Origin of the sequence: Pseudomonas sp. BTN1, assembly GCF_001907715.1 — a bacterium.
GTDB lineage: Bacteria > Pseudomonadota > Gammaproteobacteria > Pseudomonadales > Pseudomonadaceae > Aquipseudomonas > Aquipseudomonas paracarnis.
In genome coordinates this window covers 1-56,816 of sequence record NZ_MPBM01000015.1, presented here as the reverse complement: position 1 = coordinate 56,816, position 56,816 = coordinate 1, and the positions used below count along the sequence as shown (strand labels likewise).

56 protein-coding genes (1 of these 56 running past the window's edge) are annotated in these 56,816 nt (G+C 61.1%); 48 read left to right on the top strand and 8 right to left on the bottom strand.

Features of this window, described 5'->3' with window-relative positions; genetic code table 11:
• Together BMH52_RS05965 and BMH52_RS05960 are read right to left on the bottom strand one after the other, a co-directional pair.
• Positions 1–60: the 5' portion of a YbaN family protein gene (locus tag BMH52_RS05965; RefSeq protein WP_019818414.1), read on the bottom strand. It extends 324 nt beyond the left edge of the window; 60 of the gene's 384 nt are visible here — the first part of the coding sequence; it begins with the start codon at positions 58–60; the stop codon falls past the left edge of the window.
• 20 nt (positions 61–80) lie between these two features.
• Positions 81–668, bottom strand: a complete 588-nt coding sequence (locus BMH52_RS05960; RefSeq protein WP_003193011.1) for a YecA family protein — start codon at positions 666–668, stop codon at positions 81–83.
• A 276-nt stretch (positions 669–944) separates the two neighbouring features.
• Between BMH52_RS05960 and recQ the strand changes: the two genes are divergently transcribed.
• Positions 945–3,074 carry a DNA helicase RecQ gene (gene recQ, locus BMH52_RS05955; RefSeq protein WP_073843159.1) on the top strand — a complete coding sequence of 710 codons (2,130 nt, stop codon included), beginning with the start codon at positions 945–947 and terminating at the stop codon, positions 3,072–3,074.
• A gap of 121 nt (positions 3,075–3,195) precedes the next feature.
• Entirely contained in the window at positions 3,196–3,630 is a 435-nt protein-coding gene (locus BMH52_RS05950) for a MarR family transcriptional regulator (RefSeq protein ID WP_003193007.1), read from the top strand.
• Between the two features lie 120 nt (positions 3,631–3,750).
• Here BMH52_RS05950 and BMH52_RS05945 read toward each other — a convergent pair whose 3' ends face one another.
• A complete protein-coding gene (locus tag BMH52_RS05945) occupies positions 3,751–5,940 on the bottom strand; it encodes a patatin-like phospholipase family protein (RefSeq protein ID WP_073843157.1) in 2,190 nt (729 codons plus the stop codon).
• An 83-nt stretch (positions 5,941–6,023) separates the two neighbouring features.
• Between BMH52_RS05945 and BMH52_RS05940 the strand changes: the two genes are divergently transcribed.
• Positions 6,024–6,311, top strand: coding sequence for a SelT/SelW/SelH family protein (locus BMH52_RS05940; RefSeq protein ID WP_014719371.1), 288 nt, complete (start codon positions 6,024–6,026; stop codon positions 6,309–6,311).
• Positions 6,312–6,313: 2 nt separating this feature from the next.
• On the opposite strand, the gene BMH52_RS05935 is transcribed toward BMH52_RS05940, so the two are convergent.
• Together BMH52_RS05935 and BMH52_RS05930 are read right to left on the bottom strand one after the other, a co-directional pair.
• Positions 6,314–7,195: a DMT family transporter gene (locus BMH52_RS05935; protein WP_019818408.1), complete on the bottom strand. Its 882-nt coding sequence runs from the start codon at positions 7,193–7,195 to the stop codon at positions 6,314–6,316.
• Between the two features lie 100 nt (positions 7,196–7,295).
• Positions 7,296–8,045: an AraC family transcriptional regulator gene (locus BMH52_RS05930; protein WP_014719369.1), complete on the bottom strand. Its 750-nt coding sequence runs from the start codon at positions 8,043–8,045 to the stop codon at positions 7,296–7,298.
• A gap of 137 nt (positions 8,046–8,182) precedes the next feature.
• Between BMH52_RS05930 and BMH52_RS05925 the strand changes: the two genes are divergently transcribed.
• Positions 8,183–8,992 (top strand): UDP-2,3-diacylglucosamine diphosphatase, encoded by an 810-nt coding sequence (locus BMH52_RS05925; RefSeq protein ID WP_014719368.1) that lies wholly within the window; start codon positions 8,183–8,185, stop codon positions 8,990–8,992.
• A 176-nt stretch (positions 8,993–9,168) separates the two neighbouring features.
• On the opposite strand, the gene BMH52_RS05920 is transcribed toward BMH52_RS05925, so the two are convergent.
• The 3 genes from BMH52_RS05920 to phhA all read right to left on the bottom strand — a co-directional run bounded on the left by BMH52_RS05920 (position 9,169) and on the right by phhA (position 11,608).
• Complete coding sequence (locus BMH52_RS05920; RefSeq protein WP_073843155.1) at positions 9,169–10,362, bottom strand: amino acid aminotransferase; 1,194 nt, start codon at positions 10,360–10,362, stop codon at positions 9,169–9,171.
• Positions 10,362–10,718, bottom strand: coding sequence for a 4a-hydroxytetrahydrobiopterin dehydratase (locus BMH52_RS05915; RefSeq protein ID WP_003192995.1), 357 nt, complete (start codon positions 10,716–10,718; stop codon positions 10,362–10,364). Before BMH52_RS05915 ends, BMH52_RS05920 begins: the two co-directional genes overlap by 1 nt.
• Before the next feature lie 98 nt (positions 10,719–10,816).
• Complete coding sequence (phhA, locus tag BMH52_RS05910) at positions 10,817–11,608, bottom strand: phenylalanine 4-monooxygenase (protein ID WP_014719366.1); 792 nt, start codon at positions 11,606–11,608, stop codon at positions 10,817–10,819.
• 257 nt (positions 11,609–11,865) lie between these two features.
• On the opposite strand from phhA, the gene BMH52_RS05905 reads away from it, so the two are divergent.
• From BMH52_RS05905 to BMH52_RS05685, 44 genes are all read left to right on the top strand, one after another.
• Complete coding sequence (locus tag BMH52_RS05905) at positions 11,866–13,428, top strand: sigma-54-dependent transcriptional regulator (protein WP_072433691.1); 1,563 nt, start codon at positions 11,866–11,868, stop codon at positions 13,426–13,428.
• Positions 13,429–13,755: 327 nt separating this feature from the next.
• Entirely contained in the window at positions 13,756–14,496 is a 741-nt protein-coding gene (locus tag BMH52_RS05900) for a flagellar basal body rod protein FlgF (RefSeq protein ID WP_003192988.1), read from the top strand.
• Positions 14,497–14,558: 62 nt separating this feature from the next.
• Entirely contained in the window at positions 14,559–15,344 is a 786-nt protein-coding gene (gene flgG / locus BMH52_RS05895) for a flagellar basal-body rod protein FlgG (RefSeq protein WP_003192986.1), read from the top strand.
• Positions 15,345–15,396: 52 nt separating this feature from the next.
• Positions 15,397–16,092, top strand: a complete 696-nt coding sequence (flgH, locus tag BMH52_RS05890) for a flagellar basal body L-ring protein FlgH (RefSeq protein WP_014719364.1) — start codon at positions 15,397–15,399, stop codon at positions 16,090–16,092.
• Between the two features lie 6 nt (positions 16,093–16,098).
• A complete protein-coding gene (locus BMH52_RS05885) occupies positions 16,099–17,208 on the top strand; it encodes a flagellar basal body P-ring protein FlgI (RefSeq protein WP_161981170.1) in 1,110 nt (369 codons plus the stop codon).
• Positions 17,209–17,212: 4 nt separating this feature from the next.
• Positions 17,213–18,472, top strand: a complete 1,260-nt coding sequence (gene flgJ, locus BMH52_RS05880) for a flagellar assembly peptidoglycan hydrolase FlgJ (protein WP_072433692.1) — start codon at positions 17,213–17,215, stop codon at positions 18,470–18,472.
• 10 nt (positions 18,473–18,482) lie between these two features.
• Positions 18,483–20,528, top strand: a complete 2,046-nt coding sequence (gene flgK / locus BMH52_RS05875; RefSeq protein WP_032902462.1) for a flagellar hook-associated protein FlgK — start codon at positions 18,483–18,485, stop codon at positions 20,526–20,528.
• A 14-nt stretch (positions 20,529–20,542) separates the two neighbouring features.
• Positions 20,543–22,153 (top strand): flagellar hook-associated protein 3, encoded by a 1,611-nt coding sequence (locus tag BMH52_RS05870; protein WP_072433693.1) that lies wholly within the window; start codon positions 20,543–20,545, stop codon positions 22,151–22,153.
• Positions 22,154–22,429: 276 nt separating this feature from the next.
• Positions 22,430–23,359 (top strand): ketoacyl-ACP synthase III, encoded by a 930-nt coding sequence (locus BMH52_RS05865; RefSeq protein WP_014719359.1) that lies wholly within the window; start codon positions 22,430–22,432, stop codon positions 23,357–23,359.
• A gap of 264 nt (positions 23,360–23,623) precedes the next feature.
• Positions 23,624–25,348, top strand: a complete 1,725-nt coding sequence (locus BMH52_RS05860; protein ID WP_014719358.1) for a flagellin — start codon at positions 23,624–23,626, stop codon at positions 25,346–25,348.
• A 76-nt stretch (positions 25,349–25,424) separates the two neighbouring features.
• Entirely contained in the window at positions 25,425–25,772 is a 348-nt protein-coding gene (locus tag BMH52_RS05855; protein ID WP_014719357.1) for a flagellar protein FlaG, read from the top strand.
• Between the two features lie 82 nt (positions 25,773–25,854).
• Positions 25,855–27,222, top strand: a complete 1,368-nt coding sequence (gene fliD / locus BMH52_RS05850; protein ID WP_019818392.1) for a flagellar filament capping protein FliD — start codon at positions 25,855–25,857, stop codon at positions 27,220–27,222.
• 128 nt (positions 27,223–27,350) lie between these two features.
• Positions 27,351–27,740 (top strand): flagellar export chaperone FliS, encoded by a 390-nt coding sequence (fliS, locus tag BMH52_RS05845; RefSeq protein WP_057023033.1) that lies wholly within the window; start codon positions 27,351–27,353, stop codon positions 27,738–27,740.
• 25 nt (positions 27,741–27,765) lie between these two features.
• A complete protein-coding gene (locus BMH52_RS05840; RefSeq protein WP_014719354.1) occupies positions 27,766–28,062 on the top strand; it encodes a hypothetical protein in 297 nt (98 codons plus the stop codon).
• Between the two features lie 169 nt (positions 28,063–28,231).
• Positions 28,232–29,704: a sigma-54 dependent transcriptional regulator gene (locus BMH52_RS05835; protein ID WP_073843153.1), complete on the top strand. Its 1,473-nt coding sequence runs from the start codon at positions 28,232–28,234 to the stop codon at positions 29,702–29,704.
• Between the two features lie 110 nt (positions 29,705–29,814).
• Positions 29,815–31,026 carry a PAS domain-containing sensor histidine kinase gene (locus BMH52_RS05830; protein WP_073843151.1) on the top strand — a complete coding sequence of 404 codons (1,212 nt, stop codon included), beginning with the start codon at positions 29,815–29,817 and terminating at the stop codon, positions 31,024–31,026.
• Between the two features lie 7 nt (positions 31,027–31,033).
• Positions 31,034–32,410 (top strand): sigma-54 dependent transcriptional regulator, encoded by a 1,377-nt coding sequence (locus BMH52_RS05825; protein ID WP_073843165.1) that lies wholly within the window; start codon positions 31,034–31,036, stop codon positions 32,408–32,410.
• A 275-nt stretch (positions 32,411–32,685) separates the two neighbouring features.
• A complete protein-coding gene (gene fliE / locus BMH52_RS05820) occupies positions 32,686–33,015 on the top strand; it encodes a flagellar hook-basal body complex protein FliE (protein ID WP_003192959.1) in 330 nt (109 codons plus the stop codon).
• 16 nt (positions 33,016–33,031) lie between these two features.
• Entirely contained in the window at positions 33,032–34,807 is a 1,776-nt protein-coding gene (fliF, locus tag BMH52_RS05815; protein ID WP_073843149.1) for a flagellar basal-body MS-ring/collar protein FliF, read from the top strand.
• Entirely contained in the window at positions 34,800–35,816 is a 1,017-nt protein-coding gene (gene fliG, locus BMH52_RS05810; RefSeq protein WP_003192957.1) for a flagellar motor switch protein FliG, read from the top strand. The genes fliF and fliG overlap by 8 nt, the downstream gene beginning before the upstream one ends.
• A gap of 10 nt (positions 35,817–35,826) precedes the next feature.
• Positions 35,827–36,591: a flagellar assembly protein FliH gene (fliH, locus tag BMH52_RS05805; RefSeq protein WP_020302693.1), complete on the top strand. Its 765-nt coding sequence runs from the start codon at positions 35,827–35,829 to the stop codon at positions 36,589–36,591.
• Positions 36,581–37,939, top strand: a complete 1,359-nt coding sequence (gene fliI / locus BMH52_RS05800) for a flagellar protein export ATPase FliI (RefSeq protein WP_003192955.1) — start codon at positions 36,581–36,583, stop codon at positions 37,937–37,939. Before fliH ends, fliI begins: the two co-directional genes overlap by 11 nt.
• 3 nt (positions 37,940–37,942) lie before the next feature.
• Positions 37,943–38,392 carry a flagellar export protein FliJ gene (fliJ, locus tag BMH52_RS05795; protein WP_003192954.1) on the top strand — a complete coding sequence of 150 codons (450 nt, stop codon included), beginning with the start codon at positions 37,943–37,945 and terminating at the stop codon, positions 38,390–38,392.
• 183 nt (positions 38,393–38,575) lie between these two features.
• Positions 38,576–38,881: an STAS domain-containing protein gene (locus BMH52_RS05790; protein ID WP_014719349.1), complete on the top strand. Its 306-nt coding sequence runs from the start codon at positions 38,576–38,578 to the stop codon at positions 38,879–38,881.
• The gene (locus tag BMH52_RS05785) at positions 38,878–40,596 is read left to right on the top strand and encodes a fused response regulator/phosphatase (RefSeq protein ID WP_073843147.1); all 1,719 of its coding nucleotides are present in this window, start codon (positions 38,878–38,880) and stop codon (positions 40,594–40,596) included. Before BMH52_RS05790 ends, BMH52_RS05785 begins: the two co-directional genes overlap by 4 nt.
• Before the next feature lie 30 nt (positions 40,597–40,626).
• Entirely contained in the window at positions 40,627–40,974 is a 348-nt protein-coding gene (locus BMH52_RS05780) for an Hpt domain-containing protein (RefSeq protein WP_014719347.1), read from the top strand.
• A gap of 84 nt (positions 40,975–41,058) precedes the next feature.
• Positions 41,059–42,363: a flagellar hook-length control protein FliK gene (locus tag BMH52_RS05775; RefSeq protein ID WP_073843144.1), complete on the top strand. Its 1,305-nt coding sequence runs from the start codon at positions 41,059–41,061 to the stop codon at positions 42,361–42,363.
• A 221-nt stretch (positions 42,364–42,584) separates the two neighbouring features.
• Positions 42,585–43,085: a flagellar basal body-associated protein FliL gene (gene fliL / locus BMH52_RS05770; protein ID WP_014719345.1), complete on the top strand. Its 501-nt coding sequence runs from the start codon at positions 42,585–42,587 to the stop codon at positions 43,083–43,085.
• Positions 43,086–43,094: 9 nt separating this feature from the next.
• Complete coding sequence (fliM, locus tag BMH52_RS05765; protein WP_014719344.1) at positions 43,095–44,063, top strand: flagellar motor switch protein FliM; 969 nt, start codon at positions 43,095–43,097, stop codon at positions 44,061–44,063.
• 43 nt (positions 44,064–44,106) lie between these two features.
• Positions 44,107–44,574 carry a flagellar motor switch protein FliN gene (fliN, locus tag BMH52_RS05760; protein ID WP_003192941.1) on the top strand — a complete coding sequence of 156 codons (468 nt, stop codon included), beginning with the start codon at positions 44,107–44,109 and terminating at the stop codon, positions 44,572–44,574.
• Position 44,575: 1 nt separating this feature from the next.
• Positions 44,576–45,010 carry a flagellar biosynthetic protein FliO gene (fliO, locus tag BMH52_RS05755; RefSeq protein WP_019818369.1) on the top strand — a complete coding sequence of 145 codons (435 nt, stop codon included), beginning with the start codon at positions 44,576–44,578 and terminating at the stop codon, positions 45,008–45,010.
• Positions 45,010–45,753, top strand: a complete 744-nt coding sequence (gene fliP / locus BMH52_RS05750; protein WP_003192937.1) for a flagellar type III secretion system pore protein FliP — start codon at positions 45,010–45,012, stop codon at positions 45,751–45,753. The genes fliO and fliP overlap by 1 nt, the downstream gene beginning before the upstream one ends.
• 4 nt (positions 45,754–45,757) lie before the next feature.
• Entirely contained in the window at positions 45,758–46,027 is a 270-nt protein-coding gene (gene fliQ / locus BMH52_RS05745) for a flagellar biosynthesis protein FliQ (protein ID WP_003192936.1), read from the top strand.
• Positions 46,028–46,031: 4 nt separating this feature from the next.
• Positions 46,032–46,817 (top strand): flagellar biosynthetic protein FliR, encoded by a 786-nt coding sequence (gene fliR, locus BMH52_RS05740; protein WP_005790062.1) that lies wholly within the window; start codon positions 46,032–46,034, stop codon positions 46,815–46,817.
• 3 nt (positions 46,818–46,820) lie between these two features.
• Positions 46,821–47,957 (top strand): flagellar biosynthesis protein FlhB, encoded by a 1,137-nt coding sequence (gene flhB, locus BMH52_RS05735; RefSeq protein ID WP_073843142.1) that lies wholly within the window; start codon positions 46,821–46,823, stop codon positions 47,955–47,957.
• Positions 47,958–48,388: 431 nt separating this feature from the next.
• Positions 48,389–48,592, top strand: coding sequence for a hypothetical protein (locus tag BMH52_RS05725; RefSeq protein ID WP_072433703.1), 204 nt, complete (start codon positions 48,389–48,391; stop codon positions 48,590–48,592).
• 33 nt (positions 48,593–48,625) lie between these two features.
• Positions 48,626–48,829 carry a cold-shock protein gene (locus BMH52_RS05720; RefSeq protein ID WP_072433704.1) on the top strand — a complete coding sequence of 68 codons (204 nt, stop codon included), beginning with the start codon at positions 48,626–48,628 and terminating at the stop codon, positions 48,827–48,829.
• A 507-nt stretch (positions 48,830–49,336) separates the two neighbouring features.
• The gene (flhA, locus tag BMH52_RS05715) at positions 49,337–51,451 is read left to right on the top strand and encodes a flagellar biosynthesis protein FlhA (RefSeq protein WP_019818353.1); all 2,115 of its coding nucleotides are present in this window, start codon (positions 49,337–49,339) and stop codon (positions 51,449–51,451) included.
• A gap of 11 nt (positions 51,452–51,462) precedes the next feature.
• The gene (gene flhF / locus BMH52_RS05710) at positions 51,463–52,779 is read left to right on the top strand and encodes a flagellar biosynthesis protein FlhF (protein ID WP_019818351.1); all 1,317 of its coding nucleotides are present in this window, start codon (positions 51,463–51,465) and stop codon (positions 52,777–52,779) included.
• Positions 52,780–52,884: 105 nt separating this feature from the next.
• Positions 52,885–53,718 carry a flagellar synthesis regulator FleN gene (gene fleN / locus BMH52_RS05705; protein WP_003192912.1) on the top strand — a complete coding sequence of 278 codons (834 nt, stop codon included), beginning with the start codon at positions 52,885–52,887 and terminating at the stop codon, positions 53,716–53,718.
• Positions 53,715–54,455 carry an RNA polymerase sigma factor FliA gene (gene fliA / locus BMH52_RS05700; protein ID WP_003192909.1) on the top strand — a complete coding sequence of 247 codons (741 nt, stop codon included), beginning with the start codon at positions 53,715–53,717 and terminating at the stop codon, positions 54,453–54,455. Before fleN ends, fliA begins: the two co-directional genes overlap by 4 nt.
• Before the next feature lie 167 nt (positions 54,456–54,622).
• Positions 54,623–54,997, top strand: a complete 375-nt coding sequence (locus BMH52_RS05695) for a chemotaxis response regulator CheY (protein WP_003192908.1) — start codon at positions 54,623–54,625, stop codon at positions 54,995–54,997.
• Positions 54,998–55,015: 18 nt separating this feature from the next.
• Positions 55,016–55,804, top strand: a complete 789-nt coding sequence (locus BMH52_RS05690) for a protein phosphatase CheZ (RefSeq protein ID WP_003192906.1) — start codon at positions 55,016–55,018, stop codon at positions 55,802–55,804.
• An 11-nt stretch (positions 55,805–55,815) separates the two neighbouring features.
• Positions 55,816–56,816, top strand: a 1,001-nt coding sequence (locus tag BMH52_RS05685) for an Hpt domain-containing protein (RefSeq protein WP_177345074.1), incomplete at its 3' end; no start/stop codon positions are given.

The window sequence follows — 56,816 nt, the reverse complement described above, 5'->3', positions numbered from 1 at the left end:
TACGCTTAGCCAGCCGATGGCCAGCAGCGCGTAGCGCAGGAGCAGTGGACGGTTGCCCATGGGTGCCACGGGCAAGCGACTCAGTGGTGACGTGGCTTGAGGATCGCCGGTTTTTCGTCAGGCGCGTTGCACAGCAGGTACAGCGCGGTGAGGGCTTCCGGGATCTGCACGATCATGTCGTCCATCAGGTTGGCGTCGGCGGCGATGTCGGAGAACTCTGCTTCCTCTTCGAACAGGCCTGAGCCGACCATGATCGGCAGCAGCATTTCGCTGACTTCTTCTTCGGCGGTTTCGAACCAGGCGGCTTCGCGCAGGAACACGCCTTCCATGAAGCCGATGCACCAGCCGCGCAGGTCGGAGTCATCAGGGTCGTCGCCCAGGTCCAGCTCGCACGGCAGCTCGAACTCTTCGTCGGAGGCCAGTTGGCGTGCGATGTGCGCCTTGAGGGCGACCAGGGTGGATTCGATTTCTGCGCGCTGGGCGTCGTCGCTGTAGTGAGGCTCTTCAGCGAACAGCGCGTCGATCCATTCACGGTCCGGGACGGGGTCGGAGCAGATCGACAGGGCGGTCAGGTAGCCGTGGGCGGCCACGTAGTCCAGCGCCTCGTCATGCAGCTCATCGGCGTCGAGGAAGGCTTGCAGGCGGGTTAGTTGCTCAGCGAAGGACATTGAAGGGCTACCTTGGGAATAAACGATGCTGAATTCTAGGCTTTCTTGAGCGCCCAGGCCAGCCGCACGGCATATTTGCCCGGTTTTAGCCTGGTGCGTCTATTCGTCAGTCGCGCCCTTTGGTGGATAACGCTCGGGTATACTGCCGCGTTTTGTGATGCCCCTACAGGCCCAGCGCCAATCCGGGAAAACTTCGCTTACGGATTATTTTTCGTGAACGGGGATTTTTTCGGCCAGCCTGTATAGAGGGATTTCGGCACCATTTTGGAGTTTTACATGCTCGAGCAGGCTCAACGCGTCCTCAAGGACATCTTCGGCTACGACAGTTTTCGTGGCCGCCAGGGTGCGATCATTGAGCGCGTGGCCAGTGGCGGCGATGCCCTGGTACTGATGCCTACCGGTGGCGGCAAGTCGCTGTGCTTCCAGGTGCCGGCGCTGTTGCGCAATGGCCTGGCCGTGGTGGTGTCGCCGCTGATTGCGTTGATGGACGATCAGGTCGCCACCCTTGAAGAACTCGGTGTCGCCGCCGCGTCGTTGAACTCCACCCTCAGCGCCGAGCAGCAGCGCGACCTGGCCGCACGCATCAAGCGTGGCGAGGTGAAAATGCTCTACCTGGCGCCGGAGCGCCTGGTGCAGCCACGCATGCTGGCTTTTTTGCAGAGCCTGGAAATCGCCCTGTTCGCCATTGACGAAGCCCACTGTGTGTCGCAATGGGGTCACGATTTCCGTCGCGAATACCTGCAGCTTGGCCAATTGGCCGAACTGTTTCCCGATGTGCCGCGTATCGCGCTGACCGCCACCGCCGACAAGCGGACCCGCGAAGAGATCGTAGAGCGCCTGCATTTGCAGAACGCCGAGCGCTTCCTGTCGAGTTTTGACCGGCCCAATATTTTCTACCGCATCGTGCCCAAGGAGCAGCCACGCAAGCAGTTGCTGGCGTTCCTGTCCGAGCGGCGCAGTGACGCGGGCATCGTGTACTGCCTGTCGCGCAAGAAAGTCGACGAGGTCGCGGCGTTCCTCTGTGAACAAGGCTACCCGGCACTGCCTTACCATGCCGGCCTGCCCAATGAAACGCGATCAGCGCACCAGAAACGCTTCCTGAACGAGGAAGGCCTGATCATGGTGGCAACCATCGCCTTTGGCATGGGCATCGACAAATCCAACGTGCGTTTCGTGGCGCACATGGACCTGCCCAAGTCCCTTGAGGCCTATTACCAGGAAACCGGGCGTGCCGGCCGCGATGGCCTGCCGGCGGATGCCTGGATGGTCTACGGACTGCAAGACGTGGTGATGCTCAAGCAGATGCTGCAGAACTCCGAGGGCGACGAGCGCCACAAACGCCTGGAACAGCACAAGCTCGATGCCATGCTCTCGTTGTGCGAAGAGACCCGCTGCCGCCGCCAGACCCTGCTGGCGTATTTCGACGAAGACATGCCTGAACCCTGCGGCCACTGCGATAACTGCATCGACGGCGTACAAACCTGGGACGCCACCGAGCCGGCGCGCCAGGCGTTGTCGACGATCTATCGCACCGGCCAGCGTTATGGTGTGGGCCATCTGGTGGACGTACTGCTGGGCAAGGACAATGAAAAAATCCGCAGCTTCGGCCACGAGAAACTCTCGGTGTACGGTGTCGGCAAAGCTCGCGCCGAAGGTGAGTGGCGTTCGCTGTTTCGCCAGATGGTTGCCCGTGGGCTGGTCGACATCGATATCGAAGGCTACGGCGGGCTGCGCCTGAATGACAGTTGCCGGCCCTTGCTCAAGGGCGAAGTGAGCCTGGAACTGCGCCGTGACCTCAAGCCGCAGACCACCGCCAAAAGCAGCAGTACTAGCCAGGCCAGCCAACTGGTGCGGGGTGAAGAACGCGAACAGTGGGAAGCCTTGCGCACCCTGCGGCGCAAACTGGCGCAGGAGCACAGCGTGCCACCCTACGTTATCTTCCCCGACTCCACCTTGCTGGAGATGCTTCGTGAGCAGCCCACCACCATGGCCGAGATGGCCCGGGTCAGCGGTGTGGGCGCGCGTAAACTGGAACGCTACGGCCAGGCCTTCCTGGAAGTGCTCGGCGGCCAGGCCGAAGCGCCGAAGGAAATCGCCGATATTCGCCACGAACTGATCAGCCTGGCCCGCGCCGGCATGACCCCGATCCAGATCGCCGGCCAGCTGCACTGCTCGGAAAAAAACGTATACACCTTGCTCGCCGAAGCCATCGGCAAGCAGCAATTATCGCTGGAGCAGGCCCTTGATTTGCCTGAAGATTTGCTCGGTGAAATCCAGGACGCTTTTCTCGATGGAGAAGGCGAATTGCCAGCTGTCACGGAGATTGCGCCGTTATTTACCGGGCGTGTTCCGGAAGGCGTTTTGTACTGCGTGCGTGGTGCTTTGCAGTCGGAATTCGAAATTTAGTGTGCCAATTACGACAATGTAACGAATCAGTACATAGCGGGCCTTGCCTACTGACAGGGCTCATGCTTAGCTGACTAATAATTAGCCATACTTTATTTTCAGTCTTAAACATGAGTTTTTTATGCCGTTAACCGATCAACACCGTTTTGGCATGCAGTTGGCGCAAATGTCCCGAGGTTGGCGCGCCGAACTGGATCGCCGGCTGGCGGGGCTGGGCTTGTCCCAGGCGCGCTGGCTGGTGCTGCTGCACCTGGCCCGTTTTGTCGAAGCACCCACCCAGCGTGAATTGGCCCAAAGTGTCGGCGTGGAAGGGCCCACACTGGCCCGTCTGCTCGATAGCCTGGAAGGCCAGGGCCTGGTGCAACGCCAAGCCGTGGTGGAAGACCGCCGCGCCAAACGTATCCTGCTGTGCGATACCGCCCAACCGCTGATCGACCAGATCGAAACCATCGCCACGGCGTTGCGCCATGAGTTGTTCGTGGGCGTGAATGAGGAAGACCTGCGGGTGTGCATGCGGGTGCATGAGCACATCCTGGCGAACCTGGAAAAGTCCTGATCTAAATAATGTGGGAGCTGGCTTGCCTGCGATGACGGACATTCAGTCAAGGGATTAGCTGGCTGACGCACCGCTATCGCAGGCAAGCCAGCTCCCACATTGGGTTTAGTGTTCGGCTTCTTAGAACGTCTGGCCCAGGTTCAAGTACACCGCCTTCTGATTATCATCATTGAACCCATAGCTGAAACTCAGCGGCCCCAAGGGTGTATCAAACCCCAGGAAAATACTCGCGGCGTTGATATAGCCGCTGTCGAACTCGTTATCGTTGTTCCACGCCCGACCCCGTTCCAGGGATGCACCCAGGTACAACGGGAAGTCCAGTGGCAGGTAAGAGCGGGGGGTGAGCCTGCGGTAGTACACCGCGCGCATCAGGCTGATGTTCTGCCCCGAAATCGCATCCTGGCGGAAGCCTGATAATTGCCGTGCGCCTCCTAGCAGGAAGCTGGAAATCACCACATCCGAATCGTCCAGGGTGCGCCCATAGCGGCCGCCCAGTATCAGGGTGTCCGGGCCGTGGCTCATGGCCTTGTCCAGCTTGAATTCCCACTGGCGGTAGCGCTGGTCCGAGCCCAGGCCGGGTTCGAACTCGCGAAAGGCCAGGCCGATGTCTTCGCCGCTGTGGGGGAAGTACACGTTGTCCAGGGAATCGAAGGAGTATTTGAGCTCATAGAAGCCTTCGCTGAAGCTCACGCTTGGCAGGTCGCGGTCGCCAATGCGCACGTCCGCCTTGCCCCAGGCTTCGCCCACGCCAAAGCGGATCTCGCCGCTGTTGCCGATCTGCCGGCCCACGTTCAAACCGAAGCCATAGCGTTCCAGGCGGTATTCGGAGATGGGGTCGTTGTCCAGGATCAGCTCGACGTTCTGTGCCTCGGCCCTGATGTAGGGGGCCACAAAGTAGCGTGAGCCGGTGTCCATGGGTTGGTAGAACTCACTGTAGAGCTCCTGCCGATCACCGATCTGCACCCGTGTGAGCCATTCCGCGCCGAGGCGGTTGATGCCGTTCACGCGGTAACTGGCGCCGAGGTTGAAGGCGCTGTCGCCGCGCATGTCGTCCGAGAGGTTCAAGCCCAGGCGCAGGTAGTCGGTGCCGCTGCGCTTGCCGCGTGCGCTGATCACCAGGGTGTTGTCCTGGCCTTTTTTTACCACGCGGTATTGCACCTGCTCGAAGTAATCCAGGCCGTACAGGGTGCCCATGTCTGATTGCAGGCGGCCCAGGTTCAACGGTTCTCCCAGCCCCTGGCGAATGTAATAGCGGATGACGTCATCACTGACCTTGGAGTCGTTCTCCACCTGGATTGCGGTGATTACCGGGGTGCGTTCGCCCGGTGTGCGGGCGGCTATCAGGTCGGCGTCGATGGGTTCGGCAGGGCGCAGGTGTGCCAGGCGTACGTCGAGGGCACGGGTGGCGCGGTAGCCGGCATCGATCATGTCCTTGGCGCGGCCAAAGTCGGTGACGCCATAAGCGGCCAGCGGCGGTTGGATCAACACGTCCTTGGGGTTCAGGGCCTTGAGTTGTTCCTCGGAGTTACGCCGGGTCATCAGGGTGATGGACTGGTTGAGCACGTCCACCACGGTGGCCAGTTGTTTGCGCGAGCGCAGCGGGGTGCCGATGTCGACCACGATAGCAATATCGACGCCCATCTCCCGCGCCACATCCAACGGGATGTTGTCGGTCATACCGCCGTCCACCAGCAGGCGGCCATCCAGCTCCACCGGGGCGAACACCGCGGGAATCGACATGCTGGCGCGTATCACCTGGGGCAGGTGGCCTTTGCTGAAGACTACTTTTTCGCCGGTGGTGATGTCGGTAGCCACGGCGCGAAAGGGGATCGGCAGCTTGTCGAAATTACGCGTGTTGCTGCTGTGGGCGAACATGCTTTCCAGCAGCAACGCCAGGTTCTGGCCCTGGATCACGCCCAGCGGCAGGCCGAGGCTGCCATCGTCGCGGAAACTGAGTTTTTGTTTGACCAGGAAATCCCGGTCGTCCTGTTTGCGCCGAAACGGTACATCTTCACGCGGTGGCGCGTCGGACAGGGCCTGCTGCCAGTCGATCCCCAGCGCCAACTTCTCCAGCTCGTCAATTTTGTAGCCCGACGCATACAACCCGCCAATCACCGCGCCCATACTGGTGCCGGCAATCGCATCGATATGAATACCTTGCTCTTCAAGCGCCTTGAGCACGCCGATATGCGCCAGGCCACGGGCAGCGCCGCCGGACAGCACCAGGCCGATTTTCGGGCGGGGGGCTTCTACCGCGTCGGCAAGTAGGGGGACAAGGCACAGGAACAGGCAAGACAGCAGGCGGCGCATCATCAATCTCGTGGCTGGGCGACAAAGGCCGCTATTATAGCCACCCGATTCGCTGAGCCTGTTACGCCAGGAGCCGCTTAATGATGTCTGCATGCAAACCCGAGATCGTGATCACCTATTGCACCCAGTGCCAGTGGTTGCTGCGCGCCGCGTGGCTGGCCCAGGAGCTACTCAGCACCTTTGCCGATGACTTGGGGCGCGTGGCACTGGAACCAGCCACCGGCGGGGCCTTTCGCATTACCTGCGATGGCGTGCAGATTTGGGAGCGCAAGGCCGATGGCGGTTTTCCCGAGGCCAAGGTGCTCAAGCAGCGAGTGCGCGACCAGATCGACCCGCAGCGCGATCTCGGGCATAACGACCGTACCGTCTGAAGTCAGGCCGGCGCCGGTTGCTTGGCCTGGCTGGCGCTGCCCATCAGGCCGGAGAGCACGATGGCGACGATGATCAAGGCGCCGCCCAGCAGCATGCGCAGGGTCGGGGTTTCGGCAAACAACAGCCAGGCCACGGTGATGCCGTAGACCGGTTCCATCGCAAACACCACCGACGCGGTGCGCGCCTTGATCACCGCAAGGCTGGCGACAAACAGGCTGTGGGCCAGGCCGGTACAAAACACCCCCAGCAGCCCGATCCACAGCCAATCTATCCCTCGCACATCCGCCAACCCCGGCGCGGCCACGGGCAGCAGGAGCGCGGCGACCACGACGTTCTGGCACAGCGCGGCCTGTACCGCAGGAATGCGCCCTGAACTGGCGCGATTGTTCAGCGACAACAACGAGAACAACAGGCCCGAGGCGATGCCCCACAGCAGCCCGCCCGTGGCCTCGCTGGCGAGATTGAAATCCGGGGTCACAAGCACCAGGCCAACGGTGACCAGCACCACCAGCAGCACTTCATTGGCGCGAATGCGCTCGCGGAAAATCAGCCCCTCAAGGATTACGGTAAAGGCCGGAAATGCGGTGAACCCCAGGGTCGCCACGGCCACACCCGCGACTTTGACAGCGATAAAGAACGTCACCCAATGGGCGGCCAGCACGACGCCGCTGACCAGCAGGCGACGCCAATCACGCATCTCCAGTTTTTTCCAGGGAGCGTTGCTGGCAAAGCGGGCGAATACCGCCAGGGCCAGCACGGCAAACGCGGCCCGGCCGAATACGATGATGGCAGGGGAGGCCGCCGCCAGCTTGCCGAATACGCCGGTGAGGCCAAACATCAGTGCGCCGATATGCAGGGCGCCAAGGGCTGAGCGGGGAGTCATTGCGATCCTTGATCCAACAGGGGGTGACAGCCTCGCAGTCTAGAGGGTTGGAGGATGGGCGTCTGTCGCGGGCTGGGTGATTTTTAGCGCAAGACTCTTGCTAGCCCGCCCGACGCAACGCCCCGGGCGAGGCGCCAAAGGCCCGTAGCATGGCCGCGCAAAATGCACTTTGCGAGGCGTAGCCGACGCGCTCGGCAATCTCGCCGATGGGCAGGGAGGTTTCGCGTAAAAGCCTGAGCGCCATATGCAAGCGACGACTGCGTAGATAGTCCATCGGCGTTTGCCCGCACTCAGCCATAAACCGTGCATGCAGGCGCGGCACGGACAAATCGGCAATCCGCGCCAGGTCGGCCACCTGGAGCGGACGCGCCGCATGGCGCTCGATATGGCTATTGAACGCGGCATAAGGCAGACGCCGGCCAGGCAGCGGTTGACCCTGAGGGTGGTTGAGGCTGGCCAGTAACAACACGGCGCCTTGCTGGACGATCAGCGGGTCGTGCACCGGGCTTTGTGCCAGCCACTGCACCAGTTGGTGTTGCCGGGCATCCAGCGCTAGGCGTGCGGGTTGGTCGAGCAAGCGGCGGCTGGCATCGGCATGTTCGCCCAAGGATTGCACCACCCAGTGCTCGGTCGGCACATCCAGCACCAGGCAGCGGCTGCCATCGCGGCTGATGCAGGCGTGGTGGGTGGAGAAGGGCAGCACCATCACGCTGCTTTCGCGCACCTGGCTGCCACGGCCATCGACTTCCAGGTCCAGGTGCCCGGAAAGGCCGAACACCAACTGCGCATGGTCATGGCTGTGGGCAATGGGCGCTTCAAGGTAGTGGCGTAGCGTGAGGGTCGGGCTCATCGCGGTCTCCAGGGCGGCAAGCCGTCAGTCTACAACGCTTGGCAGGCCGCGGGCGCTGTCATCAGACTGACGCACGCTTGTCATGGGCTATTAATCGCCAAGGCGCAAGCTCGCCAAAACAGCGTCGAGGGATGCCCATGACCCGTGCCGAGTTCACCAAGCCCAGCCGCAAGCAACGGGTGCGAACCCTGTGGATTTCCGACGTGCACCTGGGCACTCGGGATTGCCAGGCCGAACACCTGTCGCACTTTCTCAAGGGCTACCATGCCGACAAGGTCTACCTGGTCGGTGACATCATCGACGGTTGGAAACTGCGCGGTGGCATGTATTGGCCCCAGGCTCACACCAACGTGATCCGCCGCTTGCTGACCATGGCCAAACGTGGCACCGAGGTGATCTATGTCACCGGCAACCATGACGAGTTCCTGCGTCGCTATTCCAAGCTGATCCTGGGCAATATTCAGTTGGTCGATGAGGCTGTACACGTCACCGCCGATGGCCGCCATTTGCTGGTGATTCATGGCGACCAGTTTGATGTGATCACGCGCTATCACCGCTGGCTCGCCTTCCTCGGCGACTCGGCCTACGAATTCACCCTGACGCTGAACCGCTGGCTGAACCACTGGCGTGCGCGGTATGGCTACGGTTATTGGTCGCTGTCGGCGTACCTGAAACACAAGGTCAAGACGGCAGTGAGTTTTATCAGCGATTTCGAAGAGGCGATTGCCCACGAGGTGACCAAGCGTGAATTGCACGGGGTGGTGTGCGGGCATATTCACCATGCCGAGATTCGCAAGGTGGGCGAGGTGGATTACCTCAACTGCGGGGATTGGGTGGAGTCGTGCACGGCCTTGATCGAGCACTGGGATGGGCATATCGAGTTGTATCGGTTGGCGGATGCGCAGGCCAAAGAGGCACTGCTAAAGGCCGAAATGGTCGCTGGCTGAAGCCCTGCGTGCTTATAAAAGTGGGCGCTGGCTAGGTATCGCACACGGATTCAGCGTCCGGCATCAATCCCCTGTGGGAGCGGGCTTGCCCGCGATGGCGGTGGGCCAGGCAATTAATCTGCAACTGAACCACCCCCATCGCAGGCAAGCCAGCTCCCACACGTAATCCTGTTGCTTCAGTTGGAAACGTCGGCGATGGCTTGAGCCAGCAACGTCAAGCGCGTTGCATCAACACCGGCCACGTTAGCCCGCCCCGAACTGACCATATACACACTGTGCTTTTCGCGCAGTTGCTTGACCTGCTCGGCACTCAAGCCGGTATAGGAAAACATCCCACGCTGCGTGCCGATATGTGCGAATTTCTCGGCCAGGCCATGGGGCGCAAGCGCTTCCACCAATCCTTCGCGCAGATGGGCGATCCGCGAACGCATGGCCTCGACTTCCTCGCTCCACTGCTTTTTCAGCTGTGCATCACCGAGGATGGTCGCCACCACGGCGGCGCCATGATCCGGCGGTGTCGACCACAGGTTGCGAGCGATATTCGCCAGTTGGCTGCGTACATCGGTGAGCTTTTTGGCATCCGCCGCACAGACGATCAATGCACCCACGCGGTCGCGATACAGGCCGAAGTTCTTCGAGCAGGAGCTGGTGATCAGCACTTCCGGCAGCTCGGCGGCAAACAGGCGCACCGCCCAGGCATCCTGTTCCAGGCCATCGCCAAAGCCCTGGTAGGCGAAGTCGATCAGCGGCAGCAACTGGCGTTCACGCACGATCTGCAAGACCTGGCGCCAGTCATCCTGGGACAGGTCAAAGCCGGTCGGGTTATGGCAGCACGCGTGCAGCAATACCACGTCGCCCTTGGGCACGCTGGACAGGGTTGCCAGCATCGCCGTCACATCCAGGCGGTTGTCGCTGCCCACGTAAGGGTAATGACTGACCTTGAGCCCGGCTTTGGCAAAAATGGTTTCGTGGATCGGCCAGGTCGGGTTGCTCAGCCACACGCCACGGCCCGGCAGGCTGTGAGCGATAAAGTCGGCACTCAAGCGCAGGGCGCCGGTGCCGCCTGGGGTTTGCGTGGCGCCAGCGCGGCGGTCACGCAGCAAGGCCGAGTCGGCGCCGAGCACCAGTTGGCTGATCAGGCTGCCGAAGGCTGCATCGCCATGCCCACCGATATAGGTCTTGGTCACTTGGGTGTCGACCAGGCGCTGTTCCGCCAGCTTCACCGAGTGGGGAATCGGCGTCAGGCCTTGCTCGTCCTTATAGACACCTACGCCCAGGTCGAACTTGTTCGGGTTGGCGTCCTGGGTATACAGGTCCATCAACCCGAGGATCGGGTCGCCGGGCACGCGGTCGATGGCATCGAAATGCATTACTTGCGACCCTCGGCAGTCTTGGCCACTTCGTCGGTGCGCGCGGCCATGATGAAGTCGTTGCGGTGCAGGCCCTTGATGGAGTGGCTCCACCAGGTCACGGTGACTTTGCCCCACTCGGTGAGCAGGCCAGGGTGATGGCCTTCGGCTTCGGAAATTTCACCCATGGCGTTGGTGAAAGCCAGGGCGAATTTGAAGTTCTTGAACAGGAAAACCTTTTCCAACTGCATCACCCCATCGCGCACTTCGATGTTCCAGTCAGGGATCTGCTTGATCAGCACCGGCAGTTCTTCATCGCTGACTTGCGGGGCATCGGCGCGGCAGGCTTCGCAGTGGGCTTGGTTCAAGGTGGTCATGGAAGGTGTCCTGAATTCGAATGATTGAAGGTCAGTGGCGTTACCCTAAAGCAACGCGGGGCCAGGGAACAGACTCACCTGGCCTTAAAACGTGAGGTTCACGCGGCTTTGGGTTTGGGCGGAAATTTCGGTGCGTGCAGACCCAACTGCATGCCGCGCTCGACCATGCCCATGATGTCTTCCTGCGCCACGTCGAACAGGCGCTTGAGCTCGGGCAAGACGAAGTACAGCGGTTGCAGGATGTCGATGCGATAGGGGGTGCGCATCGCTTCCAGCGGGTCGAAGGCCTGGTGCTCGGGCTCGTCCGACAGGCAATACACACTTTCTTTAGGCGACGACAAAATGCCGCCACCGTAGATACGCCGGCCCTGAGGCGTGTCCACCAGGCCGAATTCGATGGTCATCCAGTACAGGCGCGCCAGGTACACCCGTTGCTCCTTGGTGGCCGCCAGGCCGAGCTTGCCGTAGGTGTGGGTGAATTCAGCGAACCAGGGGTTGGTCAGCAGCGGGCAGTGGCCAAAGATCTCGTGAAAAATATCCGGCTCTTGCAGGTAGTCCAGTTCTTCACGGGTGCGGATAAAGGTCGCCACCGGAAACTGCTTGCTGGCCAGCAATTCAAAGAAGGTCTGGAAGGGAATCAGCGCCGGCACGCGGGCGACTTGCCAGCCGGTGGTGTCGGCCAGCACCTTGTTGATCTCGCCCAGTTGGGGGATGCGGTCCAGGGGCAGGCCGAGCTTGTCGATGCCGTCCAGGTATTCCTGGCAGGCGCGGCCCTCAATCACCTTCAACTGACGAGTGATCAGGGTATTCCACACCGCGTGTTCTTCTGGCGGGTAGTGGATAAAACCTTGCGCATCGGGCTCGCGGGCCACGTACTGCGTCTGCTTCATACGGCTCTCCTGCTAGGCATTCGTTCTTGTTATGTCCTGGGATGCCTCTATTGATAACCGGATAGGCGCAGGATTCCATCAGCCTTTAGCGAATGCATGTAGGAAAAATTACCGATATTCGTAAAGAATTCGTTACGATAGGCTCGTTTCTCGCAGCTATGGGCTGGGAATAGCTGCCGTGCTGTCACATAATCTTGACGACTATCTGCGCCTGGCAACAAAAAGACGCGGCGCCTACTCCTTTTTCGAGTTTTTCCATGCGTATCAAAGTGCACTGCCAGAACCGCATCGGCATCCTGCGGGACATCCTCAACCTGCTGGTGGAGTACGGCGTCAACGTCGCCAAGGGCGAAGTCGGCGGTGAGCATGGCAATGCCATCTACCTGTTCTGCCCCAACCTGGTGAACATGCAATTCCAAGCGTTGCGCCCGCAGTTCGAGGCGATTGCCGGGGTGTTCGGGGTCAAGCGGGTAGGGCTGATGCCCAGCGAGCGGCGGCATATGGAACTCAATGCGTTGCTCGGTGCCCTGGAGTTCCCGGTGCTGTCCATTGATATGGGCGGCTCCATTGTGGCCGCCAACCGGGCGGCGGCGCAGTTGCTTGGCGTGCGGGTAGATGAAGTGCCGGGGATTCCCCTGTCGCGTTATGCCGAGGATTTTGACTTGCCGGAACTGGTGCGCGCCAGCAAGTCGCGAATCAATGGCCTGCGGGTCAAGGTCAAGGGCGACGTATTTCTGGCGGATATCGCGCCGCTGCAATCCTCCGAGCACGACGACAGCGAAGCCATGGCCGGCGCCGTGCTCACCCTGCACCGTGCCGACCGTGTCGGTGAGCGTATCTATAACGTGCGCAAGCAAGAGCTGCGCGGTTTCGACAGCATCTTCCAAAGCTCCAAGGTCATGGCCGCGGTGGTGCGTGAAGCGCGGCGCATGGCGCCGCTGGATGCGCCGCTATTAATAGAAGGCGAAACCGGCACCGGCAAGGAGCTGTTGGCCCGGGCCTGCCACTTGGCCAGCCCGCGGGGGCAGTCGCCGTTGATGGCGCTCAACTGCGCGGGGTTGCCCGAGTCGATGGCCGAGACTGAACTGTTTGGCTATGGCCCCGGCGCATTTGAAGGGGCGCGGGCGGAAGGTAAATTGGGCCTGCTTGAGCTGACGGCGGGCGGTACCTTGTTTCTGGATGGCGTGGGAGAAATGAGCGCGCGCTTGCAGGTCAAGCTGCTGCGCTTTTTGCAGGATGGTTGTTTTCGCCGGGTGGGCAGTGATGAAGAGGTGTACCTGGACGTGCGGGTGATCTGCGCGACCCAGATGGACTTGTCGGAACTCTGCGCCCGGGGGGAGTTTCGTCAGGATCTTTATCACCGGCTGAATGTGCTGTCGTTGCATATCCCGCCGTTGCGCGAATGCCTGGATGGCCTCGCGCCGTTGGTCGAGCACTTTCTCGACCAGGCCAGTCGGCAGATCGGTTGCCCACTGCCCAGGCTGGCCCCTGCGGCCATGGACAAACTCAGCCACTACCACTGGCCAGGCAACGTGCGGCAACTGGAAAACGTGCTGTTCCAGGCGGTGTCGTTGTGCGAAGGCGGCACGGTCAAGGTTGAGCATATTCGCTTGCCCGATTACGGCGTGCGTCAGCCGCTGGGTGATTTTTCCCTGGAGGGGAGCCTGGAGGATATCGTCGGGCGCTTTGAGAAGGCGGTGTTGGAAAGCCTGTACGCCGAACACCCGAGCAGCCGCCAGTTAGGCAAGCGCCTGGGAGTTTCCCACACCACCATTGCCAACAAGCTGCGTGATTACGAAGTGCTCAAGGCCGATAAATAGTTCGCTGATTCAACGCGGCCAAAAATGTGGGAGCGGGCTTGCTCGCGAATGCGGTGGCTCAGTCACTGATATGTTGAATGACCTGCCGTATTCGCGAGCAAGCCCGCTCCCACATTTGGGCTCTGTCGTTTTCCAGGCCGGTGTTTGCCGCAGGCGGCAGTAGTCCGCCGTTTTTTCGACTGTTTCGTCCCGCGCTATTTCAGCTACCTCTACGAAACCCCCGCCGCGCTTGGACTTTGGTCTCTTTTGAAAAGTTGGTTCGCAAATTGCTTAAGCCTCCTCAGTACAGCGGTGGGCGGCAAGCGTCCGTCAGAAAGAGGATAGAGCGTGGACAAGTACCTTTATGTGGCAATGACCGGCGCCAGCCAGAATGCACTGGCGCAGAAGGCCCATGCCAACAATCTGGCGAACATTTCCACCAACGGTTTCCAGCGCGACCTGGAACAGGCGCGTTCGATGCCGGTGTTCGGTGACAGCTTTCCGGCGCGGGCGTTTGCCATGACCGAACGTCCGGCTACCGACTTTTCACCGGGCGCGATGATCGAAACCGGCCGCGACCTCGACGTGGCCGTCAGCGGCGACGGCTGGATGGCGGTGCAAACCCCCGATGGCGGCGAAGCCTACGTGCGCAGCGCCAGCATGAACGTGGATGCCTTGGGCGTGCTGCGGGCCGGCAACGGTATGCCGATCATGGGCAACGGTGGCCCGATTGCCGTGCCGCCCCAGCAGAAAATCGAAGTGGGTTCGGACGGCACCATCAGCATCCGTGCCATGGGCGAAGGTCCGCGGGTGATGGCGGAAGTGGACCGTATCAAGATGGTCCAGCCTGACCTCAAGAACATGACCAAGGGCCTGGACGGCACCATCCACACCAAGGATGGCCAACCGGCCCAGGCCGACGCGAATGTGCGGCTGACCTCGGGTTTCCTGCAGGCGAGCAACGTCAATGCCGTGGAAGAAATGACCGCGGTGCTGGCGCTGGCCAAGCAGTTCGAGCTGCATATCAAGATGATGAACAGCGCTAAAGAAGACGACCAGGCCATGACGCGCGTCATGCAGATGAGCTGATCCAAGCCCATTAACTAATTTGCAACGCAGCGCCAACCATCCGGCGCACGAAGGAGAACAGCATGCTTCCGGCTCTATGGGTTGCCAAGACAGGCCTGTCCGCCCAGGACACCAACCTGACGACCATTTCCAACAACCTGGCAAACGTGTCGACCACGGGCTTCAAACGTGACCGCGCCGAGTTCCAGGACTTGCTCTATCAGATCAAGAAGCAACCGGGCGCCCAGTCGACCCAGGACAGCGAACTGCCGTCGGGCCTGCAACTGGGTACCGGTGTGCAGATCGTCGGCACCCAGAAAAACTTCAGCGCCGGTAACCTGCAGCAAACCGGCCAGCCTCTGGACATGGCGATCAACGGCCGCGGCTTTTTCCAGGTACTGCAGCCGGATGGCACCACCTCTTACACCCGTGACGGCACCTTCCACCTGGACTCCAACGGCCAGATCGTGACCGCCAACGGTTTCGCCCTGGAGCCTGCTGTCGTGGTGCCGCCCGACGCCAAGACCTTCACCGTCGGCAACGACGGCACCGTGTCCATCACCGTTGCTGGCAACCCGGCCTCCCAAGTGATCGGCAACCTGCAAACCGCCGACTTCATCAACCCGGCCGGCCTGCAGGCGATGGGCAACAACCTGTTCCTGGAAACCGCCTCCAGTGGCGCGCCGCAAATCGGCACCCCTGGCTTGAACGGCTTCGGCACCACGCTGCAAAGCACCCTGGAAACCTCCAACGTCAGCACCGTTGAGGAGATGGTCAACATGATCACCACCCAGCGCGCCTACGAGATGAACTCCAAGGTGATTTCCACCGCCGACCAGATGCTTTCGTTCGTTACGCAAAATCTGTAATCAGTCTATGGGGCGCCCTTGAGGGTGCCTGCAACACCGTGAGGTTAGGGTCATGAATCGCTATGTTTGTGTGTTGGCATTGAGTGGGATCGCCGTGCTTGCGGGCTGTGTCGCCCCCACGCCAAAGCCCAATGACCCGTACTACGCGCCGGTGTTGCCACGCACACCGCTGCCGGCGGCGGCCAACAATGGCTCGATCTACCAGGCTGGTTTCGAGCAGAACCTGTACAGCGACCGCAAGGCGTTCCGGGTCGGTGACATCATCACCATTACCCTGAATGAGAAGACCCAGGCCAGCAAGAACGCCAACTCGCAGATCGGCAAGAACAGCAAGACCAGCATCGGCCTGACCTCGCTGTTCGGCGGCGGCCTGAACACCAACAACCCGCTGGGCAGTGGTGACCTGAGCCTGGACGCCGGCTACAGCGGCGACCGTGCCACCAACGGCAAGAGCGCGGCAGGGCAGGGCAACAGCCTGACCGGTTCGATCACCGTGACCGTCGCCGACGTATTGCCCAACGGCATCATTGCCGTGCGTGGTGAGAAGTGGATGACCCTCAACACCGGCGACGAGTTGGTGCGCATCGCCGGCATGGTCCGCGCCGATGACATCTCCACCGACAACACCGTGCCGTCGACGCGCATTGCCGATGCACGCATTACCTACTCGGGCACCGGTTCGTTTGCCGATGCGAGCCAGCCGGGCTGGTTCGACCGCTTCTTCCTCAGCCCGCTGTTCCCTTTCTAGGTGGCCATTTTGAAGTTCAAACAGCTGATGGCGATGACGCTTTTGCTGGCCTTGAGCGCTGTGGCCCATGCCGAGCGCCTGAAGGACATCGCCAGTATTTCCGGCGTGCGCTCCAACCAGTTGATCGGCTATGGCCTGGTCGTGGGGCTCAACGGCACGGGTGACCAGACCACCCAGACGCCGTTCACCCTGCAAACCTTCAACAACATGCTCTCGCAGTTCGGCATCAAAGTGCCGCCAGGCTCGGGCAACGTGCAGTTGAAGAACGTCGCAGCGGTGTCGATCAGCGCCGATCTGCCCGCGTTTGCCAAGCCGGGGCAGGTGGTGGACATCACCGTGTCGTCCATGGGTAACTCCAAGAGCCTGCGCGGTGGCACCTTGCTGATGACGCCGCTCAAAGGTATCGACGGCAACGTCTACGCCATTGCCCAGGGCAACCTGGTGGTCGGCGGTTTTGACGCCGAAGGCCGCGACGGCTCGAAGATCACCGTCAACGTGCCGTCGGCCGGGCGTATCCCCGGTGGCGCCACGGTTGAACGCACCGTGCCGAGTGGTTTCAACCAGGGCAACAGCCTGACCCTGAACCTCAACCGCTCCGACTTCACCACCGCCAAGCGCGTGGTCGACAAGATCAATGACATGCTCGGCCCTGGCGTGGCCCAGGCCATCGACGGCGGCTCGGTTCGCGTCACTGCGCCTCTGGACCCAAGCCAGCGTGTGGACTACCTGTCGATCCTGGAAAACCTTGAAGTGGACCCAGGCCAGGCCGTAGCGAAAGTCATCATCAACTCGCGCACCGGCACCATCGTGATCGGCCAGAACGTCAAGGTCTCGCCAGCGGCGGTAACCCACGGCAGCCTGACGGTGACCATCACCGAAGACCCGATCGTCAGCCAGCCTGGGCCGTTGTCCGGTGGCCAGACGGCCGTGGTCCCGCGCTCGCGCGTCAATGCCCAGCAAGAAGCCAAGCCGATGTTCAAGTTCGGCCCCGGCACCACCCTGGACGAGATTGTCCGTGCGGTGAACCAGGTGGGCGCTGCGCCCGGCGACTTGATGGCGATCCTCGAAGCTTTGAAGCAGGCCGGCGCGTTGCAAGCCGACCTGATCGTGATCTGAGGCCATGGCCATGGATATGCGCAAGAGCGGTATCAGCAGCACGGCGGACTCGGGGTCTTACTCCGACCTGAACCGGCTTAACCAGCTCAAGGTCGGCGACGACAAAAACAGTGAAGGCAACCTGCGCAAAGTGGCGCAGGAATTCGAGTCGCTGTTTTTGAACGAGATGCTCAAGTCCATGCGTTCGGCCACCGAGGCCCTGGGCAAGGACAACCCGCTGAACACCCCGGCCGCCAAGCAATACCAGGAAATGTACGACCAGCAATTGGCGGTGTCGATGTCCCGCGAAGGCGGTGGTATCGGCCTGGCCGATGTGCTGATGCGCCAGATGCAGAAGAACAAGCCGGTGGAGGCCCAGGCCGCGACCTTGCAAGGCCCGGCGGCGGATGCGTCGGCGAAGAAAGTCGATGTGCCGACCGAGATTGCCGCCGGTACCCAGGCCGAAGGCCCGTTGGGCCGCTCCAATGGCCAGCGGCCTTTGTGGGCGTATCGCGTGGCCGTGCCTGAGGGCGCCAGCACCCATGCCAACGACATGGAACTGATGAACCAGCGCCGTATCGCCTTGCCCAGCAGGCTGGCCGACCGCCTGCTGGCCGGCATCGTGCCGAACGCTCCGGTCGAAGCCAAAGCCGCGCCCCTGCGTAACAGCGCTGCCGACGACACGGTCATCAACAGCAGCGCGCGTAGCTTTGCCGTGCCGAGCGGGCGCATGCAGGTGTATGGCCGCGCCATTGCCCAGCCACCGCTGGCGCCGGCCAAGAAAGCCTTCAGCTCCCAGGATGAATTCGTCGCCACTATGCTGCCGATGGCCAAGGCCGCCGCCGCACGTATCGGTATCGACCCCAAATATCTCGTGGCCCAGGCCGCGCTGGAAACCGGCTGGGGCAAATCGGTGATGCGCGCCGAGGACGGCAGTAGCAGCCACAACCTGTTCGGCATCAAGGCTGGCCAGAGCTGGCAGGGCGGTCAGGCCCGGGCGATCACCAGCGAGTTTCGCGATGGTGCGATGGTCAAGGAAACGGCGCAGTTCCGTTCCTACAGCTCGTATCAGGACAGCTTCCACGACCTCGTGACTTTGCTGCAAAGCCATGATCGCTATAAAGAAGTTGTGAAATCAGCCGACAACCCGGAACAGTTTGTACGCGAGTTGCAAAAAGCCGGTTATGCAACCGACCCGGATTACGCCAGCAAGATTTCGCAGATCGCAAAAAACATGAACAGTTACCAGAACTACGCTGCCGCTGGCGCAACCACACATTTATAAGGTCTGAACCATGAGTTTGCTCAGTATCGGGATGTCAGGGCTCAATGCCGCTCAAGGATCGTTGTCGGTCTTGAGTAATAACATCGCCAACGTGAATACCCCAGGGTACTCGCGTCAGCAGACCACGCAAAATACCAACGCATCAAACCCGTTCGGCGGCGTGTACATCGGCAGCGGCACCACCCTGGCCGATGTGCGCCGGGTGTACAACGAGTACCTGGACACCGCTTACCAGAACAGCACGGCGCTCAATAACGACGCCAAGGCGTACCTGGACCAGGTGGGGGCCGTCGACAAAGTGCTGTCGGACAAAACCACCGGTCTGTCCTCAGTGCTCAGTTCGTTCTTCGCCACCCTGCAAACCGCCGCGTCCAACCCCAGCGACCTGTCGGCCCGCCAATTGCTGGTGACCAACGCCCAGACCCTGAGCAGCCGTTTCAACTCAATCTCCACGCAGTTGACCCAGCAGAAAGAGACCATCAACAACCAACTGAGCAGCATGACTGATCAGGTCAACCAATTGACCGCCTCGATTGCCTCGCTTAACCAGCAGATCTCCCAGGCCCAGGGCAGCTCCAATAGCGCCCCAGCCAACCTGCTGGACTCGCGTAACGAGGCAGTACGCTCGCTCAATGAGTTGATCGGTGTCACGGCCACCGAGAAAAACGGCCAGTTCAGCGTGACCACCGGCAGCGGCCAGTCCCTGGTAGAGGGCGGGATCTCCAACAAGATTTCCGCGGCACCAAGCAAAACCGATAACAGCCAGTACACCATCCAGTTGGACATGAACGGCACCAGCCTAGACCTGGGCTCGGTGATCAGCGGCGGCAGCATCGGTGGCCTGTTGCGCTATCGCAGCGATGCCTTGATGCCGGCCATCAATGAGCTGGGGCGTATCGCCATTGCCACCGCGGATACGCTCAACAGCCAGCTGGGCCAGGGCCTGGACCTCAATGGTGACTTTGGCGTTTCGCTGTTCAAAGACATCAACAGCGCGGCCGCCATTGCCTCGCGCAGCCAGGGTGCCTCGGGCAACAGCGCCGGCGCGGGCAACCTGAACGTGACGATCAAGGACAGCAGTCAGTTGTCCACGTTTGACTACACCGTGACCTTCAGCGACAAGACCGATCCTAACAAGATCACGGTGTTGCGCTCGGACGGCAAGGCCATGGGCACCTTTGACATGAGCGCTACACCGCCGCCGACCCTGGATGGTTTCACCCTGGCGCTGGACGGCAAGGGCACCATGGCGTTTGGCGACAGCTTCAAGGTCAGCCCCACCGCCACGGGCGCCAGCGGTATTGGCGTGGCGCTCACCGATGCGAACAAGCTGGCGTTTGCCGGCCCGTTGGCAGGTACCAGCAGCAAGACCAACAGTGGCACGGGCACCTTTACCCAGCCGGCTTTGACAGTGCCTTTGGATATCCATGGCGGCACTGACACTGCCCAGTTGCGCGCCGGTATTGAAAACTCGATGCCGGTGAAGATGGTGTTCGGCAAGCCTGCCGCCGACGGAACGCAGTCGTATACGATCAGCGACTCCAAGGGCAACCCGATTGGCACCGGCTCGATCATTCCGGGGCAGGGCAACAAGATCACCGTGGACGTGCCAATGCGCGACGCCAGCGGTGCCGCCATTCCCGGCAAGAGCTTCAAGTTCGACACCACCGTCAACGGCTCCCCGGCAGACGGCGACAGCACCACCTTCGCCTTCAACAGTGGCGGCAAATCCGACGGTCGCAACGCCCAGGAACTGCTGAACCTGCAAACCAAGGCCACCGTCGGCATGGGCGAGGGCAACGCGGGCACCAGCCTGGTGGGTGCCAACAGCAAGCTGGTCTCGACCGTGGGTGCCAAGGCCAGCCAGGCCGGGGTCGACACCGCCGCCACCGGTGCGTTGCTCAGCGCCAACAAGGAAGCACGCAACTCGGTATCCGGGGTCAACCTGGATGATGAAGCGGGCGACATGATCAAGTTCCAGCAGTACTACACCGCGTCGTCGCAGATCATCAAGGCTGCGCAGGAAACCTTCACCACACTGATGAATGCTCTTTAAGGGAGGCTGGGACGATGCGTATTTCTACACAGCAGTATTTCGAGACCAGCTCTGCCAAGTACCAGAGCAACTATTCCAGCGTGGTCAAGGCCCAGGACCAGGCCAGCTCCGGCGTGCGCGTGCAAACCGCCGCAGATGATCCGGTGGCGGCGGCGCGGTTGTTGATGCTGCAGCAGCAGAAAGACATGCTGGCGCAGTTCAATGGCAACATCGACACCCTGAAAAACTCGCTGACCACCCAGGACGGCGTGCTGGAAAATATCAATATCGCGATTCAACGGGCCAGTGAGTTGGCGCTCAAGGCGGGTAACGTCGGCATCAGCGACGCTGACCGCAAGTCGACGGCCGCCGAGATTGGCGCCATTGAAGACCAGATCCTGGGCCTGCTCAATACCAAGGACGCCAGCGGCAATTACTTGTTCTCCGGCAGCAAGACCGATACGCCGCCCTACGCCCGCAACAATGACGGCACCTACAGTTACCAGGGCGATGACACGCCGTTGAGCCTGCAGATCGCAGAGAACCTGTCGGTTGCCATGGGCAATACCGCCAAGAGCATGCTTGAAAGCTCAGCGAATACGGGCCGTACGCAAACCGCGCCGATCCTCGTGCCGCCAGCGGTCGACGATGGCAAGGTCACCGTATCTGCCGGGCTGATCGCGGCCAACAGCAGCTATAACAGCAGCTTTTCCGATGGTCAGCCGTATAAGCTGACCTTCACCAGCAGCACCCAATACGTGGTCACGGACAATGCTGGCAAGGACATCACTTCGGAGATTCCAGGCAACGGCACTTTCGATGCCACCAAGGAAGGCGGCTCGACTATCAACCTGCGCGGGGTCAAGTTCGACATTGGCTTGAACCTGGGCAAAGACGCACTGGGCAAAGACATACTGCCAGGCGCGCCGTCGGACGCCATCGTCAAGGATCGCGAGTTCAGCCTGTCGGTCAAGCCGGACACCTTCAGCGTTTCGCGCACCCCGAGCAATCCGTCCACCGCGCAACTGAGCGGCGGCACGGTGAGCGATCCGGCGGCGTACGCCAGCACCTTTCCCAACTCGGGCGTGATCGTGAAGTTCGGTGCCGCCGGCGCCTATGACCTGTATGCCCAGCCGTATAGCGCAGACAGCAAATCCATCGCCAGTGGCACCCTGGCGGCCGGCGCCACCACCCTCACGGCGGCAGGGGTGACCTTTGATGTCACCACCGCACCGGCACCGGCAGCCGGCGACCAGTTTGCGATCAGTGCCACCAGCAACAAGAACGAGAACGTCCTCGACACCCTGAGCCATCTGCGCAAAATCCTGGAAACGCCGTCAGACGGCAACCCAGCGGCGCAGAAGGAGCTCAAGGATGTGGTGGCCAAGTCCATTGGCAACCTGACCAATGCCTACGGCCAGATCGACCAGGCGCGTGGCTCCCTGGGCGCGCGCCTCAATGGCCTGGACATTCAGTCCAAGGAAAACGTCAGCCTGGACCTGGCCAATACCACCACCATGAATGCCCTGGGCAATGTCGACTTCGCCGAAGCCGCCATCAACCTGAGCTTGCAACAAACCATGTTGCAGGCCTCGCAGTTGGCCTTCGTGAAAATCTCGCAGTTGAGCCTGTTCAACAAGATGTAAACGGCGTTCAGTCAAGCGGCCCGCTCTGGAAACAGGGCGGGCCGTTGTCGTTTCGGGGGCTTAATTGTTGAAACGTTTTGCATAAACCACGCAAAATTGAGTGACCTGTGAGTCATAAAGCGCATCTTCACTGTATCGTGTGAAAAGGATAAGTCGTCACAGGGCCTTCATCGGGCGGCTTTCAGCGGGATTTTTATGGGGTTATCCCCTTTATTGTCAGCACTTCCGGCATAGCCCGAGGGGTGTTCTCCAGCTATTTAGTATTGGGAAGCCACAATGATTGGCATAAAAAGCATCGCCAGTTACGTGCCGGCGGACGGGATCGATAACTACGCCCAGGGTGCCAAGTTCGCCAAGGATGAAGAGTTCATCATCGGCAAGATCGGCTCGGCGTTCCTGCCGCGCAAGGAAGCGGCACAGGAAACCTCGGATCTGTGTGTCGAGGCGGTCAACGCCTTGTTTGCCAACAACCCGCAATTGAAGCGCGAATCCATCGACGCGCTGATCGTCGTCACCCAGAATGGCGATGAAGAGGGCCTGCCTCACACCGCCGCCATCGTGCAGGACAAACTGGGCCTGCCAACTCACGTGGCCGCCTTCGACATTTCCCTGGGCTGCTCCGGCTACGTCTACGGCATCTACGCGATGAAAGGCTTCATGGAAGCCGCGGGCCTGAAAAACGGCCTGCTGATCACCGCCGACCCGTATTCCAAGATTGTCGACCCGGAAGACCGCAACACCACCATGCTGTTCGGCGATGCCGCCACCGCCACCTGGATGGGCGAGGACGCGCCATGGCTGCTGGGCAAATCCAAGTTCGGCACCGACGGTTCCGGCGCACCGCACCTGAAGGTCAGCGACGGCGTGTTCTTCATGAACGGCCGCCAGGTGTTTAACTTCGCCTTGCTCAAGGTGCCTGCGCACTTGCACGAGCTGCTCAAAGAGTCGGACCTCAAGGCCGATGACATCGATGCGTTCTGCATCCACCAGGGCAGCGCGGCCATCGTCGACGCCGTGGCGCGCCGTTTTGAAGAAGCGCCGGTGGACAAGTTCATCAAGGACATGGTCGAGACCGGCAACACCGTGTCGTCGAGCATCCCGCTGCTGCTGGAAAAGCACGTGATGGACGCCACTTGGAAGCGCGTGGCAATCAGCGGCTTTGGCGTGGGCCTGTCGTGGGGCTCGGCGATTCTCTATCGTCCGTGATGCATTAGCCGCTGCACAAAAAACGCCGATGATCGAATGATCATCGGCGTTTTTTTATTGGCGCCAGAAAAGCCAATGAAACCGGGCTTCTGCGCCTGCATAAGCCCTTGAAATACAAGGGCTGGCACAGGGCTACTAAAAAAAATCAAAAAAATCCTCAAGCAACCGGCTACCACGACGATAACTATTACGTAGGTTCTCTAGGCCACACCCGGCGGTCGCCAGGGCCGGAAGCCGCAGTATCCAAACCACGAGGATTTCGTCATGGCATTATCAGTAAACACCAACATCACCTCCCTGGGTGTCCAGAAGAACCTGAACAAAGCTTCCGACGCTCTGAGCCAGTCGATGAACCGTCTGTCCTCCGGCCTGAAAATCAACAGCGCCAAAGACGACGCTGCCGGCATGCAGATCGCTAACCGTCTGAACAACCAGGTCAAAGGTCTGAACGTTGCCATCGCCAACGCCAACAACGGCGTGTCGATTGCCCAGACCGCTGAAGGCGCGATGCAAGAATCCACCAACACCCTGCAGCGTCTGCGTGAACTCGCCCTGCAAGCGGCCAACGGTGATAAAAGCGACGCTGACCGTGTTTCCCTGCAGCAAGAATTCACCGCTAAAGTGGGCGAGCTGAACCGTATCGCCAGCACCACCACCTTCGGTGGTCGTAACCTGCTGGACGGCTCGTTCAGCAACGTAGCGTTCCAGATCGGCGCAAACGCCAACGAGACTATCTCGTTTGGTATGACCGATATCAGCTCGACTGCGCTGAAGGGTAACTACAAAGAAGCTGCTGTAGATGGCGCTGCGATGACAGGCTTGGCTGCTACTGCTACTGGTACCAACATCGGTGGCACTAAAGCTGCCGTGACTGGTACTGCGCCTCCGGCAGCAGGTACTGCGGCTGGCGATAAAATTAGCATCAACGGTGTAGACATCACACTGACTCTTACTTCAACAGCTGCGACTGCTGGTACAGCTGCTGCAACTGAGATCAATAAGCAAACGGCTAAAACCGGAGTTACAGCTACTGCTGATGCTACCACCGGTATTTTGACCCTGACTTCGAAATCGGACTTCACTGTTGAAGAGTCTGGTGGCACGGTTCTGGCGAAACTTGGCTTGACCGCCGCTCCTGCGGCCACACCAGTAGCAGCTGCTCCTGTAACAACTGCGACCCCTATGGGGGCTGGCGGTGGTATCACTGTTAATGGTGCGGCAGTGACATGGGGCGCGAATGACGCAATGTCAGTGGTGTTGGGGAAAATTGCTGCTGAGGCTGGCACTGGCGCCACCGCTGCATTCACAGACGGTCGTGTAGTTTTGACGTCCGGCGATGGTAAAGATATCAAGCTGGCAAATACTGCTAGCGGTTCGCTGTCGCAGCTGGGCCTTTCGGCAGGTACTTCTCAAGCTAAACTCACCGCTGATACTTCGATTGACGTAAACGGCGTTGAAGTGAAGTTCAAAAAGGGCGACACCTCTGACGCGATCGTTTCTTCGATCAACAGCGCAAGCACCGGTGTTCAAGCCAGCAAAAACGCTAACGGCACCCTGAACCTGTTCGCTGACAAAGACATTACTATCAAGGACGGTAGTGCCGGTACTGGCCTGAAGGCTCTGGGTCTGGAAGCTGTTGCCACGGCCGGCACCAAAACCGCCGTCACCATGGAAACCAGCGTTTCCGACCTGAGCATTCTGACTGCCGCTTCTTCGCAGCAGGCTGTTCAAGCTCTGGACGACGCCATGCAGCAGATCGACAGCCAGCGTTCGCAGCTGGGTGCCGTACAAAACCGCTTCGCCAGCACCGTGGCCAACCTGCAGAGCATTTCGCAGAACTCCTCCGCTGCCAAAGGCCGCGTAGAAGACGCTGACTTCGCTTCTGAAGCCGCTGAGCTGACCAAGCAACAAACCCTGCAACAGGCTTCCACTGCGATCCTGTCCCAGGCCAACCAACTGCCATCGTCTGTTCTGAAGCTGCTTCAGTAATAGCGCTAGCGGTTAAATAACGGGAGGGTGCGTTTAACAACGTGCCCTTCCGTTTTTTCAGTTTGGAGGTGGTGACATGGACATGAGCATCAAGCTGACCTCGTCTTACCCCGCAGCCACGGCCCCGGCCAACCTTGGCGCAGTGGTGACCCAGGCCAAGCCTGTGGCCAGCAATGAGCCGATCAAAAGTGAAGAGCCGCAGCGCGTGGCGCTGGAAAAGGCTGTTACCGATATGCGTGAGTTTGTGCAGGCTTCACAGCGCAACCTGGATTTTTCCATCGATGACTCTACCGGCAAGGTAGTGGTCAAGGTGATCGCCACTGACAGTGGTGAAGTGATTCGACAGATTCCATCGGAGACCGCGCTGAAATTGGCGCAGAACCTGAGCGATGCCGGCAGCCTGCTGTTTGATAGCAAGGCTTGAGTTGGCACGAAACATGTTTCTGATTGCGGTCTAGGCGTATAAGCGCCAAAAAACGGCCGCTGCAGGACAAGGAGAATGGCAAATGGCTAGTTCAACGATTTCCGGCCCAGGTTCGGGCTACGACACCCAGGCTATCGTCAAGGCGCTGGTAGGTGCCGAGCAGGCGCCCAAGCAGGCTCAGATCACCAACGAGCAGAAGAAGGCCACCGTGCAGTTGTCTGCCGTGGGCTCGGTCAAGACGGCGTTGGAAGCCTACCAGGCGGCGATCACCAAGTTGAACAATGCCTCGGCCTTCAACGGGCTGGCGGCGACTTCTTCGGAAGAGAAAAACGCCAAGGTTACCTTGGGTGACGGCGCATCCAGCGGCAAGTACGTATTGAAGGTCACTAACCTGGCGACGGCTTCGAAAGTCACCACGGCGGTGAATGTCGATGGCGCATCGGGCAAGGCCAACAGCACGGACGAAGACCAGACGCTGACCATCAACCAGTCGGGCAAGAGCTACGACGTGATCATTCCCGGTGGCGCGACGTTGCAGCAGGTGCGCGAATCCATCAACACCCAGCTCTCGTCCCAGGGCATCAGTGCTAACGTGCTGAGCGACTCCAATGGCGCGCGGCTGGTACTGACTTCGACCACCATGGGCGAGGGCACCGACATCACCCTCAGCGGCGATTCGCAGCTGGCTACCGGGTACGACAAAGGCAAGCCGCCGACCAACGCCAAATACTCCATTGATGACATTGAAATGTCATCGAACAGCAACAAGATCACCTCGGCGATCAGCGGCGTGACCCTGGACCTGTTGGACACGGTAGACATCACCAAGCCGACCACCATCACCGTGGCCAGCAACACCGATACCTTGAAAACCTCGGTGCAGTCCTTCGTCAGCGCCTACAACACGCTGATGACGGCGATCAACACCCAAACCAAGGTCACTGCAACCGGTGATGCCTCCACCACCACCGCAGGTGCGTTGACCGGCGATGCGTCGATGCGTCAATTGGTGAACAGCCTGCGTTCCGAATTGGTCAACGGCTCCGGTGCGGGCACCATGACCAGCCTGGCGCAGATGGGCATCACCACCGACCAGAAAACCGGCCTGCTGAGCCTGGATGACAAAACCTGGGACAAGGCCGTGGTCAAGGGCGCTGGCGACATTGCCAAGCTGTTCACCGGCGACACGGGCTTGATCACCCGCATGAACAAGGCGACCAACAGCTACGTCGGCACTACCGGCACCCTGGCGACACGTGCCACCGATCTCAACAACAAGTTGACCGACTTGACCAAAGAGACCGACGACCTGACGCGGCGCATGGATGCCTTGCAGAAGTCCCTGACCGCCAAGTACACGGCGATGGACACCATGATCGCGCAGATCAACGCCAGCAGCTCCAGCATCCTGACCACCCTCAACTCGCTGAACAATCCTAAGTCGAACTGATGAGCGGTGCGCGCCAGGGCCCTGTCCAGGGGCTCTCGCGCAGGGTGCTGGATTAAAGTTTTTATCGCCGTGGTCGAAAAACTGGTTAAGCAAACCTATTCGATTGTCGCCAGTAACGAGGTAGCAACATGAACCCGATGAGAGCCCTTCGCCAGTACCAGAAGGTCAATGCCCACGCTCAGGTCTCCGAAGCCAGCCCGCACCGCCTGGTGCAGATGCTGATGGAAGGTGGCCTGGATCGCATGGCCCAGGCCAAGGGTGCGTTGAGCCGCGGGGACATCGCCCAAAAGGGCCTGATGCTGGGCAAGGCGATCGAAATCATTTCGGGCCTGCGCGATGGCCTGGAGCCTGAGAAAGCCGAAGACCCGGCCGCGATCCAGCGTCTGGATGCCCTGTATAACTACATGGGCAATCGCCTGGTCGAGGCGAACCAAGTCAATGATGTCGAGATGATCGACGAAGTCGCCCGCCTGCTGATCACCGTCAAGACCGGCTGGGATGCCATCGCTCCACAATAAGGCCGATTGCCTTGAGGTACACATCATGAGCCACGCACTGCAACGCATCGACGAAACCCGCGAAGCCCTTCTCGGCGCGCTGGCTGAGCGCAATTGGGAAGCCGTGGGCGAGTTGGACCTGGGTTGCCGCGCAGTGATTGATGAGGTGCTCAGCGAAGCACCGGTAGACGAGGGCGCATTGCGCGAGAAGCTGGAAAGTTTGTTGGTGGTGTACCAGCAGTTGCTGGAGGTGACGACCGGCGAACGCCAGGCGATTTTCGAAGAGATGTCGCAGATCAACCAAGCGAAAAATGCGTCAAAGGTTTACCATCTGTTCGGTTGAACGGGCGCAGTTAATCCGAACGGCGCGTCATATATTTGACTGTGCCAGCATTTTTGACTTAACTAGTGCTGTTTTCAGATTTCAGACGTCTAGAAGGTAAGAAATCTTACAGACGTCTAGATTGCCCTCATTCCGGGGCAGGAAGTTTTACTAGGGAAGTTGCTATTGCATGTGGCGTGAAACCAAAATTCTGCTGATCGATGACGATAGCGTCCGCCGCCGCGATTTAGCGGTGATTTTAAATTTTCTTGGTGAAGAAAATTTACCCTGCGGCAGCCACGATTGGCAGCAGGCGGTCAGCTCGTTGTCGTCGAGCCGTGAAGTCATTTGCGTATTGATCGGGACGGTAAACGCTCCTGGCGCAGTTCTGGGCCTGTTAAAGACACTGTCTACCTGGGATGAGTTCCTTCCGGTGTTGCTAATGGGCGATATTTCTTCCGTGGACCTGCCGGAAGACCAGCGCCGCCGTGTGTTGTCCAACCTGGAAATGCCGCCCAGCTACAGCAAATTGCTCGATTCCCTGCACCGCGCCCAGGTCTATCGCGAGATGTACGACCAGGCCCGCGAGCGCGGCCGTCACCGTGAGCCCAATCTGTTTCGCAGCCTCGTCGGCACCAGCCGCGCCATCCAGCACGTGCGCCAGATGATGCAGCAAGTGGCCGACACCGACGCCAGCGTGCTGATCCTCGGCGAGTCGGGCACCGGCAAGGAAGTGGTCGCGCGCAACCTGCACTATCACTCCAAGCGTCGCGACGGGCCCTTTGTGCCGGTCAACTGCGGGGCGATCCCGGCAGAGCTGCTGGAAAGCGAATTGTTCGGCCACGAGAAGGGCGCCTTTACCGGGGCGATCACGAGCCGTGCCGGGCGTTTTGAGCTGGCCAATGGCGGCACTCTGTTCCTCGACGAAATCGGCGACATGCCGTTGCCGATGCAGGTCAAGCTGCTGCGCGTATTGCAGGAGCGCACCTTCGAGCGCGTGGGCAGCAACAAGACCCAGAGCGTGGACGTGCGCATCATTGCCGCCACCCACAAGAACCTCGAAAGCATGATCGAGGTCGGCAGCTTCCGCGAAGACCTGTACTACCGCCTCAACGTATTCCCTATCGAGATGGCCCCGCTGCGCGAGCGCGTGGAAGACATCCCGTTGCTGATGAACGAACTGATCTCGCGCATGGAGCACGAGAAGCGCGGCTCCATTCGTTTCAACTCCGCGGCAATCATGTCCCTGTGCCGCCACGGCTGGCCGGGCAACGTCCGCGAGCTGGCCAACCTGGTGGAGCGCATGGCGATCATGCACCCGTACGGGGTGATCGGCGTGGTCGAGTTGCCGAAGAAATTCCGCTACGTCGACGACGAGGACGAGCAGATGGACAGCCTGCGCAGCGACATGGAAGAGCGCGTGGCAATCAACGGCCATACTCCAGACTTCGGCGCTAGCGCGATGTTGCCGCCCGAAGGCCTGGATCTCAAGGACTACCTCGGCAACCTCGAACAAGGGTTGATCCAGCAGGCCCTGGACGATGCCCATGGCATCGTGGCCCGGGCCGCCGAGCGCCTGCGTATCCGTCGCACCACCCTGGTGGAGAAGATGCGCAAGTACGGTATGAGCCGCAAAGAAGGAGATGAACAGGCGGATGATTGACGCCTGTTTTTCAACTACCTGATTTATAGGTTGTTTTTTTTCGGCACGGGTATTGCTACAGCCCTCGCAACGTTCCGTTTAACTGACGGTCAGCCAAGCGAGAGAGCATCATGCCCCACGCCGCCCAACTATCTTCGGCCCCTGCCATCCAGGGGCTGGTTTCGCCTGTAGAGCCGCCGACCCGCCAGGGCCTGGAGCACGCGTTCTCGCAGTTCAACCAGATGTCGAGCCAGCTGACCGACTCCTACAGTCTGCTTGAGGCCCGGGTTTCCGAGCTTAAAGGCGAACTGGCGGTGGTCAGCGCCCAGCGCATGCAAGAGCTGGCCGAGAAAGAACGCCTGGCCAACCGCCTGCAAAACCTGCTGGACCTGTTGCCCGGTGGCGTAATCGTCATCGATGACCAGGGCCGCGTGCGCGAAGCCAACCCGGCAGCCTGTGATCTGCTCGGCCTGCCGCTGGAAGGCGAGCTGTGGCGTGAAGTCATCACCCGCTGTTTTGCCCCCCGTGAAGACGACGGCCACGAAGTCTCCCTCAAGGACGGGCGTCGGCTGTCTATCGCGACCCGTTCCCTGGACGCCGAGCCGGGCCAGCTTGTGTTGCTCAATGACCTGACAGAAACCCGGCACCTGCAAGATCAACTGGCGCGCCATGAGCGGCTGTCGTCCCTGGGGCGGATGGTCGCTTCCTTGGCGCATCAGATTCGTACGCCGTTGTCGGCGGCATTGATCTACGCCAGCCATTTGACTGACGAGCAATTACCGGCGGCCACCCACCAACGCTTTGCCGGGCGCCTCAAGGAGCGCCTGCATGAGTTGGAGCACCAGGTGCGTGACATGCTGGTGTTTGCCCGCGGCGAATTGCCGCTGACCGATCGCGTTACCCCTGCCGGCTTGATGCAGTCCCTGCAAGCGGCAGCGGCGACCCATGTGCAGGAGGCCAACCTGCGCTGGCAGTGCGACAGCCACCAGGGCGAATTGCTGTGCAACCGCGACACCCTGGTGGGCGCGCTGCTCAACCTGATCGAAAACGCCACCCAGGCCAGTGGCCCCGGGGCGCGCCTGAAAGTGCACCTGTATAGCCGCGGACAAACCCTGCGCCTGTGCGTCAGCGACAGCGGCAGCGGTATCGCCCCGCAGGTGCTGCAGCGCCTGGGCGAGCCGTTTTTTACCACCAAGACCAACGGCACTGGCCTGGGCCTGACCGTGGTCAAGGCAGTGGCCCGTGCCCATCAGGGACAATTGCAGCTGCGTTCCCGCCTGGGGCGTGGCACCTGTGCATTGATGACCTTGCCGCTGTTTTCCAGCGCGGCAAGCGCGGAGTAAGAGGATGATGGCTATCAAGGTTTTATTGGTGGAAGACGATCGCGCCCTGCGTGAAGCATTGGCTGACACGCTGCTGTTGGCGGGCCATGACTACCGTGCGGTCGGCTCTGCCGAGGAAGCCTTGGAGGCGGTCGAGCAGGAAACCTTCAGCCTGGTGATCAGCGACGTCAACATGCCCGGCATGGACGGCCATCAATTGCTCGGCCTGCTGCGGGTGCGCCAGCCGCAACTGCCGGTGCTGCTGATGACCGCCCATGGCGCGGTGGAGCGGGCGGTGGATGCTATGCGTCAGGGCGCGGCGGATTACCTGGTCAAACCGTTCGAGCCCAAGGCGCTGATCGAGCTGGTGGCCCGACATGCTCTGGGCGTAGCGTCGGCGGGCGAGGGCGATGGCCCGATTGCCTTTGAGCCGGCCAGCGCGCAATTGCTGGAACTGGCCGCGCGGGTGGCGCGCAGTGATTCCACTGTGTTGATTTCCGGTGAATCCGGTACCGGTAAAGAAGTGCTGGCGCGCTACATCCACCAGCAGTCCAGCCGCGCCCAGCAACCGTTCATTGCGATCAACTGCGCGGCGATCCCCGACAACATGCTCGAAGCGACCTTGTTTGGTCATGAAAAGGGCTCGTTCACCGGCGCCATCGCGGCCCAGGCCGGCAAGTTCGAACAGGCCGACGGCGGCACCATCCTGCTCGACGAAATTTCGGAAATGCCCCTTGGCCTGCAAGCCAAGTTGCTGCGCGTATTGCAGGAACGTGAGGTGGAGCGCGTGGGCGCGCGCAAGCCGATCCAGCTGGATATTCGCGTGGTTGCCACCACCAACCGCGACCTGGCGGGCGAAGTGGCGGCGGGGCGCTTCCGTGAGGACCTGTTCTACCGGTTGTCGGTGTTCCCGCTGGCCTGGCGCCCATTGCGTGAGCGCCCGGCGGATATCATCCCCTTGGCCGAGCGCCTGCTGAACAACCACGTCAAAAAAATGAAGCATGCCCAGGCGCGGTTGTCGCCCGAGGCCCAGGCGTGCCTGGTCAATTACCCATGGCCGGGCAACGTGCGCGAGTTGGATAATGCCATCCAGCGTGCGCTGATTTTGCAGCAGGGCGGCTTGATCCAGCCGCAGGATTTCTGCCTGGCCATGGGCACTGGCGCTGCGCCGTTGCCGAGCCTGGCTCCTGCTCCAGTGGTCGCCGAGGCGGAATCGGCAGGCGCCCTGGGTGATGACCTGCGCCGCCGTGAATTTCAGATGATCATCGACACCCTGCGCGCCGAGCGCGGCCGTCGCAAAGAAGCGGCCGAGCGCCTGGGCATCAGCCCGCGCACCTTGCGCTACAAGCTGGCGCAGATGCGCGACGCCGGTATGGATGTGGAAGCGTATCTTTTCGCCACATGACCAATGCCCTGTGTAGGAGCGAGCTTGCTCGCGAAGAGCCCATAGACGCCGCGGGCATTCTGGAAGCACGCGTTATCGTTGACGTTTTTCGCGAGCAAGCTCGCTCCTACAAAAAAACCGTGCGGTAAGAAGGGCCAAAAACGTGCGGTAACAAGTTCGACAAGCTTTGTCGCCTTTTCTTACGAGTTGCTCCAGAGCTGGCACCCTTGTTGCTACCACCTCTAGTAACCGCTGCGTAGTGTCAAAAAATTGCGGGTCGTCGGAGAGAGAAGGTCATGAGCCAGGGTATTGAGTTCAATCGGTTGATGTTGGATATGCGCGCCATGCAAATGGACGCCATGGCTCAACCGAAATCCGTCGCGCCAGCGCCGGAATTGGGCCAAAGCAATTTTGCCGACATGCTCGGTCAGGCAATCAATAAAGTCAGTGATACCCAGCAGGCGTCCAGCCAGTTGGCGACGGCTTTCGAGATCGGTAAAAGCGGCGTGGACCTCACCGATGTGATGGTCGCCTCGCAAAAGGCCAGTGTGTCCTTCCAGGCCTTGACTCAAGTGCGTAACAAGCTGGTTCAGGCGTATCAAGACATCATGCAGATGCCGGTTTAAGGACGAGATTTAAGTCATGGCTGAAGCAGTCTCCGACAACCTCCCCGCCAAGGCCGACGGCAAACCGCCGTTGTTTGGCCTGTCGTTCCTGGAAAACCTCTCGGAAATGACCATGCTGCGTCAGGTGGGCCTGATGGTGGGCCTGGCAGCCAGCGTGGCGATTGGTTTTGCCGTGGTGCTGTGGTCGCAGCAACCCGATTACCGCCCCCTGTACGGCAGCCTGTCGGGCATGGATTCCAAGCAGATCATGGAAACCCTCGCCGCCGCCGACATCGCCTACACCGTGGAGCCCAACTCAGGTGCCTTGCTGGTCAAGGCTGACGACGTAGCCCGCGCACGCATGAAATTGGCCGCCGCTGGTGTGGCGCCGTCCGACAGCAACATCGGTTTCGAGATCCTCGACAAAGACCAGGGCCTGGGCACCAGCCAGTTCATGGAAGCCACCCGTTATCGCCGTGGTCTGGAAGGCGAACTGGCGCGCACCATTTCCAGCCTCAATAACGTCAAGGCCGCCCGTGTGCACCTGGCGATTCCGAAAAGCTCGGTGTTCGTGCGTGACGAACGCAAGCCCAGCGCCTCGGTCTTGGTCGAGCTGTTTGCTGGCCGCTCCCTGGAGCCTGGCCAGGTACTGGCGATCGTCAACCTGGTGGCAACCAGTGTTCCCGAATTGAGCAAGTCGCAAATCACCGTGGTGGACCAGAAGGGCAACCTGCTGTCCGACATGGCCGAAAACTCCGCGCTGACCCAGGCCGGCAAGCAGTTCGACTACAGTCGCCGCATGGAAAGCATGCTCACCCAGCGCGTGCACAATATCCTGCAACCGGTACTGGGCAACGACCGCTACAAGGCTGAAGTCTCCGCCGATGTGGATTTCAGCGCCGTCGAGTCCACCTCCGAGCAGTTCAACCCGGACCAGCCGGCCCTGCGCAGCGAGCAGTCCACCAGCGAACAACGCACCGCCAGCAATGGCCCCCAAGGTGTGCCGGGCGCCCTGAGCAACCAGCCACCCGCGCCGGCCTCGGCACCGCAGACCACCGGTGGCGCTGCCGCCACGGCGGGCGCGATCCAGCCTGGCCAGCCATTGCTGGACGCCAACGGCCAGCAGATCATGGACCCGGCCACCGGCCAGCCGATGCTTGCGCCGTACCCTGCGGACAAGCGTAACCAGTCCACCAAGAACTTCGAACTGGACCGTTCCATCAGCCACACCAAGCAGCAGCAGGGCAAGATCAATCGCCTGTCGGTGTCGGTGGTGGTCGATGACCAGGTCAAGGTCAACCCGGCAGACGGCGCGGTGACCCGTGCGCCGTGGACGGCTGACGAACTGGCCCGTTTCACCCGCCTGGTGCAGGACGCCGTTGGCTTCGACTCCAGCCGTGGCGACAGCGTCAGCGTGATCAACATGCCGTTCTCCGCCGAGCGCGGTGAAGTGATCGCTGACCCTGCGTTCTACACCCAGCCGTGGTTCTGGGACATCGTCAAGCAAGTGCTGGGCGTGTTGTTCATCCTGGTGCTGGTGTTTGGTGTACTGCGCCCGGTGCTCAACAACATCACCGGTGGCGGCAAGAAGCAACTGGCACTGGCCGGTGGCGACGTCGAGTTGGGTGGCATGGGCGGCCTGGACGGCGAACTGGCCAACGACCGCGTCAGCCTTGGCGGCCCGCAAAGCATCCTGTTGCCAAGCCCGAGCGAAGGCTATGACGCTCAGTTGAACGCAATCAAGAGTCTGGTGGCAGAAGACCCGGGCCGTGTGGCCCAGGTCGTGAAAGAGTGGATTAACGCTGATGAATGATCGAGCCGCTGTGGCCAAGCTGTCCCGGGTCGACAAAGCCGCTGTGTTGCTGCTGTCCCTGGGTGAAACCGACGCTGCCCAAGTGCTGCGCCACATGGGCCCCAAAGAGGTCCAGCGTGTCGGCGTGGCCATGGCGCAGATGCGCAATGTGCACCGCGAGCAAGTCGAGCAGGTGATGAGCGAGTTCGTCGAGATCGTCGGCGACCAGACCAGCCTGGGCGTCGGCTCCGACAGCTACATTCGCAAGATGCTCACCTCGGCCCTGGGCGAAGACAAGGCCAACGGCCTGATCGACCGCATCCTGCTGGGCGGCAACACCAGCGGCCTGGACAGCCTCAAGTGGATGGAACCGCGGGCAGTGGCCGACGTGATCCGCTATGAGCACCCGCAGATCCAGGCGATCGTGGTGGCCTATCTGGACCCGGACCAGGCCGGTGAAGTGCTCGGGCACTTCGACCATAAAGTGCGCCTGGACATCATCCTGCGTGTGTCGTCGTTGAACACTGTGCAACCGGCGGCGCTCAAAGAACTCAACACCATTCTGGAGAAGCAGTTCTCCGGCAATTCCAACGCCTCGCGCACCACCCTGGGTGGCATCAAGCGCGCAGCCGACATCATGAACTTCCTCGACAGCTCGGTCGAAGGCCAGTTGATGGACTCGATCCGCGAGATCGACGACACCCTGTCCGGCCAGATCGAAGACCTGATGTTCGTGTTCAACAACCTGGCCGATGTCGACGACCGTGGCATCCAGGCGCTGCTGCGCGAAGTGTCCTCGGACGTGCTGGTGCTGGCGCTCAAGGGCTCGGACGAAAACGTCAAAGAAAAGATCTTCAAGAACATGTCCAAGCGCGCCTCGGAGCTGTTGCGCGACGACCTGGAAGCCAAGGGCCCGGTGCGCGTCAGCGACGTGGAAACCGCCCAGAAGGAAATCCTCACCATTGCCCGCCGTATGGCCGAAGCCGGAGAAATCGTTCTCGGCGGGAAGGGCGGCGAAGAAATGATCTAAGGCGCCTTGCATGTCGAATAAAGATGAGGCGCCCAGCGATCTGATTCGCGCGCGGGATGTCGGTGGTTTCGACATCTGGTCGCTGCCCAGTTTCGACCCCCATGTGCCGGAGCCCGAGCCTGAACCGGTTGAAGAACCTCCGGCAGAGATGGAAGAAGTGCCACTGGATGAAGTCCAGCCACTGACCCTCGAAGAGCTGGAAACCATTCGTCAGGAGGCCTACAACGAAGGCTTCGCGGCCGGGGAAAAAGACGGTTTTCGCAGCACCACCCTCAAGGTTCGCCAGGAGGCCGAAGCGGCGCTGGCCACCAAGTTGGCTAGCCTGGAACGCCTGATGGGCAACCTGTTCGACCCTATCGCCGAACAGGACTCGCAGCTGGAAAAATCCATGGTTGGCCTGGTGCAGCACATCGCGCGCCAGGTGATCCAGCGCGAACTGGTGCTCGATTCCAGCCAGATCGAAGGCGTGATGCGCGAAGCCCTCAAGCTGCTGCCCCTGGGCGTCGGCAATGTGCGGCTGTACATCAACCCCCAGGATTTCGAACAGGTCAAAGCCCTGCGCGAGCGCCATGAAGAAACCTGGCGCATCGTCGAAGACGCTTCGTTGCAGCCCGGTGGTTGCCGTGTCGAAACCGAGCACAGCCGCATCGATGCAACGGTGGAAACCCGCATCAGCCAGATCATGGCCAAGTTGTTCGATCAACTGCATGAACAAGCCCTGCACCCCGCCGAGCCGGACCTGAGCGTTGACCTGGACGCCACCGATGCGCCTTGATCGCACCAGCTTCGCCAAGCGCCTGGGCAGCTACGCCGAGGCCACCGAGTTGCCCGGCCAGCCGATCCTCGAAGGGCGCCTGTTGCGCATGGTCGGCCTGACCCTCGAAGCCGAGGGCCTGCGCGCCGCCATGGGCAGCCGCTGCCTGGTGATCAACGACGACAGCTACCACCCGGTGCAGGTCGAAGCCGAGGTGATGGGCTTTTCGGGCAGCAAGATTTTTCTGATGCCGGTCGGCAGCCTCGCCGGCATTGCCCCCGGCGCCCGCGTGGTGCCGCTGGCCGACACTGGCCGCCTGCCCATGGGCATGAGCATGCTGGGCCGCGTACTCGACGGGGCCGGCCGTGCGCTGGACGGCAAGGGCGGCATGAAGGCCGAAGACTGGGTGCCGATGGACGGCCCCACCATCAACCCGCTCAAGCGCAACCCCATCAGCGTGCCGCTGGACGTGGGCATTCGCAGCATCAACGGTTTATTGACGGTCGGTCGCGGCCAGCGCCTGGGCCTGTTCGCCGGTACTGGCGTGGGTAAGTCGGTGTTGCTGGGCATGATGACGCGCTTTACCGAGGCCGACATCATCGTGGTGGGGCTGATCGGCGAGCGGGGCCGCGAAGTGAAGGAGTTCATCGAGCACAGCCTCGGTGAAGAAGGGCTCAAGCGTTCCGTTGTCGTCGCTTCTCCGGCAGACGATGCACCGCTGATGCGCCTGCGTGCGGCGATGTACTGCACGCGCATCGCCGAATATTTTCGCGACAAGGGCAAGAACGTCCTGTTGCTGATGGACTCGCTCACGCGTTTCGCCCAGGCCCAGCGCGAAATCGCCCTGGCCATCGGTGAACCGCCCGCGACCAAGGGTTACCCGCCATCGGTGTTCGCCAAGCTGCCCAAGCTGGTGGAGCGTGCCGGTAATGCCGAAGCCGGCGGTGGCTCGATCACCGCGTTCTACACCGTGTTGTCCGAAGGCGACGACCAACAGGACCCGATTGCCGACTCGGCGCGAGGTGTGCTCGACGGCCACATCGTGCTGTCGCGCCGCCTGGCCGAAGAAGGGCACTATCCGGCCATCGACATCGAAGCGTCCATCAGCCGGGTGATGCCGGCGGTGGTCACGCCGGAGCATATGGCCCGTGCCCAGCAGTTCAAACAGTTGTGGTCGCGTTACCAGCAAAGTCGCGACCTGATCAGCGTCGGCGCCTATGTGGCCGGTGGTGACCGCGACACCGACCTGGCCATCGCCTTGCAGCCGCAACTGGTGACCTACCTGCGCCAGGGTCTCAACGACAAGATCACCATGGGCGAGAGCCAGTCGCACTTGCAGTCCATCTTCGCCCCGGCGCCGGGCGGCTAAGCCATGGCCAACAGCCGCGCCGCCCGCCTGGCTCCGGTGGTGGACATGGCCGAAAAGGCCGAGAAAGCCGCTGTGCAGCGCCTGGGCTACTTCCAGGGCCAGGTGCGCCTGGCCCAAAGCAAGCTGGGCGACCTGGAGCGCTTTCGGGGCGAGTACCAGCAACAGTGGATCGAGCGCGGCAGCCAGGGTGTATCCGGCCAGTGGCTGATGGGGTACCAGGGCTTTCTCAATCAGCTTGAAACCGCCGTTGGTCAGCAACGCCAGAGCCTGGCCTGGCACGAGGCCAACCTCGACAAAGCGCGCGAGGCCTGGCAACAGGCGTTTGCCCGGGTCGAGGGGCTGCGCAAACTGGTGCAGCGCTACATCGACGAAGCGCGAGCCATCGAAGACAAGCGCGAGCAAAAGCTGCTCGATGAATTGTCCCAACGCCTTCCCCGCCCAGAACAGTTCTAACCGACACCACAAATCCAGTGTGGGAGCTGGCTTGCCTGCGAACGCGGTGGTTCAGTTAAAGATTCAGTGGCTGACACGCCGCCATCGCAGGCAAGCCAGCTCCCACAGTTGATTCACTGTGTTGCTCAGATGCGGTTCAGCTGCTACACCTTGTGTCTAGTGCAACGACAAGGAAGCAGTCACATGACAGTCGAGTCAGAAGTATCCCTGGACGGGAAGAAGTTGACGATCGCAATCAAGGGTCGGTTCGATTTCGGCAGCCACCAGGCGTTTCGGGAAGCCTACGAGCGTTTCTACAAGGTGCCCGAGACCTATATCGTCGACCTCAAGGATGCCACCTACATGGACAGTTCAGCCCTTGGCATGCTGCTGTTGCTACGGGATCATGCTGGAGGTGATGACGCCGAAGTTCGCGTGACGAACAGCAACTCCGACGTGCGCAAGATCCTCGCCATCTCCAACTTCGACAAACTGTTCGATATCAATTGAGCGCCCTGGCCCCTGTCCTGGAGGCGCTGACCATCCTGATCGCCGAAGACAGCGCCGCCGACCGCCTGTTGCTGGCGAGCATCATCCGCCGTCAAGGCCACCAGGTGCTGACTGTCAGCAACGGCGCCGAAGCGATTGAGGTGTTTGCCCGTGAGCGCCCGCAACTGGTGTTGATGGACGCGCTGATGCCGGTGATGGACGGCTTCGAAGCCGCACGGCAGATCAAGCAACTGGCGGGGGAGGCGCTGGTGCCGATCATCTTCCTCACGTCGCTGCGCGAAAGCGAAGCCCTGGCCCAGTGCCTGGACGCGGGCGGCGATGACTTTCTGCCCAAGCCCTATAACCCCTTGATCCTGGCAGCGAAGATCAACGCCATGGACCGCCTGCGCCGCCTGCAGGCCACGGTTTTGCAACAGCGTGACCTGATCGCCAGGCACCACGAACACCTGATGCATGAGCAGCGGGCCGCCAAGGCGGTGTTCGACAAGGTCGCCCATTCCGGTTGCATCAACGCCGCGCCGAATATCCGCTATCTGCAATCGCCTTATGCGTTGTTCAACGGCGACTTGTTGCTGGCGGCTTACACGCCATCGGGTGACATGCATGTGTTGCTGGGTGATTTCACCGGCCATGGCTTGCCGGCCGCCATCGGCGCCATGCCCCTGGCCGAAGTGTTCTACGGCATGACTGCCAAGGGCTACGGCCTCACGCAGACCCTGCGGGAAATGAACGCCAAGCTCAAGCGCATCCTGCCGGTGGACATGTTCTGCTGCGCCACCTTGCTGTGCCTGAGCGCCCAGCGGCGGGCGGTGGAGGTGTGGAACGGCGGCATGCCCGAAGGCTATGTGCATGAAGTCGCCACGGGCAGGCGCACGCCATTGATGTCGCGGCACCTGCCCCTGGGGGTGTTGTCGGCAGAGGCGTTCGATGACAGCACCGAGGTCTGGCCCATGGCGTTGGGCGACCGGGTGTTTTTGCTTTCCGACGGCGTGCTCGACACCGCTGACGCCAACGATCAACTGTTCGGCGCCGAGCGCTTGCAGCAGGTGTTCGCCGCCAACCGCGAGCCCGACCGCCTGTTCGAGGACATCGAGCAGGCCCTGGCGGCCTTTCGCGGCCAGGCGCGCGATGACGTCAGCATGGTCGAGATCACGTTGCAGGCGGGCCAACCCTTGCGGGCGGCCGAACCGATGTATGCCGACAGCGGCCGGTCGTGCCCGCTGGATTGGTCGGCGAGTTTCGAATTCCGCGCCCAGACGCTCAGGACCTACAACCCGTTGCCGTACCTGCTGCAACTGCTGTTGGAGATCCATGGCCTGCGTGCGCAGAGCGGGGCGCTTTACAGTGTGATGGCCGAGTTGTATTCCAACGCGCTGGAGCATGGCGTGCTGGGCCTGGACTCACGGCTCAAGCGCGATGCCCAGGGGTTTGCGCAGTATTATCGCCAGCGCCATGAGCGCCTGGCGCAGTTGGACAGCGGTTACGTGCGCGTGCATGTGCAGGTGGTACCCACCGACAAGGGCGGCAAACTGACCTTGCGCCTCGAAGACAGCGGGCAGGGTTTTGATGTGGAGCAAGAGCTGGCGCGCCCCGTGGACATCGACCGTCTGTCTGGTCGGGGCCTGAGCCTGGTGCGTCAACTGAGCAGCGCTGTAGGCTGGTCCGATGGCGGGCGCACTGTCTGCGTGGAGTTTTGTTGGGCGGCTCTGGCATAATCCGCCGATTCTTGATCAAGGAGCGAGCAAGTGGCTGAGATTCATATGGACCCCGAGGTGTTGTCGGGTTTGCAGGAAGTCATGGAAAGCGAATACCCCACGCTGCTGGACACCTTTCTGCATGACTCTGAAGAGCGCGTGCAAGCGCTGCGCAAGGCGCGGGACGACGCCAAGACGTTGGGGCGTATCGCACACAGCTTCAAGGGCAGCAGTGGCAACTTGGGGGCGCTGCGCTTGGCAACGTTGTGTGAGCGGTTGGAGACCGAGTCCTTCAAGTCTGCTTCCGACTTGGGGGCGTTGGTGGATCAGATTGATCGTGAGTTTGCGCTGGTTCGGCCGCTTTATGAGCATGAGCGGGAGCGGTTTTCTGGGGTTTGATATTTTATCGGCCTGACTTGGCCCGACTCTTGCTCTACCTCCATAGACTGCATCCCCGACCCCATGCAGTGGAGACCCTAACTTATGCCAGTCGCCCCCAATTCGCTTCTTCAGGCTGCTGCTGCGGCCAAGCCTCAAGCGCCGGCCGCCACGCCTGCGGTAGCGCCTGCGGCCCCGCGGGACAAGGGCGCTGGCTTCGCTCAAGTGTTTGCCAAGCAAGCTGCCAAGCCGCAGGCCAAGAGCGACGACGCGCCAGCCAAACCCGTGCGCGACAAGGCTTCTGATCCCAGCGCCAAACCGGCCGCCGGCGACGATAAACCTGCCGCCAGCGCGCCAGCGGTTGCCGATAGCGGCAATCCCTTGCCTGCCAAGCCGGCCAAGAGCGACGACCACGCTGACAGTGAAGGCGAGCCACCTGCCGACCCGTCCCTGGCGCAGCAACCGGTGGCCGACCCGGCGCTGGTCGCCGCCGTGACGCCCGTGGCGGCCCCTGTGTCCGTACAAGCGCCTGCCGTTACGGCCGAAGATGACCAGGCCCAGCCGCTCATTGCTGTGACCGAGGAGCCCAAGCAGCCGGCCTTCGACCCTGAGGCCGACCCGCTGGATTCGATGCCGGCCGTGCGCCTGGCGATGGAGCAGGGCGGTCACGTCTCGGCCAGCAGCCAGGCGCTGCAGAAAGCCGCGCCCACCCCCCAGGACCAGCCGACCGCCGCGCAGAGCTTTGCCGCCGGCCTGGCCAACATGGTCGACCAGCAAGCCACCAAGGACAGCACCGACCAGGGGGGCGACAAGGCCTTCGGCGCGCTGATCGATGACGGCCTCAAGGACCTCAAGAACGCCAGCAGCGACACCCGTGTGGACGACTTCGCCAACCGCCTCGCCGCGCTGACCCAGGCCGCCACGCCCAAAACCGCCAACGCCTTGCCGCCGGTTGCCAACGCGCCGCTTGCCATGCATCAGAGCGGCTGGACCGAAGAGGTGGTCAACCGAGTGATGTACCTGTCCAGCGCCAACCTCAAGTCGGCCGAGATCCAGTTGCAGCCCGCTGAACTGGGGCGCCTGGATATCAAGGTCAATATGACGGCGGACCAGCAAGCCCAAGTCAACTTCATGAGCGGCCATGCGGTGGTGCGTGAAGCCCTGGAAAGCCAGTCTGGCCGTTTGCGCGAGATGTTTGCCCAGCAGGGCATGGGGCAGGTGGATGTGAACGTGTCCGACCAGTCGCGGGGCCAGGAGCAGCAGCAACAGCAGGGCCAGGCGCGGGGCGTCAGTGGCAGCGGCAGGCGTGCTGATAGCGGCGACGCCGGTGGCCCTGTGGACGTGGCCGAAGTGGCAGCGGCCGTGAGCCAGAGCGTGATCGGCTCCAGCGCCGTCGACTACTACGCCTGACTTGAGGCCTGTACAGGTCTGAATGTGGGAGCGGGCTTGCTCGCGAATGCAGAGTGTCAGTCAGTATATGTGTGACTGATACACCGCATTCGCGAGCAAGCCCGCTCCCACATTTGTTTTTTGGTGTTCGCTCTTCCCTCATTACCAGCCAACTCTGGCATAACACTTGCTCTTGCCTTGCCATAGATCTACGAATCCCCGAATAGTGACGGATTATTGGCATGGCGAAGAGCGACGACGCAGCAACTCCCCCCGCAGGCAAAGGCAAGCTTAAGCTGATCCTGATGATTGTGCTGGGCCTGCTTCTGGCCATCGGTGCGTCGGTGGGCGGCACCTGGTACATCATGCACAGCAGTGCGAGCAAACCGGCGCCCGCCGCCGAAGCCGCCACGAACGTCAAGCAACCGGCAATCTTCGAGCAGATGCTTCCGGCCTTTGTCGCCAACTACAACCAGAATGGTCGTCAACGCTACCTGCAGGTGAGCATCACCTTGCTGGCGCGCAACCAGGCGGACCTGGATGCCCTCAAGGTGCATATGCCGGTGATCCGCAACAACCTGGTGATGCTGTTCTCCGGGCAGAGCTTCGACAGCCTTGCCACGCCAGTCGGCCAGGAAATGCTGCGCCAGAAGGTCACTGCCAGCGTGCAGGAAGTGGCCCAGAAAGAACTCGGCAAAGTTGTGGTCGAGCAGGCGCTCTTCACTAACTTCGTATTGCAGTAGGATCACGACATGGCCGTGCAAGACCTGCTGTCCCAGGATGAAATCGATGCGCTGTTGCATGGCGTGGACGATGGTCTGGTACAGACCGAAATGGCTGCCGAACCCGGCAGCGTCAAAAGTTATGACCTGACCAGCCAGGATCGCATCGTGCGGGGACGCATGCCGACCCTGGAGATGATCAACGAACGCTTTGCCCGCTACACCCGCATCAGCATGTTCAACATGCTGCGCCGCTCGGCGGACGTGGCTGTGGGCGGTGTGCAGGTGATGAAGTTCGGTGAATACGTACACTCGCTTTACGTGCCCACCAGCCTCAACCTGGTCAAGATCAAGCCGTTGCGCGGCACTGCGCTGTTCATCCTCGACGCCAAGCTGGTGTTCAAGCTGGTGGACAACTTCTTCGGCGGCGACGGCCGTCACGCCAAGATCGAAGGGCGTGAATTCACCCCCACCGAACTGCGCGTGGTACGCATGGTGCTGGAGCAGGCCTTCATCGACTTGAAGGAAGCCTGGCAGGCGATCATGGAAGTCAACTTCGAGTACATCAACTCGGAAGTGAACCCGGCCATGGCCAACATCGTCGGGCCGAGCGAGGCCATTGTGGTGTCGACCTTCCACATCGAACTCGATGGCGGTGGCGGCGACCTGCACGTGACCATGCCGTACTCGATGATCGAGCCGGTGCGCGAAATGCTCGACGCCGGCTTCCAGTCCGACCTCGACGACCAGGACGAACGCTGGGTCAAGGCCCTGCGCGAAGACCTGCTGGACGTCGACGTGCCGTTGAGCGCCACCGTGGCCCGCCGTCAGTTGCGCCTGCGCGATATTTTGCACATGGCGCCTGGGGACATCATCCCCGTCGACTTGCCGGAAGAGTTGATCATGCGCGCCAACGGCGTGCCGTCATTCAAGGTCAAGCTCGGTTCCCACAAGGGCAACCTGGCGCTGCAAGTGGTTGAGCCGATCAACCGCCGCTGATTCAACCCCAATTCATGATTGTTTGCTGCGCCGAGGACATGTAATGGCTACCGAACACGAAAACACTTCCGCCGAAGACCAGGCCCTGGCTGACGAGTGGGCTGCGGCCCTGGAAGAAACCGGCGATGTTGGCCAGGACGACATCGACGCGCTGCTGGCCGCCGACGCCGCTACCGCGCCGGCCGGCAACCGCCTGGCCATGGAAGAATTCGGCAGCGTGCCGAAGAACAACGACCCGGTGAGCCTCGACGGCCCGAACCTGGATGTGATCCTCGACATCCCGGTGTCGATTTCCATGGAAGTGGGCAGCACCGAAATCAACATCCGCAACCTGTTGCAGCTCAACCAGGGCTCGGTGATCGAGCTGGACCGCCTGGCCGGCGAGCCGTTGGACGTGCTGGTCAACGGCACCCTGATTGCCCATGGCGAGGTGGTGGTGGTCAACGAGAAGTTCGGCATCCGCCTGACCGACGTGATCAGCCCGAGCGAACGCATCAAGAAGTTGCGCTGAGATGAAGTACTCGATGGCGGGACTGTTGCTGGCGCTGCCATTGAGCGCCCTGGCGGCGGAGCCGGTGGCGCAGGTGGCTGCGGCGCCAGCGGTCGGCAGTGTCAGTGGGCAGTTGACGCAACTGGTGCTGGGCCTGTTGCTGGTGATTGGCCTGATCTTCGTGCTGGCCTGGTTGATGCGCCGCGTGCAGCGCATCGGCCCGGGCAACGGCCAAGTGATCGAGCTGGTGGGCTCGCGCGCCCTCGGCCCGCGTGATCGGCTGGTGCTGGTGCAGGTGGGCGAGGAGCAGATCCTGCTCGGCATCACCCCCGGCCGCATCACCCCGCTGCATGTACTCAAGACCCCGGTGGACGCGGTCAAGACCGAAGCCGCCACGCCAGAATTCGCCCAGCGCCTGATGGAGTTGCTGGGCAAGGATCAGAAGGATAAGAAGTAATGCGCGTTTTGTTGACGCTCATGCTGTTGCTGGCCGCACCGATGGCCCTGGGCGCCGACCCGTTGTCGATCCCGGCGATCACCCTGGGCACCAACGCGGCGGGCGCGCAGGAATATTCGGTCAGCCTGCAGATCCTGCTGATCATGACGGCGCTGAGTTTTATCCCGGCGTTTGTCATGCTGATGACCAGCTTTACGCGGATCATCATCGTCTTCTCGATCCTGCGCCAGGCCCTGGGCCTGCAGCAGACGCCATCGAACCAGATCCTCACCGGCATGGCGCTGTTTTTGACGCTGTTCATCATGGCGCCGGTGTTCGACAAGGTGAACCAGCAAGCCCTGCAACCTTATCTGGCGGAAAAGCTCACAGCCCAGGATGCCATCGACAAGGCTCAGGGCCCGATCAAGGACTTCATGCTGTCGCAAACCCGCTCCAGCGACCTTGAGCTGTTCATGCGCCTGTCCAAGCGCACCGACATCGCCACCCCGGACCAGGCGCCGCTGACTATTCTGGTGCCGGCGTTCGTCACCTCCGAACTGAAGACCGCGTTCCAGATCGGCTTCATGATCTTCATCCCGTTCCTGATCATCGACCTGGTGGTGGCGAGCGTGTTGATGGCCATGGGTATGATGATGCTGTCACCGTTGATCATCTCGCTGCCGTTCAAGATCATGCTGTTTGTGCTGGTGGACGGCTGGGCGCTGATTATTGGCACCCTGGCCGGCAGTTTCGGAGGGGTATAGCGCTATGACGCCAGAAGTCGCCGTTGACCTGTTCCGTGAAGCGCTGTGGCTGACCACCCTGATGGTCGCCGTGCTGGTGGTGCCCAGTCTGTTGGTGGGCCTGCTGGTGGCGATGTTCCAGGCGGCCACCCAGATCAACGAACAAACCCTGAGCTTTCTGCCGCGCCTGCTGGTGATGCTGGTGACACTGATCGTCGCCGGCCCGTGGCTGGTGCAAACCTTCATGGAATACATCCTGCAGTTGTACGGCAGTATTCCGCAGTTGATCGGCTGAGCCGATGCAATCCTTGCTGGCCTTGACCGACACCCAGATCAGTACCTGGGTGGCCTCGTTCATCCTGCCGCTGTTTCGCGTCACGGCGATGTTGATGGCCATGCCGGTGTTCGGCACCACGTTGGTACCGCGTCGTGTGCGCCTGTATTTCGCGGTGGCGATCACCGTGGTGATCGTGCCGGGCCTGCCGCCGATGCCGCCGGTGAACGCACTGGACCTTAGCGCCTTGTTGCTGATTGCCGAACAGATTCTGATCGGCGCCATGCTGGGGTTTTCCCTGACCCTGTTTTTCCAGGCCTTTGTGGTGGCCGGGCAAATTATTTCGATCCAGATGGGCATGGGCTTCGCGTCCATGGTCGACCCCACCAACGGCGTGTCGGCGGCGGTGATCGGGCAGTTTCTGACCATGCTGGTGACCTTGCTATTCCTGGCCATGAACGGTCACCTGGTGGCGTTCGAGGTGCTGACCGAGAGTTTCACCACCTTGCCGGTGGGCGCAGGCTTGGTGGTCAACCACTTCTGGGAACTGGTGGGGCGCCTCGGTTGGGTGCTGGGCGCGGCGCTGTTGCTGGTGTTGCCGGCGATCACGGCGCTGCTGGTGGTCAATATCGCGTTCGGCGTGATGACCCGCGCGGCGCCGCAACTGAACATCTTCTCGATTGGTTTCCCGCTGACCCTGGTGTTGGGTATGGGGATTTTCTGGGTCGGCCTGGCTGACATTCTCAATCAGTATCAACCGCTGGCCACCGACGCCTTGCAGTTCTTACGTGACCTGGCACGGGCGCGCTGAGCCATGGCCGAGAGCGAGAGTGGTCAGGACAAAACAGAAGACCCCACGGAGAAACGTAAAAAGGACTCCAGGGAAAAGGGCGAGATCGCACGCTCCAAAGAGCTCAACACTTTCGCCACCATGATCGCCGGTGCCGGGGCCTTGTTGATCTACGGGGGAGGCCTGGCGCTGGACCTGCTGGAGATGATGAAGCACAACTTCAGCTTGCCCCGCGAAGTGCTGCTCAACCCCGACGCCATGGCCCAGTACCTGCTGCACTCAGGCAAAATCGCCCTGTTGGCGGTGCAGCCGATCTTGATCACTTTGCTGCTGGTCGCGCTGATCGGCCCGGTCGCCCTCGGCGGCTGGTTGTTTGCCGCGGGCAGCATGGCGCCCAAGTTCAGCCGCATGAACCCGGGGGCGGGGCTCAAGCGCATGTTCTCTGCCAAGGCCCTGATTGAATTGCTCAAGGCCCTGGCCAAGTTTTTCCTGATTCTGTTCGTGGCGTTGGCGGTGTTGTCATCCGACATCGACGACTTGCTGCGCATTGCCCATGAACCGCTGGAATCGGCGATCATCCACAGCGTGCAGGTGGTGGGCTGGAGCGCACTGTGGATGGCCCTCGGGCTGATCCTGATCGCCGCCGTGGATGCGCCGATCCAACTGTGGGAAAGCCACAAGAAACTGCTGATGACCAAGCAGGAAGTGCGCGACGAGCACAAGGACCAGGAAGGCCGCCCCGAGGTCAAGCAACGCATCCGCCAACTGCAGCGGGAAATGTCCCAGCGCAAGATGATGGCCTCGGTGCCCGACGCCGATGTGATCATCACCAACCCGACTCACTACGCCGTAGCGCTTAAGTACGACCCGGAGAAGGGCGGCGCACCGACGCTGCTGGCCAAGGGCAGTGATTTTACCGCGTTGAAAATCCGCGAAATCGCGGTGGCCAACGACATTCTGCTGCTGGAATCGCCGGCGCTGGCGCGGTCGATCTTTTACTCCACGGACCTCGACCAGGAAATCCCGGCGGGCCTGTATCTGGCGGTGGCGCAGGTATTGGCCTACGTCTACCAGATCCGCCAATACCGCGCCGGCAAGGGCAAGCGGCCGGATCCGCTCAAGGACCTGCCGATTCCGCCGGATTTGCGTCGCGACACCTGATTTCTTTTCGACCTGTCAACTTTGACAGTAGCCATTACGCCGCCTTCACTGTTTGATACAGCGATGAGACGCGCAGCCATGTGCGGCTCGGGAGGCGGTGATGGACAGGGGCACGGTCAGGTGGTTCGATGCGGTCAAGGGCATTGGTTTTATTGCCCGGGATCGCGATGGCAATCAGGTGTCCGCTCAGTCGACGGGCACTGAATGCAGTGAAGCCCATGCACCGCCAACCCCCCTCAAGCTCCGCAAAAAACGCCAGCGAAAAATGTCGCCGGATACCTGATCCGGGTTCGCTTCGCAGCTAATCCCCTACCACCCGTCGACCACTCGCATCTACCTGTCAACTTTGACAGTAGCCAGCCGCTGCTTCTCACGGTTTCATTACGTCATGCACTGCGCGCATGTAGTAAACGAGATGCAGGGAGGGCGATATGGAAGCTAAGGGGACTGTCATAGCTTATGACTGGATTAGAAAGGAGTGGTTGATTGTGCGGGATGACGGCGAGGAAGTGTTTATCGATGTGGAAGATTGGCACCAGCCTGAGTTTTCGGTGGGTGAGCGCATGAGGTTTCAGATGATTCAGCGACCCTTGGGCGTGTATGCATTGCCCGTCAATGCGGTCAACGCCAATTGATCGGGTCCTTGGCGAAGTGTAGGGAGAGCGGCGATGGCAACTGGCACTGTGAAGTGGTTTAGCGCGGACAAGGGGTTTGGTTTTATTGCGCCAGATGATGGCGGGGCGGATGTTTTTGCCCATTACTCGGCAATTGCGTCGAGTGGGGAAAGAATCCTGGAAGAGAACGAAAAAGTGGAATATGAAGTCACGCAAGGCCCAAAAGGCCCGCAGGCCGAGAATATACGGCCTCTTTAAGACGCTCATCCGGTCATTTCCACGCGAAAATGTGGGAGGGCTTACTCCCACATTGGACCGTGGTATCAGTTGCTTTGATCGTTCCCACGCTCCCGCGTGGGAACGCATCCGTGGCGCTCTGCGTCACCCTTGCAGAGTGCTCAAGTCGTGCGCCTGGCTCGGGACGCGGAGCGTCCCAGGCGGCATTCCCACGCAGAGCGTGGGAATGATCCAGGGAACCGCGTTATTGTTCTAGCCTCAGGTATCAAGCCTCTTGATCGTTCCCACGCTCCCGCGTGGGGAACCCATCGCGTGACGCTCTGCGTCACCCTTGCAGAGTGCTCAAGTCGTGCGCCTGACACACCGCATCGCAGGCAAGCCAGCTCCCACACTTGAATCGGTTACCACCCGAAAATCGCCCCAAAAGCAAAGTTGGAAGGCTTCTTGCAACCCCGCCTCCAAGTCGCCCTCCAGCGTCAAAACTTTGCTTCAAGGACCCGAGGAATACCGGTGGTAGATCGCTCTCAAATGCTCAACACGGCCCGTGGCACCCTGACTGACCTGTCGCGGGGCAATCTGGGTGTGCCGTTGTTGTTGCTGGTGATGCTGGCAATGATGATGTTGCCGATGCCGCCGTTTCTGCTCGATGTGTTCTTCACTTTCAACATTGCCCTGTCTGTCGTGGTCTTGCTGGTGTGCGTGTACGCCTTGCGGCCGCTGGATTTCGCGGTGTTCCCGACGATTCTGCTGGTGGCGACCTTGCTACGTCTGGCATTGAACGTCGCTTCCACGCGGGTGGTGATGCTCCACGGCCAGGACGGCCATGCCGCTGCCGGTAAGGTGATCCAGGCGTTCGGCGAGGTGGTGATCGGCGGTAACTACGTGGTCGGTATCGTGGTGTTCGCGATCCTGATGATCATCAACTTCGTGGTGGTGACCAAGGGCGCCGGGCGGATTTCCGAGGTGAGCGCGCGGTTTACCCTCGACGCCATGCCCGGCAAGCAGATGGCCATCGACGCCGACCTCAACGCCGGCCTGATCGACCAGAACCAGGCCAAGTCGCGCCGGGCCGAAGTTGCTCAGGAAGCCGAGTTCTACGGCTCCATGGACGGCGCCAGCAAATTTGTGCGTGGCGACGCCATCGCTGGCCTGTTGATTCTGTTTATCAACCTGATCGGCGGCATGGCGGTCGGTATCTTCCAGCACGGCATGACCTTCGGCGATGCCGGCAAGGTGTACGCCTTGCTGACCATCGGTGACGGTTTAGTGGCGCAATTGCCATCACTGTTGTTATCCACAGCGGCGGCCATCATGGTTACCCGTGCTTCGGGCTCCGAAGACATGGGCAAGCAGATCAGCCGGCAGATGTTCGCTTCGCCCAAGGCCCTGGCCGTGGCGGCGGGCATTATGGCGATCATGGGTATCGTGCCGGGCATGCCGCACTTCTCGTTCCTGAGCATGGCGGCCCTGGCGGGTGGCGCGGCGTACCTGTTCTGGAAGAAGCAGAACCAGGTCAAGGTCCAGGCCGAGCAGGAAATCGCCCGTCAACAGGATCTGCTGCCATCCCCGGCCCGTGCCCAGGAAACCAAGGAACTGGGCTGGGACGACGTCACGCCCATCGACATGATCGGCCTGGAAGTCGGCTACCGCCTGATCCCGCTGGTCGACCGCAACCAGGGTGGGCAACTGCTGGCGCGAATCAAGGGCGTGCGCAAGAAGCTGTCCCAGGACTTGGGCTTCCTGATGCCCACCGTGCATATCCGTGACAACCTCGACCTGGCCCCCAGCGCCTATCGCCTGACCCTGATGGGGGTGATCCTGGCCGAAGCCGAGATCTACCCGGACCGCGAACTGGCGATCAACCCAGGCCAAGTGTTCGGTACGCTCAACGGCATCACCGCCAAAGATCCGGCTTTCGGCCTGGAAGCGGTGTGGATCGAAGTCAGCCAGCGCAGCCAGGCGCAGTCCCTCGGTTACACCGTGGTGGATGCCAGCACCGTGGTCGCCACGCACCTCAACCAGATTCTCTACAAGCACTCCCACGAGCTGATCGGCCACGAGGAAGTCCAGCAATTGATGGGCTTGCTGGCCAAATCGTCGCCAAAACTGGCCGAAGAGCTGGTGCCTGGCGTGCTGTCGTTGTCGCAGTTGCTCAAGGTGTTGCAAGCGCTGTTGGCCGAACAGGTGCCTGTGCGCGACATTCGCAGCATTGCCGAGGCCATCGCCAACAATGCCGCCAAGAGTCAAGATACTGCCGCTCTGGTGGCGGCGGTGCGTGTCGGCGTGTCCCGCGCAATCGTGCAAAGCATTGTAGGGACTGAGTCCGAGCTGCCTGTGATCACCTTGGAGCCCAGGTTGGAACAAATATTGCTCAATAGTATTCAGAAGGCAGGGCAAGGCCAGGAAGAGGGCGTTTTACTGGAGCCAAGCATGGCTGAAAAGCTGCAGCGTTCGTTGATCGACGCCGCACAGCGCCAGGAAATGCAGGGCAACCCGGTGATCCTGCTGGTGGCCGGCCCGGTTCGCGCGATGTTGTCGCGGTTTGGACGCCTGGCTGTACCGAATTTGCACGTGTTGGCTTACCAGGAAATTCCTGACAATAAGCAAGTGACTATCGTCGCGACAGTTGGGCCCAATGGCTGAGGTAGTGGGTTATGCAAGTTAAGCGTTTTTTCGCCGCCGATATGCGTCAGGCCATGAAGTTGGTCCGCGATGAGCTGGGCGCCGATGCCGCGATTATCGGTAACCGTCGGATTGCCGGCGGTGTCGAGCTGACGGCTGCCCTGGATTACACGCCCCAGGCGCTGGCCCCGCGCGTGCCGAACATGGAACTCGAAGACGAGCTGCGCAAGACCGCCTCGCGCATTGTGTCGGCCCAGGCGGAACTGAGCATGCGCGGTGACAGCGATGCCAGCACCAATCGCCAATTATTCGCCGGCCTGCCGCTGACCGCCGCCGAGCCGCTGGTTGAGCCCACCTTTGTCGAACCGCCGCGTCCTGCAGCGCCTGCCCCGGCCGCCGCAGTTGACCAGCGTGTGATCGACTCGATGCGCTTTGAACTCAATGGCCTGCGCGAATTGCTCGAAGTGCAGCTGGGCTCGTTGGCCTGGACTCAGTTGCAAGGCAGCAAGCCGCAGCAAGCCAACCTGTGGCGTCGCTTGCAGCGCATCGGCCTGTCCGGCCCGTTGTCCCGCGACCTGCTGGCCTTGACCGCCGAAGTCGAAGAACCTCGTCAGGCCTGGCGCATGTTGCTGGCGCATCTGGCGCGCATGATCGCCACGCCGGAAATCGAACCCCTGGAAGAGGGCGGTGTGATCGCCATGGTCGGCCCCGCCGGCATGGGCAAGACCACCACCCTGGCCAAGCTGGCCGCCCGTTATGTGCTTAAGTACGGCGCACAGAATATCGCGTTGGTGAGCATGGACAGCTACCGCATCGGCGCCCAGGAGCAGCTCAAGACCCTGGGCCGCATTCTCAACGTGCCGGTGACCCATGTCGACCCGGGCCAGTCCCTGGCCAATGCCCTCGAGCCGTTGCTGCGCAAGCGCGTGGTGCTGATCGATACCGCCGGCCTGCAAGCCAGTGATCCAGCGCTGCGCATGCAGCTCGAAAGCCTGGCCGGGCGTGGCATCAAGTCGAAAAATTACCTGGTGCTTGCAACCACCAGCCAGAAACAGGTTCTTACCGCTGCCTATCACAGCTACAAGCGTTGCGGCCTGGCCGGCTGCATCCTCACCAAACTCGACGAAACCGCGAGCCTGGGCGAGGTATTGAGCCTGGCCATCAGCCATGAATTACCGGTTGCCTACCTCACCGACGGGCCGCGGATCCCGGATGATCTGCATCTGCCGCGCCGTCATCAGTTGGTCAGCCGTGCCGTGAGTGTGCAAATGCAAGACGAGCCTAGCGAGGAAGCGATGGCCGATATGTTCGCCGACCTTTACCACCACCCGGCTAAACGGGTGGGTTGAGGCAGGATGAACACCGTGAAATGTACCTACATCGATGGTCTGCAAGCGATTCACGCGGCCAAGCCATGTAGCCTGCGTCTAAGCAAGACAAGGTAAAGAAATAAAATGGGCAGCATGCATCCCGTACAGGTGATCGCGGTGACCGGCGGCAAAGGTGGCGTCGGGAAAACTAACGTGTCAGTGAATTTGTCCCTGGCCCTGGCAGAGCTTGGCCGTCGCGTCATGCTGCTGGATGCTGACCTGGGCTTGGCGAACGTGGACGTTCTCCTGGGGCTGACACCCAAACATACCCTGGCCGATGTGATCGAGGGCCGCTGCGAGCTGCGCGATGTGCTGCTCCAGGGCCCTGGTGGCATTCGCATCGTGCCGGCGGCCTCGGGCACCCAGAGCATGGTGCACCTGAGCCCCGCGCAGCATGCCGGGCTGATCCAGGCGTTCAGCGACATCGGCGACAACCTCGACGTGCTGGTGATCGACACCGCCGCCGGGATCGGCGAGTCGGTGGTCAGCTTTGTGCGCGCAGCGCAGGAAGTGCTGTTGGTGGTGTGCGACGAGCCCACCTCGATCACCGATGCCTACGCGCTGATCAAACTGCTTAACCGTGACTACGGCATGAATCGCTTCCGCGTGCTGGCCAACATGGCCCAGAGCCCGCAGGAAGGGCGCAACCTGTTCGCCAAGTTGACCAAGGTCACGGACCGCTTCCTCGATGTGGCTTTACAATACGTCGGCGCAGTTCCCTATGACGAGTGTGTGCGCAAGGCCGTGCAAAAGCAGCGTGCGGTCTACGAAGCGTTCCCTCGTTCGAAATGCGCACTGGCGTTCAAGGCCATTGCCCAGAAGGTCGATACCTGGCCGTTGCCCGCCAACCCGCGGGGGCATCTGGAGTTTTTCGTCGAGCGTTTGGTGCATCAGACGAGCGCAGGACCGGTGCTATGACATCCAGCGGCTACAACCTTTACAAAAAGTCGGCACGTGACAGCCAGGGCGAATTGATCGAGCGCTATGCGCCGTTGGTCAAGCGCATTGCCTATCACCTGTTGGCGCGCCTGCCCGCGAGTGTGCAGGTTGAAGACTTGATCCAGGCCGGCATGATCGGCCTGCTTGAAGTCTCGACCAAATACGACGCCAGCAAGGGTGCCAGTTTCGAAACGTATGCGGGTATCCGTATCCGTGGCGCGATGCTCGACGAGGTGCGTAAAGGCGATTGGGCGCCGCGTTCGGTACACCGCAATACGCGCATGGTCAGTGATGCAATTCGAGCAATTGAAGCAAAAACCGGTCGTGACGCTAAAGATCATGAAGTTGCGGCCGAACTCCAATTGAGTCTCGACGATTATTACGGGATTTTGAACGATACCTTGGGCAGCCGCCTGTTCAGTTTTGACGACCTTTTACAGGACGGCGAACACGAAGGGCTGCACGAGGACGGCGCGAGCGCGCATACGGAGCCGTCACGCGACCTGGAAGATGAACGTTTCCAGGGCGCGTTGGCCGATGCAATCGCCAACTTGCCGGAGCGTGAGCGGCTGGTGCTGGCGCTGTACTACGACGAAGAGCTGAACCTCAAGGAAATCGGTGAGGTCCTGGGGGTCAGCGAATCGCGTGTCAGCCAGTTGCATAGCCAGTGCGCAGCCCGCTTGCGGGGGCGATTGGCCGAGTGGCGCGCGCGCTGACAGGCAGTGTGGGGGCACTGCAGACGCTGCCGTGAGATCGCAAGGTTTCGCGGCTACGTGCCGTGGTGCCCTGGGCAGTCCTTTTTGTGTAACGCCTGTTGATTGAAATGGCGCGTCCAGGTGCTGGGCGCGTTTAAGACTGCTTGGAGGTCGAATTGGACAAGAACATGAAAATCCTCATCGTTGATGACTTCTCAACGATGCGGCGGATCATTAAAAACCTGTTGCGTGACCTTGGGTTCACCAACACGGTCGAGGCGGATGATGGCCTGACGGCCATTCCGATCCTCAACAGCGGGAGCATCGACTTTCTGGTAACCGACTGGAACATGCCGGGCATGACCGGTATCGACCTGCTGCGCCATGTGCGCGCCGATGAAAAACTGCGCAGCTTGCCTGTGCTGATGGTGACCGCCGAAGCCAAGCGCGAACAGATCATCGAAGCCGCCCAAGCCGGGGTCAACGGTTATGTGGTCAAACCATTCACGGCACTGGCCTTGAAAGAGAAGATCGAGAAAATCTTCGAACGCATCCACGGCTAATGCCATCGCGGGGGAGCTATGGAGCATAACGAAACGTCACAGGGCGACTTTGAGTCGACCCTGAAAAAACATGCTCACCAGTTGGTCGACAGCCTGGAAAAAGGCCAGTTCGCCGATGCGGTGCAGTTGATCCATGAGCTTAACCAGACCCGTGACCGCGGCCTGTACCAGGAAGTGGGCAAGCTCACACGCGAGCTGCACAGCGCAATCGTCAATTTCCAGATTGACCCGCGCATGCCCCAGGCCGAAGAAATTTCCCAGATCACTGATGCCACCGAGCGCCTGTCCTATGTGGTCAGGCTGACTGAGGCGGCGGCCAACCGCACCATGGACCTGGTGGAAAACGCCACGCCCCTGGTCAACGGCATGGCCACCGAAGCCCAGGCCTTGAGCCAGGACTGGGGCCGCTTCATGCGCCGCGAAGTGGGCGCTGAAGAGTTTCGTGAACTGGCGCGTCGCGTCGACGGGTTCCTGTCGCGCAGCGAACAGGAAAACCGCACGGTGGCCAGCAACCTCAACGACATCCTGCTGGCCCAGGATTACCAGGACCTCACCGGCCAGGTGATCAAGCGCGTGACCCAGTTGGTTACCGAAGTGGAAAGCAACTTGCTCAAATTGGTGCTGATGGCCGGCCAGGTCGATCGTTTTGCCGGCATCGAACATGACCGTGAAGCGATCCTCTCGGAAAAAGATCCACAAAAACATCTCGCCAAGGGTGAAGGTCCGCAGATTCATGCCGATAAACGTGAAGACGTTGTGTCAGGTCAGGATGACGTAGATGACCTGTTATCCAGTTTAGGCTTCTAAGGAGCACCCACATGAGCTTCGGCGCCGATGAAGAAATCCTTCAGGATTTCCTTGTAGAGGCCGGCGAAATTCTAGAGCAACTGTCCGAACAACTGGTCGAGCTGGAAAGCCGACCGGATGATGCGAACCTGCTCAATGCAATTTTTCGCGGTTTTCACACTGTAAAAGGGGGCGCCGGCTTCCTCCAGCTCCATGAGCTGGTGGAGTGCTGTCACATCGCCGAGAACGTTTTCGACATCCTGCGCAAGGGTGAGCGTCACGTCGACTCGGAACTGATGGACGTGATTCTCGAAGCACTGGATGCGGTCAACGGCATGTTCAGCCAAGTGCGTGAACGTGCACCGATCACTGCCGCCACGCCGGAACTGCTGGCCGCCCTGGCGCGCCTGGCCGAACCTGCCGATACCGCGGCTGCGCCGGTGGTCGAGGCCGCACCGGAGCCGGTGGCGCAAGCCGAGCCGGACGTGACCGACAGCGAGTTCGAACAACTGCTCAACTCCCTCAGCGCGGTCAAGGCCGAAGCTGAAGTGCCGGTGCAGCCTGCCGCGACGCCGAGCAGTGAAGACATTACGGACGCCGAGTTCGAGTCGTTGCTCGACCAGTTGCACGGCAAAGGCCAGTTCGCGGCGGATGCCGTGGCACCTCCTGCGGCGACGCCAGAAGCACCCGCTGCCAACACCAGCACTGACATTACCGACGACGAATTCGAGGCACTGCTCGACCAACTGCATGGCAAAGGCACCTTTGTGGCCGAAGCCCTGCCCGAGGTTGCAGCGACTGCCGCCGCCGCTGCGCCAGCGGCCAGTACCGCACCGGCCGGTGACGGGTTGATCTCGGATCACGAATTCGAAGCCTTGCTCGACGAGCTGCACGGCAAAGGCAAGTTCAGCGAAGTTGCCCCGGCCGCGGCCGCGCAGGTTGCAGCACCAGCCACTGCGGCACCGGTTGCTGCCAAACCTGCGCCGGCAGCCAAGCCAGCACCTGCCGCCGCCCCGGCCCCGGCCCCTGCGCG

What these genes read in the sequence shown, in the direction of transcription:
- BMH52_RS05960 (WP_003193011.1), bottom strand. Translation starts at nt 668, where the DNA reads ATGTCCTTCGCTGAGCAACTAACCCGCCTGCAAGCCTTCCTCGACGCC.
- recQ (WP_073843159.1), top strand. Translation starts at nt 945, where the DNA reads ATGCTCGAGCAGGCTCAACGCGTCCTCAAGGACATCTTCGGCTACGAC.
- BMH52_RS05950 (WP_003193007.1), top strand. Translation starts at nt 3,196, where the DNA reads ATGCCGTTAACCGATCAACACCGTTTTGGCATGCAGTTGGCGCAAATG.
- BMH52_RS05945 (WP_073843157.1), bottom strand. Translation starts at nt 5,940, where the DNA reads ATGCGCCGCCTGCTGTCTTGCCTGTTCCTGTGCCTTGTCCCCCTACTT.
- BMH52_RS05940 (WP_014719371.1), top strand. Translation starts at nt 6,024, where the DNA reads ATGTCTGCATGCAAACCCGAGATCGTGATCACCTATTGCACCCAGTGC.
- BMH52_RS05935 (WP_019818408.1), bottom strand. Translation starts at nt 7,195, where the DNA reads ATGACTCCCCGCTCAGCCCTTGGCGCCCTGCATATCGGCGCACTGATG.
- BMH52_RS05930 (WP_014719369.1), bottom strand. Translation starts at nt 8,045, where the DNA reads ATGAGCCCGACCCTCACGCTACGCCACTACCTTGAAGCGCCCATTGCC.
- BMH52_RS05925 (WP_014719368.1), top strand. Translation starts at nt 8,183, where the DNA reads ATGACCCGTGCCGAGTTCACCAAGCCCAGCCGCAAGCAACGGGTGCGA.
- BMH52_RS05920 (WP_073843155.1), bottom strand. Translation starts at nt 10,362, where the DNA reads ATGCATTTCGATGCCATCGACCGCGTGCCCGGCGACCCGATCCTCGGG.
- BMH52_RS05915 (WP_003192995.1), bottom strand. Translation starts at nt 10,718, where the DNA reads ATGACCACCTTGAACCAAGCCCACTGCGAAGCCTGCCGCGCCGATGCC.
- phhA (WP_014719366.1), bottom strand. Translation starts at nt 11,608, where the DNA reads ATGAAGCAGACGCAGTACGTGGCCCGCGAGCCCGATGCGCAAGGTTTT.
- BMH52_RS05905 (WP_072433691.1), top strand. Translation starts at nt 11,866, where the DNA reads ATGCGTATCAAAGTGCACTGCCAGAACCGCATCGGCATCCTGCGGGAC.
- flgG (WP_003192986.1), top strand. Translation starts at nt 14,559, where the DNA reads ATGCTTCCGGCTCTATGGGTTGCCAAGACAGGCCTGTCCGCCCAGGAC.
- flgH (WP_014719364.1), top strand. Translation starts at nt 15,397, where the DNA reads ATGAATCGCTATGTTTGTGTGTTGGCATTGAGTGGGATCGCCGTGCTT.
- flgJ (WP_072433692.1), top strand. Translation starts at nt 17,213, where the DNA reads ATGGCCATGGATATGCGCAAGAGCGGTATCAGCAGCACGGCGGACTCG.
- flgK (WP_032902462.1), top strand. Translation starts at nt 18,483, where the DNA reads ATGAGTTTGCTCAGTATCGGGATGTCAGGGCTCAATGCCGCTCAAGGA.
- BMH52_RS05870 (WP_072433693.1), top strand. Translation starts at nt 20,543, where the DNA reads ATGCGTATTTCTACACAGCAGTATTTCGAGACCAGCTCTGCCAAGTAC.
- BMH52_RS05865 (WP_014719359.1), top strand. Translation starts at nt 22,430, where the DNA reads ATGATTGGCATAAAAAGCATCGCCAGTTACGTGCCGGCGGACGGGATC.
- BMH52_RS05860 (WP_014719358.1), top strand. Translation starts at nt 23,624, where the DNA reads ATGGCATTATCAGTAAACACCAACATCACCTCCCTGGGTGTCCAGAAG.
- BMH52_RS05855 (WP_014719357.1), top strand. Translation starts at nt 25,425, where the DNA reads ATGGACATGAGCATCAAGCTGACCTCGTCTTACCCCGCAGCCACGGCC.
- fliD (WP_019818392.1), top strand. Translation starts at nt 25,855, where the DNA reads ATGGCTAGTTCAACGATTTCCGGCCCAGGTTCGGGCTACGACACCCAG.
- fliS (WP_057023033.1), top strand. Translation starts at nt 27,351, where the DNA reads ATGAACCCGATGAGAGCCCTTCGCCAGTACCAGAAGGTCAATGCCCAC.
- BMH52_RS05840 (WP_014719354.1), top strand. Translation starts at nt 27,766, where the DNA reads ATGAGCCACGCACTGCAACGCATCGACGAAACCCGCGAAGCCCTTCTC.
- BMH52_RS05835 (WP_073843153.1), top strand. Translation starts at nt 28,232, where the DNA reads ATGTGGCGTGAAACCAAAATTCTGCTGATCGATGACGATAGCGTCCGC.
- BMH52_RS05830 (WP_073843151.1), top strand. Translation starts at nt 29,815, where the DNA reads ATGCCCCACGCCGCCCAACTATCTTCGGCCCCTGCCATCCAGGGGCTG.
- BMH52_RS05825 (WP_073843165.1), top strand. Translation starts at nt 31,034, where the DNA reads ATGGCTATCAAGGTTTTATTGGTGGAAGACGATCGCGCCCTGCGTGAA.
- fliE (WP_003192959.1), top strand. Translation starts at nt 32,686, where the DNA reads ATGAGCCAGGGTATTGAGTTCAATCGGTTGATGTTGGATATGCGCGCC.
- fliF (WP_073843149.1), top strand. Translation starts at nt 33,032, where the DNA reads ATGGCTGAAGCAGTCTCCGACAACCTCCCCGCCAAGGCCGACGGCAAA.
- fliG (WP_003192957.1), top strand. Translation starts at nt 34,800, where the DNA reads ATGAATGATCGAGCCGCTGTGGCCAAGCTGTCCCGGGTCGACAAAGCC.
- fliH (WP_020302693.1), top strand. Translation starts at nt 35,827, where the DNA reads ATGTCGAATAAAGATGAGGCGCCCAGCGATCTGATTCGCGCGCGGGAT.
- fliI (WP_003192955.1), top strand. Translation starts at nt 36,581, where the DNA reads ATGCGCCTTGATCGCACCAGCTTCGCCAAGCGCCTGGGCAGCTACGCC.
- fliJ (WP_003192954.1), top strand. Translation starts at nt 37,943, where the DNA reads ATGGCCAACAGCCGCGCCGCCCGCCTGGCTCCGGTGGTGGACATGGCC.
- BMH52_RS05790 (WP_014719349.1), top strand. Translation starts at nt 38,576, where the DNA reads ATGACAGTCGAGTCAGAAGTATCCCTGGACGGGAAGAAGTTGACGATC.
- BMH52_RS05775 (WP_073843144.1), top strand. Translation starts at nt 41,059, where the DNA reads ATGCCAGTCGCCCCCAATTCGCTTCTTCAGGCTGCTGCTGCGGCCAAG.
- fliL (WP_014719345.1), top strand. Translation starts at nt 42,585, where the DNA reads ATGGCGAAGAGCGACGACGCAGCAACTCCCCCCGCAGGCAAAGGCAAG.
- fliM (WP_014719344.1), top strand. Translation starts at nt 43,095, where the DNA reads ATGGCCGTGCAAGACCTGCTGTCCCAGGATGAAATCGATGCGCTGTTG.
- fliN (WP_003192941.1), top strand. Translation starts at nt 44,107, where the DNA reads ATGGCTACCGAACACGAAAACACTTCCGCCGAAGACCAGGCCCTGGCT.
- fliO (WP_019818369.1), top strand. Translation starts at nt 44,576, where the DNA reads ATGAAGTACTCGATGGCGGGACTGTTGCTGGCGCTGCCATTGAGCGCC.
- fliP (WP_003192937.1), top strand. Translation starts at nt 45,010, where the DNA reads ATGCGCGTTTTGTTGACGCTCATGCTGTTGCTGGCCGCACCGATGGCC.
- fliQ (WP_003192936.1), top strand. Translation starts at nt 45,758, where the DNA reads ATGACGCCAGAAGTCGCCGTTGACCTGTTCCGTGAAGCGCTGTGGCTG.
- fliR (WP_005790062.1), top strand. Translation starts at nt 46,032, where the DNA reads ATGCAATCCTTGCTGGCCTTGACCGACACCCAGATCAGTACCTGGGTG.
- flhB (WP_073843142.1), top strand. Translation starts at nt 46,821, where the DNA reads ATGGCCGAGAGCGAGAGTGGTCAGGACAAAACAGAAGACCCCACGGAG.
- BMH52_RS05725 (WP_072433703.1), top strand. Translation starts at nt 48,389, where the DNA reads ATGGAAGCTAAGGGGACTGTCATAGCTTATGACTGGATTAGAAAGGAG.
- BMH52_RS05720 (WP_072433704.1), top strand. Translation starts at nt 48,626, where the DNA reads ATGGCAACTGGCACTGTGAAGTGGTTTAGCGCGGACAAGGGGTTTGGT.
- flhA (WP_019818353.1), top strand. Translation starts at nt 49,337, where the DNA reads ATGCTCAACACGGCCCGTGGCACCCTGACTGACCTGTCGCGGGGCAAT.
- flhF (WP_019818351.1), top strand. Translation starts at nt 51,463, where the DNA reads ATGCAAGTTAAGCGTTTTTTCGCCGCCGATATGCGTCAGGCCATGAAG.
- fleN (WP_003192912.1), top strand. Translation starts at nt 52,885, where the DNA reads ATGGGCAGCATGCATCCCGTACAGGTGATCGCGGTGACCGGCGGCAAA.
- fliA (WP_003192909.1), top strand. Translation starts at nt 53,715, where the DNA reads ATGACATCCAGCGGCTACAACCTTTACAAAAAGTCGGCACGTGACAGC.
- BMH52_RS05695 (WP_003192908.1), top strand. Translation starts at nt 54,623, where the DNA reads ATGAAAATCCTCATCGTTGATGACTTCTCAACGATGCGGCGGATCATT.
- BMH52_RS05690 (WP_003192906.1), top strand. Translation starts at nt 55,016, where the DNA reads ATGGAGCATAACGAAACGTCACAGGGCGACTTTGAGTCGACCCTGAAA.